Origin of the sequence: Peribacillus glennii, assembly GCF_003429105.1 — a bacterium.
Taxonomy (GTDB): domain Bacteria; phylum Bacillota; class Bacilli; order Bacillales; family DSM-1321; genus Peribacillus; species Peribacillus glennii.
On sequence record NZ_QVTD01000003.1, the window covers coordinates 173,015 to 230,685 of the forward strand.

General features: G+C 41.4%; 55 protein-coding genes, 1 pseudogene and 1 riboswitch (2 of these 57 running past the window's edge). Of the genes and pseudogenes, 14 read left to right on the forward strand and 42 right to left on the reverse strand.

What is annotated here, in order from left to right; all coding sequences use genetic code 11:
• The 15 genes and pseudogenes from D0466_RS02535 to D0466_RS02610 form a co-directional block, all read right to left on the reverse strand.
• Positions 1–44 carry the 5' end (the start) of an ABC transporter ATP-binding protein gene (locus tag D0466_RS02535; protein WP_117320996.1) on the reverse strand. The gene continues 661 nt to the left of window position 1, outside the view, so only the first 44 of its 705 coding nucleotides appear in the window; the start codon lies at positions 42–44; its stop codon lies off the left edge, out of view.
• Positions 37–759: an ABC transporter ATP-binding protein gene (locus tag D0466_RS02540; protein WP_117320997.1), complete on the reverse strand. Its 723-nt coding sequence runs from the start codon at positions 757–759 to the stop codon at positions 37–39. Before D0466_RS02540 ends, D0466_RS02535 begins: the two co-directional genes overlap by 8 nt.
• A 14-nt stretch (positions 760–773) precedes the next feature.
• Positions 774–1,775, reverse strand: coding sequence for a branched-chain amino acid ABC transporter permease (locus tag D0466_RS02545; RefSeq protein ID WP_117320998.1), 1,002 nt, complete (start codon positions 1,773–1,775; stop codon positions 774–776).
• Complete coding sequence (locus D0466_RS02550; protein ID WP_117320999.1) at positions 1,775–2,659, reverse strand: branched-chain amino acid ABC transporter permease; 885 nt, start codon at positions 2,657–2,659, stop codon at positions 1,775–1,777. The genes D0466_RS02545 and D0466_RS02550 overlap by 1 nt, the downstream gene beginning before the upstream one ends.
• Positions 2,660–2,724: 65 nt before the next feature.
• Positions 2,725–3,951, reverse strand: coding sequence for an ABC transporter substrate-binding protein (locus tag D0466_RS02555; protein WP_158555788.1), 1,227 nt, complete (start codon positions 3,949–3,951; stop codon positions 2,725–2,727).
• A gap of 20 nt (positions 3,952–3,971) precedes the next feature.
• A complete protein-coding gene (locus D0466_RS02560; protein WP_117321001.1) occupies positions 3,972–4,730 on the reverse strand; it encodes an SDR family NAD(P)-dependent oxidoreductase in 759 nt (252 codons plus the stop codon).
• Entirely contained in the window at positions 4,717–5,889 is a 1,173-nt protein-coding gene (locus D0466_RS02565) for an iron-containing alcohol dehydrogenase (RefSeq protein ID WP_117321002.1), read from the reverse strand. Before D0466_RS02565 ends, D0466_RS02560 begins: the two co-directional genes overlap by 14 nt.
• Positions 5,890–6,388: 499 nt before the next feature.
• Positions 6,389–7,189 carry an SDR family NAD(P)-dependent oxidoreductase gene (locus tag D0466_RS02570; protein WP_117321003.1) on the reverse strand — a complete coding sequence of 267 codons (801 nt, stop codon included), beginning with the start codon at positions 7,187–7,189 and terminating at the stop codon, positions 6,389–6,391.
• A gap of 85 nt (positions 7,190–7,274) precedes the next feature.
• Entirely contained in the window at positions 7,275–8,990 is a 1,716-nt protein-coding gene (locus D0466_RS02575) for a thiamine pyrophosphate-binding protein (protein ID WP_158555789.1), read from the reverse strand.
• Between the two features lie 656 nt (positions 8,991–9,646).
• The gene (locus D0466_RS02580) at positions 9,647–10,699 is read right to left on the reverse strand and encodes an alpha/beta fold hydrolase (protein ID WP_117321005.1); all 1,053 of its coding nucleotides are present in this window, start codon (positions 10,697–10,699) and stop codon (positions 9,647–9,649) included.
• Positions 10,700–11,143: 444 nt separating this feature from the next.
• Positions 11,144–11,635 carry a flavin reductase family protein gene (locus D0466_RS02590; protein ID WP_117321007.1) on the reverse strand — a complete coding sequence of 164 codons (492 nt, stop codon included), beginning with the start codon at positions 11,633–11,635 and terminating at the stop codon, positions 11,144–11,146.
• A 287-nt stretch (positions 11,636–11,922) separates the two neighbouring features.
• Complete coding sequence (locus tag D0466_RS02595) at positions 11,923–13,017, reverse strand: LLM class flavin-dependent oxidoreductase (protein WP_199484488.1); 1,095 nt, start codon at positions 13,015–13,017, stop codon at positions 11,923–11,925.
• 610 nt (positions 13,018–13,627) lie between these two features.
• Positions 13,628–15,463, reverse strand: a complete 1,836-nt coding sequence (locus tag D0466_RS02600; RefSeq protein WP_233522575.1) for a sigma-54-dependent Fis family transcriptional regulator — start codon at positions 15,461–15,463, stop codon at positions 13,628–13,630.
• Positions 15,464–15,866: 403 nt separating this feature from the next.
• Positions 15,867–16,652 (reverse strand): annotated as a pseudogene (gene fdhD, locus D0466_RS02605) (formate dehydrogenase accessory sulfurtransferase FdhD); the annotation flags it as partial.
• 15 nt (positions 16,653–16,667) lie between these two features.
• Entirely contained in the window at positions 16,668–17,012 is a 345-nt protein-coding gene (locus D0466_RS02610) for a DUF2294 domain-containing protein (protein WP_117321011.1), read from the reverse strand.
• Between the two features lie 361 nt (positions 17,013–17,373).
• Between D0466_RS02610 and fdhF the strand changes: the two genes are divergently transcribed.
• The 3 genes from fdhF (at position 17,374) to D0466_RS02625 (ending at position 21,782) form a co-directional block, all read left to right on the forward strand.
• Positions 17,374–20,364 (forward strand): formate dehydrogenase subunit alpha, encoded by a 2,991-nt coding sequence (fdhF, locus tag D0466_RS02615; protein ID WP_407675598.1) that lies wholly within the window; start codon positions 17,374–17,376, stop codon positions 20,362–20,364.
• A gap of 18 nt (positions 20,365–20,382) precedes the next feature.
• Entirely contained in the window at positions 20,383–20,874 is a 492-nt protein-coding gene (locus tag D0466_RS02620) for a DUF1641 domain-containing protein (RefSeq protein ID WP_117321012.1), read from the forward strand.
• A gap of 131 nt (positions 20,875–21,005) precedes the next feature.
• Positions 21,006–21,782: a formate/nitrite transporter family protein gene (locus D0466_RS02625; protein WP_117321013.1), complete on the forward strand. Its 777-nt coding sequence runs from the start codon at positions 21,006–21,008 to the stop codon at positions 21,780–21,782.
• Positions 21,783–21,860: 78 nt separating this feature from the next.
• Here the strand turns inward: D0466_RS02625 and D0466_RS23265 are convergent, their stop codons facing one another.
• The 3 genes from D0466_RS23265 to D0466_RS02635 all read right to left on the reverse strand — a co-directional run bounded on the left by D0466_RS23265 (position 21,861) and on the right by D0466_RS02635 (position 22,911).
• Positions 21,861–21,986, reverse strand: a complete 126-nt coding sequence (locus D0466_RS23265; RefSeq protein ID WP_267897371.1) for a hypothetical protein — start codon at positions 21,984–21,986, stop codon at positions 21,861–21,863.
• Positions 21,987–22,035: 49 nt separating this feature from the next.
• Positions 22,036–22,356 (reverse strand): hypothetical protein, encoded by a 321-nt coding sequence (locus D0466_RS02630; RefSeq protein WP_117321014.1) that lies wholly within the window; start codon positions 22,354–22,356, stop codon positions 22,036–22,038.
• A 108-nt stretch (positions 22,357–22,464) separates the two neighbouring features.
• Positions 22,465–22,911, reverse strand: a complete 447-nt coding sequence (locus D0466_RS02635) for a YueI family protein (RefSeq protein WP_117321015.1) — start codon at positions 22,909–22,911, stop codon at positions 22,465–22,467.
• Positions 22,912–23,137: 226 nt separating this feature from the next.
• On the opposite strand from D0466_RS02635, the gene D0466_RS02640 reads away from it, so the two are divergent.
• On the forward strand, positions 23,138–23,881 hold the full coding sequence (locus tag D0466_RS02640; RefSeq protein ID WP_117321016.1) for a L,D-transpeptidase family protein: 744 nt from the start codon (positions 23,138–23,140) through the stop codon (positions 23,879–23,881).
• A gap of 245 nt (positions 23,882–24,126) precedes the next feature.
• Here D0466_RS02640 and D0466_RS02645 read toward each other — a convergent pair whose 3' ends face one another.
• Positions 24,127–24,765: a response regulator gene (locus D0466_RS02645; RefSeq protein WP_117321017.1), complete on the reverse strand. Its 639-nt coding sequence runs from the start codon at positions 24,763–24,765 to the stop codon at positions 24,127–24,129.
• Between the two features lie 11 nt (positions 24,766–24,776).
• A complete protein-coding gene (locus D0466_RS02650; RefSeq protein ID WP_117321018.1) occupies positions 24,777–25,895 on the reverse strand; it encodes a GAF domain-containing sensor histidine kinase in 1,119 nt (372 codons plus the stop codon).
• An 843-nt stretch (positions 25,896–26,738) separates the two neighbouring features.
• Here D0466_RS02650 and D0466_RS02655 point away from each other — a divergent pair.
• Positions 26,739–27,929 carry a chromate transporter gene (locus D0466_RS02655; protein ID WP_117321019.1) on the forward strand — a complete coding sequence of 397 codons (1,191 nt, stop codon included), beginning with the start codon at positions 26,739–26,741 and terminating at the stop codon, positions 27,927–27,929.
• A 201-nt stretch (positions 27,930–28,130) separates the two neighbouring features.
• On the opposite strand, the gene D0466_RS02660 is transcribed toward D0466_RS02655, so the two are convergent.
• Entirely contained in the window at positions 28,131–28,328 is a 198-nt protein-coding gene (locus D0466_RS02660; protein ID WP_117321020.1) for a hypothetical protein, read from the reverse strand.
• 471 nt (positions 28,329–28,799) lie between these two features.
• Between D0466_RS02660 and D0466_RS02665 the strand changes: the two genes are divergently transcribed.
• Positions 28,800–29,894, forward strand: a complete 1,095-nt coding sequence (locus D0466_RS02665; RefSeq protein WP_407675599.1) for a CotS family spore coat protein — start codon at positions 28,800–28,802, stop codon at positions 29,892–29,894.
• 5 nt (positions 29,895–29,899) lie between these two features.
• Positions 29,900–31,504: a glycosyltransferase family 4 protein gene (locus tag D0466_RS02670; protein ID WP_233522508.1), complete on the forward strand. Its 1,605-nt coding sequence runs from the start codon at positions 29,900–29,902 to the stop codon at positions 31,502–31,504.
• Positions 31,505–31,532: 28 nt separating this feature from the next.
• On the opposite strand, the gene D0466_RS02675 is transcribed toward D0466_RS02670, so the two are convergent.
• From D0466_RS02675 to D0466_RS02715, 9 genes are all read right to left on the reverse strand, one after another.
• Positions 31,533–32,183, reverse strand: a complete 651-nt coding sequence (locus D0466_RS02675) for an amino acid ABC transporter permease (protein ID WP_117321022.1) — start codon at positions 32,181–32,183, stop codon at positions 31,533–31,535.
• 13 nt (positions 32,184–32,196) lie between these two features.
• Positions 32,197–32,835, reverse strand: a complete 639-nt coding sequence (locus tag D0466_RS02680; RefSeq protein ID WP_117321023.1) for an amino acid ABC transporter permease — start codon at positions 32,833–32,835, stop codon at positions 32,197–32,199.
• Between the two features lie 62 nt (positions 32,836–32,897).
• Complete coding sequence (locus D0466_RS02685; RefSeq protein WP_117321024.1) at positions 32,898–33,716, reverse strand: transporter substrate-binding domain-containing protein; 819 nt, start codon at positions 33,714–33,716, stop codon at positions 32,898–32,900.
• 18 nt (positions 33,717–33,734) lie between these two features.
• Positions 33,735–34,463, reverse strand: coding sequence for an amino acid ABC transporter ATP-binding protein (locus D0466_RS02690; protein ID WP_117321025.1), 729 nt, complete (start codon positions 34,461–34,463; stop codon positions 33,735–33,737).
• 286 nt (positions 34,464–34,749) lie between these two features.
• A complete protein-coding gene (locus D0466_RS02695) occupies positions 34,750–36,111 on the reverse strand; it encodes an APC family permease (RefSeq protein ID WP_199484489.1) in 1,362 nt (453 codons plus the stop codon).
• Between the two features lie 14 nt (positions 36,112–36,125).
• On the reverse strand, positions 36,126–37,031 hold the full coding sequence (locus D0466_RS02700) for an acetamidase/formamidase family protein (protein ID WP_117321026.1): 906 nt from the start codon (positions 37,029–37,031) through the stop codon (positions 36,126–36,128).
• Positions 37,032–37,108: 77 nt separating this feature from the next.
• Positions 37,109–38,479 carry a hypothetical protein gene (locus D0466_RS02705; RefSeq protein WP_117321027.1) on the reverse strand — a complete coding sequence of 457 codons (1,371 nt, stop codon included), beginning with the start codon at positions 38,477–38,479 and terminating at the stop codon, positions 37,109–37,111.
• Entirely contained in the window at positions 38,472–39,173 is a 702-nt protein-coding gene (locus tag D0466_RS02710; protein ID WP_117321028.1) for a response regulator transcription factor, read from the reverse strand. Before D0466_RS02710 ends, D0466_RS02705 begins: the two co-directional genes overlap by 8 nt.
• Entirely contained in the window at positions 39,170–39,916 is a 747-nt protein-coding gene (locus D0466_RS02715) for a sensor histidine kinase (protein WP_117321029.1), read from the reverse strand. The genes D0466_RS02710 and D0466_RS02715 overlap by 4 nt, the downstream gene beginning before the upstream one ends.
• A gap of 310 nt (positions 39,917–40,226) precedes the next feature.
• Between D0466_RS02715 and D0466_RS22745 the strand changes: the two genes are divergently transcribed.
• Positions 40,227–40,325, forward strand: a complete 99-nt coding sequence (locus D0466_RS22745; protein ID WP_233522576.1) for a nitroreductase family protein — start codon at positions 40,227–40,229, stop codon at positions 40,323–40,325.
• 285 nt (positions 40,326–40,610) lie between these two features.
• On the opposite strand, the gene D0466_RS02725 is transcribed toward D0466_RS22745, so the two are convergent.
• The 8 genes from D0466_RS02725 to D0466_RS02760 form a co-directional block, all read right to left on the reverse strand.
• Positions 40,611–41,798, reverse strand: a complete 1,188-nt coding sequence (locus tag D0466_RS02725; RefSeq protein ID WP_117321030.1) for a CaiB/BaiF CoA transferase family protein — start codon at positions 41,796–41,798, stop codon at positions 40,611–40,613.
• A gap of 315 nt (positions 41,799–42,113) precedes the next feature.
• Positions 42,114–42,530 carry a hypothetical protein gene (locus D0466_RS02730; protein ID WP_117321031.1) on the reverse strand — a complete coding sequence of 139 codons (417 nt, stop codon included), beginning with the start codon at positions 42,528–42,530 and terminating at the stop codon, positions 42,114–42,116.
• A gap of 186 nt (positions 42,531–42,716) precedes the next feature.
• Complete coding sequence (locus tag D0466_RS02735; protein WP_117321032.1) at positions 42,717–42,992, reverse strand: phage holin; 276 nt, start codon at positions 42,990–42,992, stop codon at positions 42,717–42,719.
• Positions 42,993–43,125: 133 nt separating this feature from the next.
• The gene (queE, locus tag D0466_RS02740; protein ID WP_117321033.1) at positions 43,126–43,854 is read right to left on the reverse strand and encodes a 7-carboxy-7-deazaguanine synthase QueE; all 729 of its coding nucleotides are present in this window, start codon (positions 43,852–43,854) and stop codon (positions 43,126–43,128) included.
• On the reverse strand, positions 43,847–44,359 hold the full coding sequence (gene queD / locus D0466_RS02745) for a 6-carboxytetrahydropterin synthase QueD (RefSeq protein ID WP_233522509.1): 513 nt from the start codon (positions 44,357–44,359) through the stop codon (positions 43,847–43,849). Before queD ends, queE begins: the two co-directional genes overlap by 8 nt.
• Positions 44,328–44,987 carry a 7-cyano-7-deazaguanine synthase QueC gene (gene queC, locus D0466_RS02750; protein ID WP_117321035.1) on the reverse strand — a complete coding sequence of 220 codons (660 nt, stop codon included), beginning with the start codon at positions 44,985–44,987 and terminating at the stop codon, positions 44,328–44,330. Before queC ends, queD begins: the two co-directional genes overlap by 32 nt.
• Positions 44,988–45,044: 57 nt before the next feature.
• A riboswitch (PreQ1 riboswitch) is annotated at positions 45,045–45,087 on the reverse strand.
• A gap of 187 nt (positions 45,088–45,274) precedes the next feature.
• A complete protein-coding gene (locus tag D0466_RS02755; RefSeq protein WP_233522510.1) occupies positions 45,275–46,039 on the reverse strand; it encodes a DUF4931 domain-containing protein in 765 nt (254 codons plus the stop codon).
• Positions 46,040–46,102: 63 nt separating this feature from the next.
• Positions 46,103–47,914 carry a putative bifunctional diguanylate cyclase/phosphodiesterase gene (locus D0466_RS02760; RefSeq protein ID WP_233522511.1) on the reverse strand — a complete coding sequence of 604 codons (1,812 nt, stop codon included), beginning with the start codon at positions 47,912–47,914 and terminating at the stop codon, positions 46,103–46,105.
• A gap of 295 nt (positions 47,915–48,209) precedes the next feature.
• Here D0466_RS02760 and D0466_RS02765 point away from each other — a divergent pair, with 295 nt between their 5' ends.
• The 4 genes from D0466_RS02765 (at position 48,210) to D0466_RS02780 (ending at position 51,173) form a co-directional block, all read left to right on the forward strand.
• Entirely contained in the window at positions 48,210–48,998 is a 789-nt protein-coding gene (locus D0466_RS02765) for an HAD family hydrolase (protein ID WP_117321037.1), read from the forward strand.
• Between the two features lie 109 nt (positions 48,999–49,107).
• Positions 49,108–49,995 carry a LysR family transcriptional regulator gene (locus D0466_RS02770; RefSeq protein WP_117321038.1) on the forward strand — a complete coding sequence of 296 codons (888 nt, stop codon included), beginning with the start codon at positions 49,108–49,110 and terminating at the stop codon, positions 49,993–49,995.
• A gap of 117 nt (positions 49,996–50,112) precedes the next feature.
• Entirely contained in the window at positions 50,113–50,481 is a 369-nt protein-coding gene (locus D0466_RS02775) for a CidA/LrgA family protein (protein WP_117321039.1), read from the forward strand.
• Positions 50,478–51,173, forward strand: coding sequence for an LrgB family protein (locus D0466_RS02780; protein WP_233522512.1), 696 nt, complete (start codon positions 50,478–50,480; stop codon positions 51,171–51,173). The genes D0466_RS02775 and D0466_RS02780 overlap by 4 nt, the downstream gene beginning before the upstream one ends.
• A 127-nt stretch (positions 51,174–51,300) precedes the next feature.
• Here the strand turns inward: D0466_RS02780 and D0466_RS02785 are convergent, their stop codons facing one another.
• The gene (locus D0466_RS02785; protein WP_117321040.1) at positions 51,301–52,023 is read right to left on the reverse strand and encodes a CBS domain-containing protein; all 723 of its coding nucleotides are present in this window, start codon (positions 52,021–52,023) and stop codon (positions 51,301–51,303) included.
• 295 nt (positions 52,024–52,318) lie between these two features.
• Between D0466_RS02785 and D0466_RS02790 the strand changes: the two genes are divergently transcribed.
• Both D0466_RS02790 and D0466_RS02795 read left to right on the forward strand, forming a co-directional pair.
• Positions 52,319–53,368, forward strand: coding sequence for a lactonase family protein (locus tag D0466_RS02790; protein ID WP_117321041.1), 1,050 nt, complete (start codon positions 52,319–52,321; stop codon positions 53,366–53,368).
• Between the two features lie 153 nt (positions 53,369–53,521).
• Positions 53,522–54,568: an LLM class flavin-dependent oxidoreductase gene (locus D0466_RS02795; protein WP_117321042.1), complete on the forward strand. Its 1,047-nt coding sequence runs from the start codon at positions 53,522–53,524 to the stop codon at positions 54,566–54,568.
• A 120-nt stretch (positions 54,569–54,688) separates the two neighbouring features.
• Here the strand turns inward: D0466_RS02795 and D0466_RS23755 are convergent, their stop codons facing one another.
• From D0466_RS23755 to cofG, 3 genes are all read right to left on the reverse strand, one after another.
• The gene (locus tag D0466_RS23755; RefSeq protein WP_117321043.1) at positions 54,689–55,213 is read right to left on the reverse strand and encodes a cytosine permease; all 525 of its coding nucleotides are present in this window, start codon (positions 55,211–55,213) and stop codon (positions 54,689–54,691) included.
• A 209-nt stretch (positions 55,214–55,422) separates the two neighbouring features.
• Positions 55,423–56,553, reverse strand: a complete 1,131-nt coding sequence (cofH, locus tag D0466_RS02805) for a 5-amino-6-(D-ribitylamino)uracil--L-tyrosine 4-hydroxyphenyl transferase CofH (protein WP_233522513.1) — start codon at positions 56,551–56,553, stop codon at positions 55,423–55,425.
• Between the two features lie 29 nt (positions 56,554–56,582).
• On the reverse strand, positions 56,583–57,671 hold the 3' portion of the coding sequence (cofG, locus tag D0466_RS02810; RefSeq protein ID WP_117321045.1) for a 7,8-didemethyl-8-hydroxy-5-deazariboflavin synthase CofG. 99 nt of this gene lie beyond the right edge of the window; 1,089 of the gene's 1,188 nt are visible here — the last part of the coding sequence; its start codon lies off the right edge, out of view; its stop codon occupies positions 56,583–56,585.

A 57,671-nucleotide genomic window follows, 5' to 3' on the forward strand; every position in this document is an offset into this window, starting at 1 on the left:
TGGATCTCGCCATAAAATAGGTTAATATTATCCAATTTAAGCATGGCTAACTTCCTCCCCAAAATAGGCTTTGATTACTTCTTCATTGTTTGCAATTTCCTTCGGGGTCCCTTCAGCAATTTTTTCACCATGGTGAATAACGACAATTCGATCACAAACGCTCATGATAACTTCCATAATGTGCTCAATGATAATAATGGTAATTCCGCTTTCCCTTAATCCCCTTATAATAGGAAGCATTTCTTTTACTTCACTAGGGTTTAACCCTGCCATTACCTCATCCAGCAATAGAAGTTTAGGTTGAGTTGCCAGCGCTTTCGCTACCTCCAATCTCTTTTTGTCCGCAATCGTCAGACTGTTCCCTATCTGGTCTTTCTTTTTGTCCAGGCCAACTTTCTTTAAGATTTCAAGGGCGTATTCGCGTGCTTCCTTTGTAGAGGATGCTTTATTGAAAGCACCTACCATAACATTCTCAAGTACGGTAATGCCTCCAAATGGTTTTACGACCTGATAGGTCCTGCCAATTCCCTTTTTACAAATAACAAATGGCTTCTGGCTTGTGATGTCCTCGCCATTAAAGGTTACCGTTCCCGAGGTAACAGGTAAGGAGCCGGAAATAAGGTTAAATAAAGTAGTTTTCCCGGCACCGTTTGGCCCGATAATTCCTAGTATTTCTTTAGAATTCACATCGAAGCTCACATTATTTACAGCCCGTAACCCCCCGAATTGCTTGGCTACTTCTTTGACTTGAATAATCAATCTTTTACCCTCCTTTAACTTGCAGTCTTTTTACGGGATCCGGAAACTTGCACTTTTTTACGGGACTTGAATTTTTTTGGAATACGCTTTAAGACTGGCATTAAGCCATTAGGCATGAATGATACGATTAACACGAGTACAATACCGTAAATAAAGTAGTTCATACCGCTCAATGCCGGGAATGAAGAACGTAAGATTTCGTTTAAAGGAACAATGATTGCGGCACCCAGCAACGGTCCATAAACTGTTCCCATTCCGCCGACAATTGCAATTAAAGCAATCTCAATCGAGAAGTTTAAGTTAAATACCGATTCCGGTTCGAAAAACAACATGAATTGTGCGTAAAGTACCCCTGCAACACCCGTAAGGCCCGCACTGATGACCATCGCAATCATTTTATACTTCGTTACATTGATGCCGAGCGTTTCAGCACTATCCTCATCTTCACGAATTGCCTTTAAGTAGTAGCCCACCCTCGTTCTGTCGACCCAGTACACAATCGCAAGGCTGATCAGAAATAATACTAAGGCAAAGTAATAATAAGAGCTGTATTCCCTAAAAATTAAATTGGAAAGTCCAGGTTCAAAACGAATATTGATTCCCATTGATCCTTTAGTCAGGTCTCTCCAATATAAACAAAGCAATCGTATTACTTCAGCAAAGGCAATTGTCGCAAGAGTGAAGTACGGTCCCTTCAACCTGAATGTCGGCCAGCCAATGAATATCCCCGCAGCAATAGAGATTGCCGCTGCGGCAATGAGCCCAATCCAGGGACTTGTACCATAATTAAGATATAAAAGGGAGGATGTATAAGCCCCGAGCCCAAAAAAGATCGTGTGTCCCAATGACAACTGTCCTCCATATCCGCCCAGGATATTCCATGCTCCTGCAATAGTGGCAAACAGGAGTAAGAGAATCAAGGTATTGAGATGAAACTTACTGTGTACAAACAATGGCAGCAACAGGGCGACAATTCCCAGCAACAATAAAAATTTGTTCTTCTTAATGATATGCATCACTTCAAGCCAACCTCCTCCGCTCCCTTACCGAGGCTAAATATGCCAGATGGACGGAATAATAAAACCAAGATGAAAATTGCGAAGTACACGGCTTCTTTAAGGCCTGTATCTAAAAGGACCCCGGAAAGTGCTTCAACAAGTCCGATAATCAAACCTCCGAAGAAAGCCCCGAACATACTGCCCATTCCACCTAATACAACGACAACGAAAGCGATAAGTACAAAAGTAGTACCTAATGTCGGATACACAGAATAGATTGGCATAAGCATTGCGCCAGCTAACCCAACTAGCGCTGATCCGATTCCAAAGGCTAACAGGTAAATCTTTTTAACATTGACTCCCATTAAATAGGCTGCCTGACGCTGCATGGCTACAGCGCGGATTGCCTTTCCTGTCATTGTTTTTTTGAGGAATAAGTATAATAATACGGCTACTGAAATGGCTACGATAAAGGCAATTAACCTTGGGATACTGATAGCTAGCTCTCCGATATTGATAACATCTGACTGATAGCTGGTACGGACAGAGAAATGGTCTGCACTTAAAGTCATGAGCGCAAGATTTTGCAAGGCAATGGAAAGGCCGAGCGTGGCAAATATTTTTGTAGAGGCTGGTGTATCCAATATCGGCTGTATCAAGAATCTTTGCGTGATTATACCCAGCAAGAATAGACAGGCAATAACTAAAATAGCGGAAACATATGGGTCGAGTCCCATCGTTGAATAGAACAAAAAGCTGATATACATAGCAATCATCAATAGTTCGCCATGTGCAAAGTTGATGATCCTGACAACTCCAAGAATTAAATTCAATCCCATACTAATTAAGGAATAAATTCCGCCAAGCAGCAGTCCTGATATGAGAGTTTGCAGTAATGTCATAACAACACCCCGGGTTTATATTTTCCAGGAAGGGATAGGTGCCGCCCTTCCCGGAATACATTCATCTATTTATTAGAAATCTGCGGTTCTTCCAATGATACTTTTTTCGGCCAAACTGTAATTAATTCGCCATTTATCCATTGATGGACATATGGTTCACTTTTTGTGTTTTGGCCATTTTCCGGATTAAATTCCACGCCCCAACCTGTTGAGGTTTTTCCAGCCTCGGCTTTATATTTCAGAGCAGCATCCTTCAATTTATCCGGATCCACTTCACCGACTTCGGCAAGAACATCAAGGACGACTTTCATACCCATGTAATTGGATAAAGAGTGGCCAGAACGTGGATCCTTGCTGTATTTGTCTTTATACATCTTTAAAAATTCATCCATCCCTGGAGTAAATTCACGATTGATACTGTATTGCGGGAAATCTACATCGAAAATTCCATCTGCCTTATCACCGACGGCTTCTTGAAAATCAGCCATGGTGTGACCGCCGCCAGAACCTAAGAATACAGGAACTTTAAAGCCTAGTTCTGCGCTCTGTCTTGTTAAAAGTATTGCATCGTTCATATAAGAAACAGCAATCAAGACATCTGGAGCAGCTTTCTTAAGATTTAATACAACTGAGCTTAAATCATTTGTTCCGGCGCTGTAACCCTGTACGGACACTACATTAATCCCTTCTTTTTCAGCAAGTTTTTTTGCTTCTTCAGCGATTGTGGTACCGTAAGAGGAATCTTCATGAGTGATCGCTACTTTAATATCTTTCACGTTTTTTCCAAGCTTTTCTGCAACAACATCATTAATAAAATCTACATGAACCTTTGAGAAGTAAGAGGCAGGAGGATTTGTACGTAAAACATATTTATATTTACGATCTGTAATCGAATCAGAAACCGCACCAAGCTCCCAGTATAATACTGAATTTCTTTCTGCAACTTCACTCGCAGCAAATGAGATGGAGCTGGAGAAAGAACCTACGATTGCCTTGATATTTTCCTGATTCACCAATCGGTTTGCTTCAGCTTGGGCAGCATCTGCGTCAGTTGCATCCCCTTTTACCAGCTTGACCTTCTTTCCATCAATTCCGCCGTTTTTATTGATTTCTTCAACAGCCAGTTCTGCACCGCGAAAACTTTCCTCACCAAGAAGCGCAAGATCACCTGATAACGGGAACAAGGCACCTATTTCCAGAGTATCAGAATCTCCACCGCCAGCCTCTTTCCCTCCACATGCAGTCAGCACAATCAGCATTGCAGCCATTAGAAACATTAAGAATTTTTTCATATTAACCCCCACTTTCTTTATTAAGAAACCAGCCATCCGCCATCAACATAGATGGTTTGGCCTGTAATATAATTAGAGGCATCAGATGCCAGAAACACCGCCGTACCCTGTAAGTCTTCTACATTTCCTGTACGTTTAAGAGGGATTCGGGAAGTCATCCATTCCACCCTTTTTAGATCTTCGAATAAAACCTTGGTCATTTCCGTTTTAAAATATCCTGGACCGATCGCATTCGTCAGGATTCCATCATCTGCAAACTCAACGGCCATTGCTTTTGTTATTTGTGAAACCCCGCCTTTACTTGCACCATAAACAGCCATATTATTAAAGCCTAATTCACTGGTTAATGAAGCAATATTGATGATTTTTCCATATTTTTGTTTTTTCATTTGCGGTATCACTGCCTGCGACACGAATAACACACTTTTCAGGTTGATATCCATAACGAAATCCCAGTCTTCCTCACTCAATTCCAGGAAAGGGATCCTTTTGTTCGTTCCTGCCCCATTGACCAAAATGTCAATTTTCCCTTCTTTTTCAACAACCTCTTCAACGAAAGGCGTTATTTCTTCTTTATTTCGAACATCCACGGAAGAGTAATAAGCCTTTCTTGAAAAACCGGATATCTCGTCAGCCACCTGTTGCAGTTCGGCTTCTGTCCGGCTGGTTACTGCGACATTAGCTCCTGCTTCTGCAAGCGCCAATGCAATCGATTTTCCAATTCCTCTGCCGCCTCCAGTTACAAGCGCTGTCTTGCCGGATAAATCAAATAGTCCCAACTTTTACACCACCTATGGATTTTTTATAAAGATTAATAACATCGTCATATGTTGTTTTTCTTGGATTTACAGCAATATTTCCACTTAATAATGCATCCTTTGCCATTCTGTCTAATTGACTTTCATCTACGTTATAGTGGGAAAAATCACTTGGTATATTGATATCTTTGGATAATTTCTTAACCGCATTAACAGCTGCATGTGCACGTTCCATTAAGGTCATGCCCGCCAGGTTTTCACCCATGTCTTCTGCTATATCGCTAAAAAGTTCTGGAACGGCAAGAGCGTTGAATTCCATTACGTGCGGAATGAGAATGGAATTTGCAACTCCGTGAGGAACGCCATAAATGGCACTCACCGGATGGCTTAGAGCATGACAGTTTCCTAATCTAGTGTTATTGAAGGCAAGGCCAGCTAACAAACTCCCCATTAGCATATTGTCCCTGGCCGTTATGTTGTCACCGTTGTATACAGCCTGGCGGAGGTTGCCGCTAATTTTTCGAATGGCTTCCCTTGCGAGCGCCTTCGAAATTGGGGTAGCCATTTTTGAAGTATAAGATTCTAAGGCATGAACCAGTGCGTCCAGTCCTGTTGCAGCTGTAATATGCGACGGCAATGATTTTGTTACCATAGGATCCACCAATGCCCATTTAGGCGCCAGCCGGATTCCTCCTACCGTAAACTTATACTGCCGTTCCTCATCGGTAATAACTGTGAAAGTGGTCACCTCACTGGCTGTTCCTGCAGTTGTTGGAATAGCTATTAAAGGCAGTAAGTCATTTGAACAAGTGTCAATTCCCTCATACCCGACAATGGAACCTTCATTAGTAGAAAGTAAACAAACCGCTTTCGCAACATCAATGGAACTGCCGCCACCCATGGCCACAACAGCTTCAGCGTTGATTTCTGTTAATAACTCCAATGCCGCTTCACAATTTTCTACAGTTGGATTTGGTTTGGTTCCATCGAAAATTGCATAGTTAATATTGTCAAATTGTCTTGTTAGCTGATCAATTAAACCGGTTTTAACGATGCCTGAATCAGTGATAATCAATACGTTCTTGTAACCTTGCTGATCGATTATATTCCTTAGCTGATTTGCTGCCCCTAGCCCATAAGTAATCTGGGTAGGGTTTTTGAAAAAACCCAATTCGTTCATTTAAATCCTCCTATCTACATTTACTTGGTTTACTTCTAGTAATCTTAAATTCCTGGACATCCAGCAATGTACAAAAGCTAATGATAAGGATGGCGATGGTGAATCCGCTTTCATTTTGGTCTGAAATTATGTGGATGTTACAAAAGTAAACAATAGCCGTTCTTTAACCGTGTTCGAGAAAATCTCTCGATTGGTATGTATGTTGTAGTTTTGCATTGTCAATTGTACAGGAACCGGTCTTTGCAGTACTTTGTCAAAAAAACATCCTCCCTTTTATGTCCCCCTTTAGCTTTTATTGTCTAATAACCAGGAATGTCAAAGTTAAATAGTATATTTGCAAGAAGCGTGCCAACTTAAGAAATATTAAAATATTTTATATTTTCAGCGTTTTAATGGATTTTGTATATGAAGAATCTCTATTACAGATTTTCGGTGTGTATAAAAAAAACACACTTTTTTCAAAAAGTGTGTTTTTTTTACCTATTTTCCAAACAGCTATTCAGCGTATACAGCCGCCACCAACATCAATGACTGTTCCAGTAACGTAATCGGATAAATCGGTTGTCAAAAATTCTATAACACCCGCACAATCTTCAGGGGTACCGATACGTTTGAGTGCTATAGTTTTCGTTATATTTTCGATTCCCATTTTCTCGAATTCTTCTTTCAACCTTCCAGTTCCAATATATCCAGGAGCTATACAATTAACATTTATTCCATAAGAGCCAAGTTCCTGTGCCAGGTATTTTGTATACATGATAATTCCTGCCTTTGCAGAACCATAATGGGCATATGATCCATCAGGGGTAGATTGGATTCCTGCTTGAGAAGAAACGGTTACGATTTTTCCATAACGGCTTTTCTTCATCATAGGTATTACTGCTGTCACTGTATGGACAGTCCCATACAAATTACGTTCTATTACCTGTTGAAAGATTTCCGGATTCATGGAAGAAGCATAGCCGTCTGATAATCCGCCAACCCCCCCTCCGGCATTGGCAATAAGAATATTGATATTACCAATTTCTGACGTTATTTTTTTTATTGCTCCATTTACTTGACCGACATCTGTTACATCAGCTTCAACACCATAGGCAGGGACATTTTTGTTTTTCAGTTCTTCGATAATGTTTCGTGCTTTCATGTTTTCGGTTTCAGCTGCAAAATGTTTATATGAATCTAAATCAATGTCAATAATCCCGACATTGGCACCTAACTCTGCAAGACGCAGAGCATATGCCCTGCCTATCCCCCGTGCTCCCCCGGTTATTAAAGCTGTTTTTCCGGATAAGGCTCCCATTGCAATTCATCCCCCTGTATCTCTTTTTCAGGTTCCTTAATGCTTTCACTCAAACTATGGTATAAATCAATGAATACTTGATTCTTTACATATATTTGACTGGAGCTTTATGTACACTGCCGTATGCATCACGGAAACCTAATACAGGAGTTTCCCAAAGTTTAGTATCAACATGGATGACCGAGGAAATTGCAGACTTTTTCGCTTCGTATAGTGCTTCAGCCAGGTCCTTGCCATTTTTTGCACGAAATCCATTGAGACCAAATCCTTCTGATATCTTGGCAAATTCAATTGCTGGAAGATGGAAGTATTCTTTCTGATAGTTGAGTTTATTCAACCATTCCATCCAACCCCAGTTACGGTTATCGAGAACGATGATGATCACTTTTAAACCATATGACTGCAGTGTTGCCATCTCCCCAATTGTATAGCCGAATCCTCCATCTCCCGCCAGCAGGTATACTTCCCCGTTATTCCCTATAGCTGCAGTAGCACCAATTGCCGCTGGTAGTCCGAAGCCTAATCCAGCCAGCCCTCTTGGAGTGATTAGTTTCCTTCCGGCTTTCTTATGTTTGAAATACACACCTCCCCAACCACTTGAGAAGCTTGCATCACATACAAGAACATCTTCAGGATTCGCGGCTTGATTTATCGCTTCCATAACGTGTTGTGGCTTTAAACTGTCTTCCTGATTTGAAATCTCATCTGCAACAAAATCTTTCCAATCTTTTTTGGCTTTGCTGATCCATTCCAAACGATCAGGATATTGAGGACGGACTATCTTTTCTTTTGCCAGAAAAAGCATCTCGTTTATTGTCTGTTTGACGTCACCTACCAAGCCCGCTTGCGTCGGAAATACACGGCCAATCTCGGCTTCATCAATATCTAAATATATTACAATCTGTTTCGCAGAAGGAATCGTCCAGGTAAAGGTAGAATTTTGCCCGGATTTATATCCGATTAAGAATACGACGTCAGCTTCCTCTGCTAAACGTTTAGAGGAAAGTGTCCCGATTCCGCCTGCAAGTCCAATCGAAAGCATATGATCATCAGCCATTACCCCTCTGCCGGTAAATGTTTGAAGTACAGGGATTGTTAAATATTCAGCGAAAGCTGATATTTCCTCCCCTGCTCCGGAAAGCATGGCACCGCCTCCAACCATCATGACCGGTTTTTTTGCCCCAAATAGAATTGACAATGCTTTTTCCATCTGTCCCCTGTCAGCACTGGGACGGTAGCGGGGATACATACCTAAATCGTCGGGGATTGTAGGCACAGGGCCATGGCATTCCTGTTTAAAAATATCTTCATGGATAGACAAAACCGTAGGACCCGGCCTCCCGGAAACCGATTTTAGGAACGCATTCCTAACCATATCTGGTAAAGATTTAGCACTGGTCACCCTTGCTGCCCACTTTGTAAACGGCTTTACCATTTCAAGTTGGTCTAACCCTTGGGATGCATTACCTCGGTCCCTAAGATGTTCCCATTCTAAAGGTATATCGCTGATCAAAGCGAAAATTGGCGTGGAAGAGTTATAGGCTTCACCCAGCCCAGACGTGAATTCAGCTGCCCCTGGTCCGACTGTTGCATCGCAAACACCCACTTTGTTGGTCATCCTGGCATACGCAACAGCAGCATAGGCCGCACTTTTCTCGGCCCGGAGCGAATAATGCTTTATTGTCCCTTCGCTATTTTTAATAGCATCATAAAATGGAAGTGTTTGTCCGCCGGGCAAGCCAAAAACGGTATCAACTTTCATTTGTTTTAAAAGACCAACGAGATTATCTCCTACATGCATAACGATCCCTCCTAACAGTTTTTTTGTAATGCTATGATAATTTCTTGCAATATTCATGCCATAAATTGGTGATGTATCACGAGGATAGTGAATGTGTATGGATTAGTTAACTTTTATATCAAACACTTTAATGATTTATGTTTTTTAATAACTATCGTAGGAAAATCAACTGGAAGGCAAACAAAGTGATAATATTATTTAACTGAGGGAAAAAACACTCATTTAGGCATTGTAAACACAAACAAGTGGGGTTAGCGCAAGATTATCGAGGAGATTATAGAGAATTTTAATAGTTACTTTCAAAAACTCTTATCATAACAAACTATCCTCATGAAGCGACTGCCATGAGTCTGCAAGGCCTTAAGTTATTTGTAAACTCAATGGATTGTAAAATTTGGCCCCATTCCCTGGATGGTATGTCCGGTGTGCAGTTGTAATGGTCCTCATTTTGTACTTCATTCTGGATTCTTTGGCAGTAGTGAATCTTTTTATCTCCCATTGCAGATGATCCTATCCAATACCTTCCAATGGGAGAGGAGTTAAATATCAATGTAACTGCGGCAATATGGAATAGCTCCACATAAAGCCTATTTACAAAATGAAGCTTATCAAAAACATATAAGAATAGAAGGATTAAATATTTTTGTTATAACCTCCTATACTTGTGAAGATAATAGTTCATTGAGATGATTATTTATTTGATGCATATAATTTCTCCCTTCTGCTCCAAATAAAGCATAGTGCCCACAGATACTTCGAATTACCCTTAGTTCACTATTGGGTATCATTTTTTGTTCTTCTTCGCAATCCTTAGGTGGAAAGAACATGTCTTCATCGATTGGCATTACATAGACTTTTGCCTTTACCCGCTCAAATGCCGCTTTTAGATTCCCGTTCGTGTTTCTGCTCACATCACTATGTTGCCATTTCCATCCCATACACAAGAGTGCATTTGGGTCTCTTACCTTATAAATCGCTTGAAGAAAGTCTGATATAAATTGTTCTAAAGAGTCTACACCGAATAGACGCCAAGCTTCCTGTTTGTAAAATTCGGTACTGCATCCCATTAGCCCCCATATCTTCGCATGTCTATTTAGTCCATTTACGACTTCGGCGGAAGATCGATAATTCCCGTTATTCCAGTTTGGATCAGAGGTTATCGCTTCCATTAGCGTATCTGTATAAAGACAGTTATGGGGGGTGTTTTTTGCGGTACCTGCAATCGGTGCAGCCCGTTTGACCATATCTGGAAAACGGACAGCCCATTCATACGTTTGCTGCGCTCCCATTGAAGCTCCTGCAACGAGAGCTAGTTCTTCGATAGCAAATTTTTCCGTAAGCAACTTATGCTGGGCACGAACATCATCAGCAATTCGAACCTTTGGAAAATTACCCATATTCATGGGAGCCGGCGTGTTATGAGGAGAACTTGAAAGTCCATTACCTATTTGATTTATAATAATAATAAAATATTTATCTGGATTGAGTGCATTTTCACTTCCAATATAGGTCTCCATGATTTTGTTCGTTCCGCCATACCATGTAAGAATGAGGATTGCATTATCTTTTGTTTCATTAAGTTCCCCAAAGGTAACGTAAGCAAGCTTACAATCAGGGATGATGCCGCCATCTTCTAATTTAAAATCTCCTAAATTATAAATTTCATATGGTCCATGATTCTTTTGAGTGTAATAAGGGTTTTCTATCAAAGAAAGGTCACCTCCTAATTGAATCCTGCAAAAAAACATGTTTCTAATGTTTCCTGCATCGATTTTCGGGATAACATAGTATTTTCATAAAAAGCATTTAATTTTTTTGTTGCATTTCCATGTCGGATGTTGATTTTTCCATTCATGCTCTTATTAAGCCATTTCGGGAGGAAATGATAGATTTTTTTCCCTCGTTCCAAATTATTGATGAACTCCTTTTGGAAAAACCATGAATCAAGCATATTAAAAACACAATGATTAATTCCAACTCGTTCCTTGCAATGTTGAATGAATGATAAATGAGATAAATGGATAATTCTCACTTCTATTTTCAGTACCTTGAAGTACTTTTTATAAAAGTGGTTAAAAACTAGATATATCAATTGTGATAAACCAGTCTTTTAAAAAAACGGAACGGATATGCCATTTATAATGGTGCACAAATTAATTCGGCCATCCGGCAGGAACCATTCCAACATTACGCCGGAAATATAACAAAGGCTCTTTTTCTTGTTTATCAATGCTGATTATTTCGCCGATGAAGATTATATGGTCACCTGCGTCAATTGTTTGTTTGGTCTCACATTCTAATACACCTAAACTTCCCGAGATTACAGGTAAATGATTGCCTGAGAATGACCAAGCAGCCTTGGAAAAACGGTCTGCATCCTTACCGGCAAATGCCCAGCATAATTCTGCCTGATCTGCGGAAAGTATATGCACAGCAAAGCCTTGGGATTGTTGGAAAGCCTTAACATTATTCGATTTACGATCGATACACCATAAAACCAATAAGGGATCCAGGGAGACTGATGTAAATGAATTGACTGTAAGACCGCATGGCTTTCCATCTTCGTCTGTGGTGGTCAGGATTGTAACTCCAGTCGGATAACTGCCCATAATTTGCTTAAATACAGATACTGTTTCATTATTCATATTGTCCTGCCTCCCTATAAGGTTAATCGATTCTCACATTGGCATAGTGTCTGGGAAATCTTAGCAGTTTTTATTTTTTAAGAGATTTATATTTTTATAGGAAAATGAAATGGCATGTAAATGATGGAAAACATCCATTCATTTTTCATAAACACCTCAATAATCGTCTTTATTTGGTATATTGAGGTGTTTTTTAATCAATTCTATATTCAAACTAAACTATACCTTTACATAAAGAATGTGATTAGAAATTAAAGGGTTTATGATGGTGATTTATCAAAAATAAGTTATATTATTACTTTTGATATCTTCTGTTCCACTCTTGGCAGTACTTCCTCCTTTAATAAACGCATTGATTTTTTCCACGCTTCAGGTTCTTCGCTATAATCGTAGCTAACTACAAGCAAAGTCCCAAAACCGCCAACGGCTTCATACAGATTTGCAAATTTGGTTGCGACCGTTTCAGGTGAACCGATCAACCAGTTATGTTTTGCCACATATTCTGGTGTAATGTCATTTTCGTCTACAGAACTATTATGTTTAAAAACTGAAACTCCTCCGAGCAGCCTAAACAGAGGTAAGTAATATTCACGGTAATGTCTACCCATCATGGAATGCAACGAGCCTTCAAGTGCTTCCTCATCGGTATCTGCCACAAACACATCACGTGTAATTCTCCAATCGCTGCGCTGCGGGTTTTTTCCGCTTCTTTTTGCCCCTTCCTCAACATCCTTCCAGTGACTGGCAATATACTCGATGTTATTTCCTAGGCTCATAGGAATGAATCCCTTTTCCCCGGCCATTTTTAATGTTTCCGAACCAGGGCTAAGTCCGGTTACGCCAATTGGTGGATGGGGTTGTTGGAAAGGTTTCATATGCGGTTTTAAGATGTCATTCCCTTTTACTTTATTTGCGTTCCAATACTTTCCTTTGTATTCAAATGGTTCCTCTTCTTTCCAGAGTTTCAAAATAATTTCTAATGCTTCACCCATCATCTTTCTGTTTTCTCCAAATTCAACCCCAAAAGTCTCTAAATCCGTTGGTATTGCTCCTGCACCTACTCCCAAAATTAATCGTCCCTGGGCAAGGTGATCAAGATAAGCAACCCGATGGGCCAATTCTACTGGATGATGATAAGGCAACAGGTGGGCGCCAGGTGCAAGTTTGATTTGTTTGGTTGATTTTAGAGCTTGAGCGATCATTAAGTCCGGGGCTGGGATCGGCTCCCAAGTTGAAGTGTAATGCTCTCCAATCCAGGCCTCCTTGTATCCTAATTGATCTGCCAAACGGATTACCTCTAAATCCCATTCCGTAGCATCATAAGGATTTCTTTCCGGTGGATGGGATGGCTGTAAAAACATTCCTAACTTCACTTGAATCATCTCCTTAGCATCATTTTGTAACTCAACAAATTAATATGCAGGATTTGTGCCAATTCAAATATGACTGAAAGCTATTTTTATGTTGATATATTTCTTCTTTGATTTTTATATAAGAGAGATATTATGAATTATCTTCAACTACATTGTTACAACAACCATTTATATCAAATACCAAACAACTGTCTTCTCGAGATTTTAGTTAAATCAATTGGATAAAAAAACAATATTTAGTAAAGTAATATCTGATATGTTTTTGAAAGTAACTTAGAAAGGTAATGTTGTATTAGAAAACGTGTGAACTCATGAGGAAAAGTGAGAATTTATGAGAAAACAAGAGGAATGATGGTCAAATTTGATAAAAAGCAGCCTTAATCTCTTAATTTTGTAAAAAGAGAAACAAGAATGTGGTTCTTGTTTTATGGACTATTTTTATAATACGAATATTATCCCTGGAATCTAGAAATTGAGACTGCAGGGAAACAGTATCCACTTTTAGTTTCATCCATTGCAAAGTGCAAAAAAGGGGTTGATACTTAGTGGACTGAACCCACAGAAACTTCTTCATTATGATCTAATTTGCACTGTGGGATCTGGCAACTTTGCTTATGAATCAGCCTCTTGCTATTTTATATTTGTTTAATTTGCGGTAAAAAGTACTTACTGGCATCTCTATTAATCCCGCTGCTTTTGTTACATTACCTTCTGCTTGTTCCAATGCGATAATCATCTTTTCTTTTTCATTATTTTTATAGTGGTTTAATGAAATAGAATTAGTACGCATATTTCCTTGGGAAAAATAAGGTGTAAAGTGATGTGATTGTGGTTCTCCATCTTCCGCTAATACTTTCATTTTTTCAAGAACATTGAAAAGCTCGCGTATATTACCGGGCCAATGATAATTGACAAAGCAATCCAATAAATGAGCTGGAAATGTAACATTCCAATTTTTTGTTGTGAGAAAATAGTCGACCAGAGATGGTATGTCTTCTTTTCTCTCTCTTAGTGCAGGAAGATCAATGTTAAACACATTTAAGCGATAAAATAGATCTTTTCTAAATTTCCCCTCTTCCACAAGCCTTTCCAATCTTTTATTTGTTGCTGTAACAATTCGGACATCAACAAATCTTGCTTCGCTTCCCCCGACCGGGACTACTTCCCTTTCCTGTAAAACACGCAATAGGGCCACCTGCATCGATAAAGGCATATCACCTATTTCATCAAGGAAAAGTGTTCCGCCATTTGCCTGTTCAAACTTTCCTTTATGACCATTTTTTCTAGCTCCAGTAAAAGCTCCTTCCTCGTATCCAAATAACTCACTTTCCAGAAGATGTTCAGGAAAACTGCCACAGTTAACCACAATGAAAGGTTTGTTTTTTCTATTACTATTTAAATGAATCGTTTTGGCAGCATTTTCTTTCCCTGTCCCGCTCTCACCATGAATATATACAGTAATGTCGGCTTTTGCAGCTTTTTTTAAATTATTAATGACCTTCTTGAACTTCTCACTTTTTCCTTCTTTGCCAACAAATTCGAAAGCGCTTTCATTATTTACTTGCAACTTCCCCTTATTTTCATGTTTCTTTGCCACAAGTATTTCATATCCGTACAATTTGCCATTCATTAAAATAGGGACTCTTTTCATTTCCTTTAGGCCAATCTCCTCCAGTTTAGATATTTGTGTTTTATACTCTTTAATTTCATCCTTAATCATGTCCAAAACAGATGAATTGGCTGTTATAAAGTAATCATCCCTGTCGCAGATTACGACGGAATGCTGCGGATTTTTTTCACTTTTGTTATAAAACAGTTTTAGAAGTTCCAGGATTTCATTCTCTTGATGCAATTTCCATTGCAGTTCAATTGCATAGGCTGTTGAAACGGCAATACTCAACATCTTTAAATCAAGCTGTCTTCTTGTAGTGGAGATAGCTAAAACTCCAACTAATTTACCCTGGTTATTTTTTATCGGGGCAGCAGAGCATGTCCAGTTATGAAAAGCTTTAGAAAAATGCTCAACACCAGTAACATGAATGGGTTCTTTTATTTCAAGTGCAGTAGCAATTGCACTTGTACCCAGCTCTTTTTCATTCCATTTCACCCCATTAATAATATTGTAATCCATTGCAAATTGGATGGTTTTTTCTTCGCCATGACCATTTAATACGTATCCTTCCGAATCTGCCAAAATTAAGATTGCCCCTGTTCCTTTTAAAAAACCGTCCAAGGAACGGATATAAGGACCAGCCAACTGTAATAATCGATTATTTTCTTCTCTTTTTTTCATAAGATCTTCATTGCTCAAAATATTAGCAACTTTTTCAAGATAAGGGTTAACATTATTCTTTTTGGACCGATACCAAGACTCCAAAATTCTGTTAGAGAGCCTGGAGGTATCCACAACTCCTTCCTCTACAAAACGCCGCCATATACTTTTTGTTATGATCATATCATCCAATTTTGTCTTCATCTCCTTTAAACCCGTCTTCTAACGTTACTGCAACAATGAAGTCTACTTAATTTACATTAGTTAATGGTATGATCTTTCTAAATATTCAATCATATATTAATTGATTTTGATACGTTTATCAATTACTTACTAATTGCCCTTTTTCCGCTCATTCCTACAAAAGATTACTAATTTCATAACATAACTTGTATTATGTATTTTTTCATAAAAACTCCTATTGAATCAATTTTTAATTATTAATTAATAAATCCATAAAAAATAACCCTGTTTAAATTATAAACAGGGTTATTTTTTATATTGAGCAAGAGGATTGCCCTTCGCCATTTTCTTTCGGTTTGTTTACGATAATGTCGCAAACCAGTTTTTCATGGCTTTGTTTTAAAATAATTCGCTCCGGGTGCGTATACACATTCAGTGATTGATTCCTTACAAATCCAATTGTGGTGATTCCCAGCTCCTCTGCAGCCTGAAGGGCGAGCTCGGTCGGTGCGGATTTTGAAATAACAATCTCGCAGCCAATCTTCGCGACCTTCAATAATATTTCGGATGATATCCGTCCGCTGAAGACGAGGACTTTATCACGTATCGAAATATTATTGCGGAGACAATATCCGTAGATTTTATCCAGGGCGTTATGCCTTCCGATATCCATTCTGCCTAGCATCGTGCCACTCAAATCACATAACGCGGCATTATGGACTCCGCCTGTCCTTTGGAACATCTCCGCGGATCCCTGAAGATCGTTCATTAGCCGGAAACAATCCTCCGGAGTGACTTTTACGCTTACTTCCCGCATCTTCTTTGCGGTCAGCGCGTCATTTACGAAGACAAAGCCTTGCCTGCTCATTCCGCAGCAGGATGTGATATAGCGCTTGTTCTGCAGCTTTTGATAATATGGATTGATTTTGTTTGTTTTCACGTTTACAATTCCATCTTTTTCCTGAATCCAAATTTCGCCGATATCTTCAAACTTCTTGATAATTCCTTCAGAAGCCAGATAGCCGATGACCATATCTTCTATAAATTCTGGTGTGCAAACCATTGTCACGAATTCTTCGCCGTTTATTTTGACTGTTACCGGATACTCTGTTACGATGCTGTCTTCAATCCACTCGGCGCCCGCAGGTGAAAAATGGAGGATTTCCCGCTTAATTTCCAGCTCTTTCATGCCCCTACCCCTTGCTTATGTAATGTCTTTATCGAAAATAAATACAGAGATGCCGATATCCTCTTCGACTTTTATATCTGAGAACAAGTGGACCAGGTTTGCTCCGACCAGTTCATTCATCCCTTCCGGCGTGCCGCTTTTGTACACATCCTGAATCAGCTTGGTTCTCGCTGCATGTACCATGTCCCGCCCTTCGGGAGTCCTCGCGATAAATTTTTCCGTTGGAGTCAGATTTCCGTACAATGTTGAAATTGCTTTATTTTCAACAAAAACGGTCTGGATCTTTTCCGGTCCCTTTCCGAACAATTCCTTCCTCAGCTTTCTGAGAATGTCATTGAATTCGTGGATTTTTTTTGACATACTCCTATCACCTGTTTACTCTTTTTTCTTTATTTATTGTTAAAATAAGCTTGTACTTCTGTCATTTGATTATCATAAAACAATTTTCATAAAAAAAAAAGCAAGAGATTTTAAAATGTAAACAAATTGTGAATTTTTAATTGTGAACATATTGTGTATTTTGTAAAACAGGTTTATAATGATTCATTGTTGGACCTGTAATAATGATATTGTTATAGGTCTATCGGATGATTACATAAAATGGATTGGTAATTTAGTAAGTTTTGCTAATTAACTATTCCACCATGAAAGCGCATTCTCTTTCTTTCAAGGAGAACTGTGTCTTCGTGGTGGTTTTTTTATTTTGAAAGGAAGGGTAAAAATGGCTATTGATACAATAAGCCTGATCGGGAAAGATGGGTCTCTGAACATACTTGCGAGGGACACCATAAGCGTCATGATAAACAATGAGAAGTATACGGCTGATAAAGGGAAGACAATCTTGCAGATCATCAATGAAAACAACATCGAACATCCGCAGATTTGTTATGTACCCGAAGTAGATCCGATTCAAACATGTGACACTTGTATAGTTGAGGTAGATGGGAAGCTTGTCCGTTCATGTTCTACTGTAGCTGAAGACGGGATGTATATCGATCTTTCGTCAAGCCCGGCTCAAGCCGCGCAAACAGAAGCGATGGACCGCATCCTCGAAAATCATCTATTATATTGCACAGTGTGTGATAACAATAACGGAAATTGTAAGCTGCATAATACAGCAGAAATGATGGGAATCGCCCATCAGAAGTATCCGTACAGGCCAAAGGTTACAACCGATCAGGTTGATATGTCACATCCGTTCTACCGCTACGACCCTAACCAATGTATCGGTTGCGGCCAGTGTGTAGAGGTTTGTCAAAGCCTTCAGGTTAATGAAACAATTTCCATCGATTGGGAAGCGGAAATCCCGCGTGTAATTTGGGATGACGGTGTTGCAATCAACGACTCTTCATGCGTAGGCTGTGGACAATGTGTAACGATTTGCCCATGTAACGCATTGATGGAAAAATCAATGCTTGGCGAAGCAGGTTATATGACAGGGCTAGATGAAGAGATGTTAAATCCAATGATCGACCTGGTTAAAGAGGTTGAGCCTGATTATACAACCATTTTTGCCGTGTCTGAAGTGGAAGCTGCCATGCGTGATACTCGTACAGTGAAAACAAAAACTGTTTGTACCTTCTGCGGCGTGGGCTGCTCATTCGAAGTTTGGACTAAGGACCGTAAAATTCTTAAAGTCCAGCCTTCACACGATGCACCTGTTAACGCAATCTCTACTTGCGTAAAAGGGAAATTCGGCTGGGATTTCGTAAACTCCGAAGAACGTATCACTACGCCTCTTATCCGTAAAGATGGTGCTTTCGTTGAAGCAAGCTGGGATGAGGCTCTTGATTTAGTCGCAAGTAAATTAGGCGGAATCAAAGAGCAATATGGCAAAGGCTCAGTTGGATTTATTTCTTCTTCTAAAATCACAAACGAAGAAAACTATGTGATTCAGAAAATGGCACGCCAAATTTTTGAAACAAACAATGTGGATAACTGCTCCCGTTATTGCCAGTCCCCTGCTACGGATGGACTATTCCGTACAGTGGGTATGGGTGGAGACGCAGGAACTATCAAGGATATTGCCAAAGCAGGCCTCGTTATTATCGTAGGTGCCAACCCGGCAGAGGGACATCCGGTTTTAGCCACACGTGTAAAGCGTGCCCATAAATATCATGGCCAAAAGCTTATCGTTGCGGATTTACGAAAAAATGAAATGGCCGAGCGCTCCGATATCTTTATCAGCCCAAAGCAAGGGACAGACCAGGTTTGGTTGATGGCTGTTACCAAGTACATGATTGATCAAGGATGGCATGACCAGAAATTCATTGAGGAGAATGTTCACTTCTTCGATGATTTCAATACAGTACTTGAAAAATATACATTGGATTATGCTGAAAAACATACCGGCATTAAGAGAGATACTCTTGTAGAAATAGCTGAAATGATTCGTGATGCGGATGGCACATGCGTCCTATGGGGCATGGGTGTTACTCAAAATACGGGCGGTTCTGATACTTCGGCTGCTATCTCTAATCTCCTTCTTGCAACAGGTAACTATCGTCGTGAAGGTGCAGGAGCCTACCCTCTTCGCGGCCATAACAATGTACAAGGTGCATGTGACCAAGGTACTCTGCCAGGATGGCTTCCAGGCTATCAGCATGTTACAGACGATGTTGCACGTGCAAAATATGAAAAAGCATACGGTGTCACCATCGATTCCACACCAGGTCTTGATAACATCCAAATGCTTCATTCTATTGACGAAGGCAAGATGAGAGCAATGTATCTTGTAGGTGAAGATATGGCATTAGTGGATTCCAACGCCAACCATGTACATGATATCTTATCAAAGCTTGATTTCTTCGTTGTCCAGGATATTTTCTTATCAAGAACAGCTCAGTATGCGGATGTAATCCTTCCAGGTGTCCCTTCTCTTGAGAAAAATGGAACATTCACGAATACTGAACGACGTGTTCAAAGATTGTACCAAGCACTTCCTGAATTAGGAAATGCAAAACAAGATTGGTGGATTACTCAAGAGATTGCAAACCGTTTAGGAGCAAACTGGAGCTACAGCCATCCAAGTGAGATCATGGCGGAAATGGCAAGCCTGTCTCCTCTTTTTGCGGGTGCAACTTATGACAACCTTGAAGGCTGGAACAGCTTCTTATGGGGCAGCCACTCTGGGGAAAGTACTCCACTGCTTTATGTAGATGGCTTTAACTTCCCTGATAAAAAAGCCCGATTTGCACTGTCTGACTGGTCCAAACCAGTTGAGTTCCCTGAAGAATACGACCTTCATATCAATAATGGCCGTATGCTTGAGCATTTCCATGAAGGAAATATGACGAACAAATCAAAAGGTATCCAGTCCAAGGTTCCTGAAATATTCGTGGAGGTTTCACCTCAGCTTGCCGAAGAACGAGGCATTCAGGATGGTTCTCTAGTACGGCTTGTTTCACCTTATGGAGCAGTTAAATTAAATGCTCTTGTGACGGATCGCGTAAAAGCAAATGAACTGTTCCTGCCGATGAACTCAGTGGACAAAGATTCTGCAATTAACTTCTTGACTGGACCTGCCATGGATGCGCGTACTCATACACCTGCATACAAGCAAACCATGGTGCGTATGGAGGTTATACGAGTGGACGGAGAAAGACCTCTACCTTCCATCAACCACAGAAATAAAAAACGCAACCCGCAAAACGGTGTAGAAGTAGAACGGAAATGGAACCGTCCTGGTTACGTCCATCTGACAACGCACTAATCGAAAGGAGGGAAAATAATGGCCCAGCCAATAAAAATCATTCAGAAAAAGGAACTTACTGCCGAAGAGCTGCAGCAACAGAAGCTCGAAGAACTAAAGTCCCTTTTAACTGACAATAAAGAAGCCCTCGACAAAATGATGGGAATTGCCGGCGAGCTGAATGACTTGGGAGTGCTTGAAGCTGCCTCAGCCATGCTTCAAGCGAAGGATAAAATCGCAAAAATTGCTCTCGGCCAGGTTACACGTGAACCTGTAACAAATCTGGTAAATGTGCTGATGGGAGCTACCGGTGCTATGATGAGTGCCGACCCAAAAGCCACTGAAACTGTGGTGAAAAGCAGCATTGCAGGCTTGCATGAAGCAAATGAGCATTTAAAGAGCAACAAAAAAACAGGTGTCCGCGATTTCATGAAAGCAATGAATGATCCCGACATCAACCGTGCCGTGGGCTTCGGTATCCATTTTCTACGAGGAATGGGAAAAGCATTAAAACATGAAGATAACCATTAATAACATAGATGTAACGCGAAAGTAACATCTCCCCCGCCTCCTCCATGTTTAGAGGCGGGGTGTTTTATGGTAAACAACTTACATAACTGGAATTTGTATCATTCATTTTCTTTCATTAGGAGGATTTCAACATGGCATTTCGCAGTCCACAACAGATCGCAGAAACTGCAGTCGAAGCTGGTGTCAAAAAAGCGTCTTTATCCCTTACTAATATGCTGGTACTCGGATTTTTAGGCGGGGCTTATATTTCTTTAGGTTATTTATTGTACATTCGTGTAACCGCTGGCATGCCTGCAGAATGGGGAACATTGACCCAATTATTTGGAGCGGCAGTCTTCCCTTTAGGCTTGATTTTACTAGTTATTGCCGGAGGCGAACTTCTCACTGGAAACATGATGGCTTTGCCAATTGCGGCACTGAATAAAAAAGTCGCGATTTCCAAGGTATTAATAAATTGGTTTTGGATCACGATTGCAAACTTCATCGGTGCCTTGTTTGTCGCTTATTTCTTTGGCCATATTGTGGGATTAACAGAAATAGAACCTTTTCTTCACAAAACAGTTGCAACAGCAGAAGCAAAGCTTGATTCTTCCTTTATTCAAAGCCTTGTATCTGCAATAGGATGTAACTGGCTGGTTGCATTGGCTGTCTGGATGTCTTACGGTTCCGAGGATATTGGCGGTAAAATTTTGGCCATTTGGTTCCCAATCATGGGCTTTGTCGCGATTGGTTTCCAGCACGTTGTCGCAAACATGTTCATCATTCCGGCCGCCATATTTGCAGGACACTTTACCTGGATCGATTATCTAGGCAATTTTGTTCCCGTTTTCATCGGGAATGCCATCGGCGGCGCCATTTTTGTCGGTTTCATTTACTGGTTTTCATACCTGCGTCCAAATAATAATTAAAAGAAAACCCCTTTCTTCTGCGAAAGGGGTTTTTGATATTGCATGTTTCTTGTATATATGAATAAATGAAAATTTCTCTCATTTAATTGCCAACCTTGAAATATACTGGATGGTACCCTGTTCTGCTTCAAAGTTTGCTTCAAATAAGTAACTGCCTTTTTTATCCGGAACATAAAACGTTCCATGGTGATTTTCAAGTTCCATCCTTTTTCCCTCATGGTTAATGAAAATCTTGACGGCTTTCCCAGTCAGCTCAGCTCCTTTTTCCTTTATAAAATCGAACTTTCTTGCCGCTTTTAAGGGATATTTCAGAATTCTTCCTGGCGAATGCTTGGATATCGGCAATATTTTGCTCTACAGGCAGACTGCTTTCGTGTCTCCATTGATAATTTGCTTCTGGAATGAGTTCGGTTTGCAGGACTGTACTTAAATAGCCACTTGGAATAGGAGTTGTATCTTGTGCTATTTCCGGGTCACTTACCTCATGTAAAAATATTGCTGATAATAACATGGATAGTAAAACAATGCCATTAATTAATATTACGGAAACTGCTGGAAATGCCTCCCTATTCATACTTCATCCCCCATGGATGTAATGTTTGCCTAAATATTAGTTCAGCATGGCGATGCTCTTTCCCTGCTTTTGTAAATAAAAAGCAGTATGACATCATCATATTGCTTTCTATCTTTTGCGTTTCAGTTTCCTGGCAAGCCTCGAAAAAAATCCTTGCTTTTTTTGTTGCCCATTTTGACTTTTTCGTCTTTTTTCCACCGTTATGATCTCTTTGTCAATTGCCGTGTCATAAGCTAAAACAAGGCCTAAATCAGAGTGTTTTCCGTTATCTGCAACGATTTTGAAAGCCACTTTATGTTTGGTTGCCAAATCGATATATTTTGAGATTTCAGAGTATTCCATAGCACCGTTTAATAATAATGTCGCAGTTGGATTCTTCTGCAGCATGCTCGTAATTTCAGGGTACACTGTTTTTTCCCTGACCTGCCCCTGGGATAAAACTACGACCACCCTTTCACGAAGTGTGCCCAAGTATTTTCTGCGTTCTTCCGGTTTTATTTCCTTTTTTCCATGAATCCCCTGTTGGAGCACTTCATCCACGGTTTGCCTAGACATATTCATGCCTCCTAACTTCTCTCTCACCTTATTAAATGAACTTTTCCCGTTCCTGACACCTGTAATTATAGATTCTGCACAGACGCTGTTCCTTAATCAGTTTTTTAAAGGTAATCCATACTGTAATTAAATTGTAAAAGTATTTACATTTTTGTAATCAATAGCCAGTCTTGCCGCATAGGATGGTAGGGTTAGAATTCAACACAGATAAAAAGGAAGGGAAGAAATGAGAAAAATTCTGCTTAGCGCCATTTTGGTTTGTTTCATGGTAATGGGTGCCACCCCTGCTTTTGCGGCTGGAAGCCAATTCATCATCATCAACAAATCAAATAACCAGTTAGGGTACTATGAAAACAGCAAGCTGACAAAAGTATTCCGGGTTGGCACTGGAAGAAGTGCATCGTATACGCCGGAGGGGAAATTCAAAATTGTCAACAAAATCGTCAATCGCCCTTATTACAAGGGAAACATCCCTGGAGGCAGCCCGCGCAATCCATTAGGGAACAGATGGCTTGGCCTTAATGCTCGCGGTACCTGGGGAACGACCTATGCAATCCACGGCAACAACAATCCAAGCTCAATCGGAGGTTATGTAAGCAGCGGCTGTGTCAGGATGCATAATAGTGAAGTACAGTGGCTTTATTCAAAAGTGAAAGTAGGCACCCCTGTCATCATTACAACCTCTGGAAAATCTTTTGACTCGATAGCAACAGCAAGCGGATATAAAGTAAAAAAATCCACTATTACCGTTCCTGTATCCTCTTCGGCAGTTTTGAAAAAAGGAAGCCGTGGGGATGAAGTGATAGAACTGCAGCGGACTCTTACAAAACTTGGCTACAATACAAAAGGTATTGATGGTATTTTTGGAGCTGCCACAGATGCAGCAGTCCGAAAGTACCAAAAAGCCAAAAACCTGAAAGTTGACGGCATTGTCGGCCCGGCAACTAAAAAAGCATTGGGAATGATATGAAAAAAAGGGTAACCCGAGTTATAATACGGGTTAACCTTTTTTGATTTTCTTATAGTCTCGTCATTGAAATAAAGTATCTGCCCTTTGGGCAACTTATAGACAAGGTTGGGAGGTGTATCATTTTGTCTGATGTTTTAGTGGAAGGCATTCTTCAAGCAGTACTTTCCGCAGGATGGATTGGCATGTTTATAGTCCTCGGTTTCATACGTTTGGAGAGATAGTGTTATCTGCTCCTTTACTTCTGGTTAACGGTCAAAACCATTTCGGACTGCATATAGGGCAGCCTGTGTCCTGTCCTGTAAATTGAGCTTAGCAAGAATATTCGATACATGTGTTTTAACTGTTTTCTCAGTAATAAACAATGCTGCTGCAATCTCTTTATTGCTCTTCCCGTTTGCGATTTCTATTAGTACTTCCTTTTCCCTCGCGGTCAATTCTTCCAGTGAACTGTGTTTTTCCTGTTTGCCCTGCAGGTGGAATAATAATTGTGATGTAATTTTCGGGTCTAATTGATTTTCCCCGCCTACCATCTTATGTATCCCCTCAACAAGCTTATCAGGGTCACTGTCCTTAAGCTGGTAGCCCCCTGCCCCCGCTTCTAATGCTGGCAGTACATGGTTCTTGTCGGAAAAGCTTGTTAGGATCATGATTTTTGCCGCTGGATTTTCTTCACGGATTTTCCTTGTCGCCTCCACTCCATCCATTACAGGCATCGACAAATCCATTAAGATGATATCAGGTTCCAAATCTCGGGCTTGTTCCACGGCTGCAAGCCCGTTTTCCGCTTCACCCACGATTTCAAGCCCTTTTTGTGTTTGTAAAAATAAAACAAGTCCTTTTCTGACGATATGGTGATCGTCCGCTACTAAGATTCTGATTGACACGTGAAGTCCTCCTAAAAGGGAATTGAAACGGAAATGGTAGTCCCTTTCCCATGACTTGTATGTATGCTAAAATGGCCGCACGCACCCTCCGCCCTGTTTTTCATGTTGGCCAGCCCCAATGTGGGAATTTCAATGGCGGGATCATATTGAAAACCGCACCCATTGTCTTTGATCACCACTTCTACATGATCTGGTTTAAAGACGAAATCAAAAAAAATTTCCCGCTCCCCGGCATGTTTTTGGCAATTATTGATGGCTTCCTGGCCAATCCTCCAAAGCAGTTCTTCGATTTGAGCAGGCAGCATGACTACTCCTTTTACCGAAGTGTGAACCTGTAAGCCGAGCATTTCCCCATATCCAATCAAAGCGCTGATGATGCCCTTCTCCAGCCCTTTTGGCCGCAGCTGCCAGATGAGGGCTTTCATTTCCGCCTGTGCATACTGGGTAATACTCTGAATATTCCGGAATACTTCGGTGTGCTCCATATTATTTTCTGCTGCGGAACCGGCTTTTGCCATAAGATTGATAGAGTACAGCAACTGGTTGACAGAATCATGTAAATCTTGCGCGAGCCTGTTCCGTTCTTCCAACAGTGCCATCTCTTTGGCCTGCTCCGTCAACCGGATCCGCTTAATCGTATTGCCAATCTGAAATGCTATTGCTTCAAGCAGGGCCAATTCTTCGCATTGAAACCGCTCCTTGCCTGCTGAGGCAACATTAAGGATGCCAAACCTCTCTTCCCCCGACCGCAACGGAACAGTCGCGTGGTGGGTCAAACCGAGAGTGTCTCCCCAATTATTTTCAATGGCATCCTCCAGCCGCTGGCATTCTATTATATTTGTTGCGTTTTGCAATTTTCCCTTCATATAGCGGTTCACACACCAGCAATTTGAACCGCACATAGGCTTATACTTTTCATTCAATAACGCGGGTGGAAGATTTCGTGACGCTATCATATCAAAGTTATCATTCTCGTGAAAAAGAAAGATCCAGCCTGTCTCAAACCCGGTAACCTCCAATAACTTTGATAACACATCATTAAGGACTACCGGAGTTTCTGTACCCTCATTCAGTGTGGCGGAAATTTGCTTCATGATCGTTAACTCATGCAAATGGTTTCGTTCAGCCATAATATTCTCCCTGTGATTGAAAAATTCAAATCTTTAAGTAATTTATCTCACTAACCAATATATCATGAGTTTTCGCTAAGACTCCCGATTTTCCTGCTCTTTTTTTCGTTTAAAAGCAAAAGAAAAAGCCGGAGGCTTTAATCCGGCTTTTTACCAATCGGTCGTAATTTCAAGAAGCTGATCGATATCCACGATGTTCATCTCAAGATTGTCTTCAACAATCGCAGCGGTAGCTTCCAATAACTTATCAATATCAATATTCAACATCAATAAACCCTCCTTATGACGAATAATATATGTAATATAGTTTTATTTACCCTCTCTGGTCTTCTGTTAAACATTTCGTGCTCAACAAAGTAAAATATGTGGGTAGAAAGTTTGATTTAATAATTGTCATGTGATTGTTACAGTCCGGAAATAAAATCAAGGCTTTCGTCATAAAACAAAATACGAAGTAAATAACATTTTAAGATTTAGCAAGTTTAATGGTGAAAAATATGCAAATTTAGGTTATTACAGAAGAGCTATACAAATATAATTTTTATAAAGTTCGCAAATTACGATAAGAGGTGTGTAATATGTGGTAAATGTTCTGGGGCGTAATGAACGCAATTATCTTAACATCGATTTATTTGCAGATAATCGCGGTACGTATTAGCTGCCCGATTGATTTGGAAAATGGCTAAAGAAGGGCAGCTCCTAAATTCCTTGGCTATGTGAACAAATTAGGGCTTCCTGTAAATGTTCTCATTAAGAATCTGTAAATCGCCTGTTTATTTTTTGCTGCCTCGCCCCTTTTCTGTTAAATTTTATTTAGTTTTATTTTTGTAGCAGGAGAAAAAAATGGAGAAAAAACAAAATGTCAAATTTTCAACCTTATTAGAAATACTATTCGTGTCATTTAAATTAGGGCTTACCTCTTTTGGTGGCCCCGTCGCACATTTGGGGTATTTTCGCGAGGAATATGTCAAGCGAAGGAATTGGCTGGATGATAAGACCTATGCTGATTTAGTTTCATTATGCCAGTTTCTTCCCGGGCCCGCCAGCAGCCAGGTAGGAATCGGCATTGGCACTATTCGTGCGGGAATGCTTGGGGGCCTTGTTTCCTTTATTGGATTTACCCTACCCTCTGTACTCATCCTGATTGCATTTGCATTAGTTATTGATCGACTTCAAGTTATTGATACTGGATGGGTGTATGGCCTGAAGCTTGTGGCTGTTGCGGTGGTGGCCCATGCCATTGTAGGGATGTCAAAAGCGTTGGTCCCTGATATCCCGAGAAAGTCGATCGCTTTGTTTGTCATGATTGCCATTTTGGTGTGGCCTTCCGCTTTCAATCAAGTGGTAATGATTTTGCTGGCTGGCGTTATTGGACTTTTTCTTTATAAAAATGAACCAAGGGAAAGCCAGACGGATAGTGTTTTTACGGTTTCATATAAAGCCGGACTTATCTCCCTGGGAATTTTCGTTTTTTTATTAGCTGCTCTACCATTACTGAACGCATATACCAATATCCGGTGGATCGCCATGTTTGATAGCTTCTACAGGATTGGTTCCCTAGTATTTGGTGGCGGGCATGTAGTTCTTCCGCTTCTTGAAAGCGAATTTGTGCCCGGGGGATGGCTGAGTGAAAATGCCTTCCTGACAGGATATGCCGCTGCGCAGGCTGTCCCGGGGCCGTTGTTTACCTTCGCATCCTTTATAGGTGCAGTAATTGGAGGATGGCCGGGAGGGCTGCTTGCTACTGCAGCGATATTTCTGCCGGCATATCTGCTCGTGATTGGCACTTTGCCGTTTTGGGACAGAATTCGCCGCAATCCATTTGCAGGCGGCGGTCTAAAAGGTGTGAATGCAGGAGTGCTTGGACTGTTGATTGCTGCTTTTTACGATCCAATTTGGACGAGTTCTATCTTCAAGCCACTAGACCTTGCTTTTTCGGCATTCTTATTTTTTATGCTTGCTTACTGGAAGCTTCCTCCGTGGGCCGTCGTGCTCTCTGGTGGATTGGGAGGCTGGATTCTCTCTGTTTTATGAATATTTATGCAAAAAAATCCGGTGTGGACCGGATTTTTTAGTGTTTGAAATCCGCTGTATGGCATGCCTTCACAGGAAAGGCTTAAGACTTGGCGAGTCTAGTCTGTGACTCTCTTGACAGATAGGAAAGATTCCATGACTACAGTGGTTCCTTTGCTCCTCCCTTTTTATGTAGTTTACCAGATGCATCCTGTTCAAAATTCAACAATACCTAATATCGCAGGATGTAAAGGAATGGCCGACACCCATTCCTTTTCGTTCATTCCAAATACACTGCTCGGGCAGCTTCCAGAAAAGCTCTTCAAAATAATCGCCTGACCCATCCTCCACCATTTCGTCCGGTGTGTCCAAAAAAATAATCAAAGAACTTAAATTTTTATTATTTATTATGCTCTTCATCAATAAATCCCCCCCTAACTACACTATACAAATATGCATTGGCATGCTTGGGAGGTGATTGAACTTCATGATATATTCTTCATGATCTGGTTTCGATGGACCATACCGGTTTCTTTCCTTTATCGGATAACACGCGAACATTGATGGCTTTGTAAGGCTAGTGCTTCAACACGCGTTCTACAACTTCCGAATATAACGTGCCCATCCGGCACCTCCCCCATTAAATCGACAATTTTGAAATTAACTAGTGATGCTGTCCTATACAACTCTTTATATAAAGCATAGTTTAATAAAAAGTATGAAGTTGCTACACCAAAGGTTCGCTATGGACTTTAAAAAGTGCGGAATAAAGGCCAGCCGTTCACTGTTGGCTGATAATGGTCCGGGATGATTCAGTATGGACCTTTCAATAAAACGGTCCTCTACCAAAGAACGAAAAATGGAGACCAATTTTACATTCGTAGGAGGGATATGGTGGAGAAAACAATCATTACACCTTGGGATGTCGACGAACAAATGCATGAGTTTTATGTACCCGAATATATAGAAACCATTGGTTATGAGGTACTTAAAAGCTATGACCTGTCAGTTTCAAGCATGCAATGTGTAACTACCAAGCCAGATAAAGGCGGTGCCATTTGGAAAATCGAGACTAATAAAGGGCAGAAAAGCTTTAAGCTTCTGCACCGCAGGCCGACAAGAAGCTTGTTTAGCTTAGGGGCGCAGGAATATTTGGTAGATATCCAGGCTGCGAGAGTGCCAGCCATCGTCAAAACAAAGGATGGCGTCAATTATGTGGAAGCTGGAGGTAAACTCTGGTTTGTAGCTGAATGGATTGAACCATTAGAGCCAGTTACAAAAGATCTGGAAGGAGCAAAACACCTTTGCCGCGCACTTGGAGAATTCCATCGGTTAAGCAAGGGGTATGTCCCGCCTTCCGGAGCGGAGGTTGCATCGAGGATCCATAAATGGCCAAAAAGCTTTAAAAAAACGCTTATTAAAATGGATTGGCTGCGAACGGTTGCAAATGCATATCAGGAAATGCCGGCTAGCCAGTCAATACTTGCTGTCGTAGACCAATTTGAGGAACAGGCAAGAACCAGCCTGGAAAGGCTGAATCAATCCAAATATTACGATTTAGCGAAACAAGGCAACCAATTCTGGGGCCTGGTCCATCAGGATTATGGATGGTCAAACGGACAAATGGGCCCCGGAGGCATGTGGGTCATTGACCTTGATGGTGTTGCGTTTGACTTCGGCATCCGGGACTTAAGAAAATTGATATCCGGCACTATGGCGGATTTATTTAACTGGGATGTAACGTGGGTCCGTGAAATGATTAAGGCGTATCATGAAGAAAACCCAATCACACCGGAACTTTATGATCTTCTTATGATCGAGTTTTCCCTCCCAAATGAATTTTACAAAAATATTAAGGAAGCTGTTTACGAACCTGAATTATTCCTGAATGAACAAACTACCCAGCTGATTCAAACAATTGTTGATACAGACCGGACAAAATGGCCAGTGCTCGAAGAAATCCAGAACGATTGGAAGGGTGTGTGATATATATGAAAATATTGATGATTTGTACGGAAAAGCTTCCTGTTCCCGCAGTATTAGGGGGAGCTATTCAAACTTATATTGCCGGCGCCCTTCCCTATTTAGGAAAGCAGCATGATATTACCGTCCTAGGAATTACCGAGTCCTCGCTTCCTGACCAGGAAACCGTAGATGGTATCCGCTTTGTCAGGGTACCGGGAAAAATATTTGAAGTGTACCGGGAGGGTGTTGCAGTATATGTGAAATCCAATCAATTTGACCTCATCCACATCTTTAACCGACCGCGCCTTGTCCTGGCTGTCAGGGAAGCAGCACCCCACTCAAAGATTACCCTGAGCATGCATAATGACATGTTCAATACCGAGAAAATCGATCCCGTTGAAGCGAATGCAGCATTGGAAGAGGTTGCCGGTATTGTAACGGTCAGTGATTATATTGGCAATGTCATACGGGGATTGTATCCCCAGGCGTCTTCCAAAATCCGCACAATCTACTCAGGAGTGGACCATACCCGATTTTTGCCGGGAAGCCATCCCAAAATGCAAAGCACTCGCAGCCAGCTTCGGAAAACCCATGGTTTGGAAAATAAGACGGTTATTTTATTTGCCGGCAGGCTGTCGCCCAATAAAGGTGTAGATAAGCTGGTCAGGGCCTTGCCGGAACTATCGAAAAAATTCAAGGATTTAGCATTGGTCATTGTCGGAAGCAAATGGTTCAGCCAGGACGATACGACTGATTTCATTGCCTATGTTAGGGCATTGTCAAAAAAATTGACGGTTCCTGTTGTAGCAACCGGGTTTGTTTCTCCTGATGAAATTCAAAATTGGTTTGCTGCCGCTGATTTATTCGTTTGCACTTCGATATGGCAGGAGCCATTGGCACGGGTTCATTATGAAGCTATGGCTGCCGGGCTTCCGATTGTAACAACGGCAAGGGGCGGGAATCCCGAAGTGATCCTGCCTGGAGAAAACGGACTGGTGGTGGAGAATCCAGAGGATCCTGCCGCCTTCGCGGAAAAGATATCAACAATCCTTTCAAATAAATCATTGATGAAGAAGATGGGAGAAAAAGGAAGATCGCTTGCCATTTCAGAATATAATTGGGAAAGGGTAGCATCTGATATACTTGCAGCTTGGCAGGATGCGATGGATTGGGCCTCCGAATACGTTCCGATGGAGGAAAATCTAGCAGTCGCTGCAGAAATCACGGCGAAGGAAAATCAAACAGTCGCTGCAGAAATCACGGCGGAGGAAGATCAAACAGTCGCTGCAGAAATCACGGCAAAGGAAAATCAAACAGTCGCTGCAGAAATCACGGCGGAGGATACAATCCATGAGACAGTGGGCAGTGCGGATGAAGAACTACAGGATTTGAACGCAGGCCCGGCGATTGAAACAGAAGAAACCCACATCACCAACCCGCTTCGCAGATCCATAAGAACATTTCCTAAAGAGTCTGATGCCATTTCGAAAAGGGACCGCTTAAGAGAAACGCTCCAGGAAATGCTCAGGGAATCAATTCAGGAATCAGTCAGGAGTTCCTTGTCTGAAACCATTACAATGGCAGAGACGATGCGGGAAATAAGAAGTAAACTGCGCCGAAAAAAATCATAATAAGAGGCTGACTAGTGTCAGCCTCTTGCTAAGCTTGCTTTATTTCCAACCGTCGGGCTATTAATGATAAACAATAATTTACGATAAAATACATTAGCGCTACAGTGAAAATGATCGGGATGATATATGCGTCCTTTTGGGCGTAGACGATCTGTGCATTGTGCATTAAATCCGGCAGGGCAATAATCACCGCCAGGGAAGTATCCTTCAAGAGTGAAATGAATTGGCTCACAATCGGAGGCACCATTCTTTTCAATGCTTGCGGCAAAATGATATGATTCAGTGTTTGAACATAGGTGAGCCCTGATGAGCGGGCTGCCTCTATCTGGCCCTTTTCGATCGACTTTAATCCGCTGCGGATAATTTCCGACAGCATTGCTGATTCGAATAAGGTCAGCGCGGCAATGGCTGCATACATGATGTCGAGCTTTATCCCTATTTCAGGCAATGCGAAATATGTAAAGAAAATAATCAATAACAACGGTAGGTTCCGGATTGTCTCGACCAATACGGCCAGCACCTGTGACACGACCGGAATGGACGCATAGCGAAGGATGCCGACGATCCCTCCAATCAGGAAGCTCAAGATAATGGAAATGAAAGCAACCTTTACCGTAACCCAGAAGCCCTCAAGCAAAAACGTAAGATGATCGGGTGAAAGCGCTCCAGCGAAATCCATTGTGACACCTCCCTCAATTGCTCTTAGCCAGACGTTTTTCCATGTAACCGACGCCAAGGCTCAATGGAATCGTTAAGCTTAAATAAAACAATGCTACAAAAATATAAACATCAAACGTGACATAAGTCCGGGATGAGATCAAGTCAGCATGGTACATTAAATCAAGGCCTGCAACAACTCCCAATATCGAAGAGTTTTTTACAAGATTGATAAATTGGTTCCCTAGCGGCGGAATGACAATTTTGATCGCCTGCGGCAGAATGATCAGCCTCATGGTTTGTCCATAGGTCAATCCGGAAGACCGAGCCGCTTCCATTTGGCCTTTAGGTACAGACAGTATCCCCGCACGGATTGCTTCAGCTATGAATGCAGCCGTATAAATTGTTAACCCGGTTGCCCCGGCCACCGGCCCGCTAAATCTAAGGCCAAAGAAAAAGAAAAACACGATGACCAGCAAGGGGATATTGCGGATGAATTCCACATAAACCGTTCCAAGCCAGTTTAAAGGCTTGAATGGAGCGATCCTAAAGACCGCAATAAGCGTTCCGAGAAGAAAGCTTGCAACAAGTGCGATAAGACTTGCGATAATGGTAGTCTTATAGCCTTCGAGATAAATATCGAAGTTTTCAGTCAAGATTGTAAAGTCGAGCACATTGTCTCCCTCCTAATTAATCAGGATGAGCATGATATCGCCCATCCTGATTAATGAAGATATTATTCCTTGATCCATTTGTCGTGAATTTCATCGTACTTGCCTGAATCCCTTAGCTTTTTAAGTCCATCGTTAAGGGCATCAACAAGCTCTGTATTTCCTTTTTTTACAGCGATACCGTACGGTTCTTCCGTAAACGTGCCGCCGACTAATTCATAGGATGGATCTTCATCTGCCATACCGTACAAAATCGCGTCATCCGTGGTTAATGCGTCACCCTGTTTTGATTTTAAAGCAGTAAAGGCTTCTGCATAGTTTTCAAATTCCAGCACGGTTGCTTCCGGAGCCTTTTCACGGATATTGATAGCTGAAGTAGACCCTTTTACCGCAAGTACTTTTGTGCCTTTCTTCAAATCTTCGATACTCTTGATCTTGCTTCCCTTTTTAACAAGCAGGGATTGTCCTGCTTCAAAATAGACATCCGTAAAGTCAACTTCTTTTTTGCGTTCCTCAGTGATGGTCATGGTAGCGACGATGGCATCGATATCGCCGTTATTGAGGAGCGGAATCCTGGTTTTTGATGTAACTTCTTTAAATTCTATCTTGTTTTCATCGCCCACAATTTCCTTGGCAAGCTGTCTTGCGATATCGATGTCAAAGCCCTCTACTTCACCAGTGCTTGGATTTTTTAAACCGAAAAGCCGGGTGTCGTGTTTAACGCCGATGATGATTTTGTCTCGGTCTTTAATTTGTTCCAGGGCGTTTTTGGACTCTTCCCCGCTGCCGCTCGTTTTTTCTTCCTTGCTTCCACATGCAGCCAGGATCAATACAGCCACCATTGAAACAAGTGCCAGTTTAAAAAAGCTTTTTTTCTTCAACATTCATTTCCTCCTTATGTATTAGTGATTTAAAATACGGCTCAAGAATAGCTTGGCCCGCTCCTCACGGGGGTTCGCGTAAAATTCAGCCGGTGTTGCTTCCTCCAGGATGCGGCCCTCATCCATGAAAACGATGCGGTCCGCCACTTCTTTGGCAAAGCCCATTTCATGGGTCACGACCACCATCGTCATGCCTTCTTTGGCCAAAGCTTTCATAACATCAAGCACTTCCCCGATCATTTCGGGATCGAGCGCAGATGTCGGCTCATCAAACAGCATTATTTCCGGGCTCATCGCGAGACCTCGCGCTATGGCGACACGCTGCTGCTGTCCCCCCGAAAGCTGCGAAGGATAGGATTGCGCCTTTTCGGCAATTCCAACCTTTTGAAGATAATGCAGCGCTGTTTCCTTTGCTTCTTTTTCTGATTTTCCCAGTACTTTTATTGGGGCAAGAGTTATATTTTCCAGCACTGTTTTATGTGGATACAGATAAAAATGCTGAAACACCATTCCAATGTTGCGCCTAAGCTTATTGATATCCGTTTTTTTATCTGCAACTGAGATATTATGGACGGTCAATTCCCCATTTGTGATGGTTTCAAGGTGATTGATGCAACGGAGCATCGTGCTTTTACCCGAACCTGATGGACCTATCACGACGACCACTTCTCCCTGGTTGATTGTTAGATTGATATCTTTTAATACATGAAAATCACCGTAATACTTATTGACACCCTTGAATTCAATCAAATTCTGACCTCCCTTGTATATTACTATATGTATATAGCATGGTGTTCAGAGAAGTTATGATATTATGAAAATTCTGAACCCATGGTTTATAATAGAATTATATTCTGATATGTTGAATAAAGTCAAATCGTGCCAAGGATGCTGTTACCATTATATAGGGGTATAAGAGAAGTATGTCTTTATTTTTCAATTGTTTATTTAAAAATAGATTATTAGATGGAGCAAGGTAAATAGAAAAAGCCCGGCTCAGGTTTAAAGCCGGGATTAATACATGATTATTCGATTGTCAGGAATCGAGCTCTAAACTAGTATCTTTTTTCAGCAGCTTTAGGACGATTAAGTATACAATGCCAATTCCGAGCCAAATGAATCCAAGTTGCTTTGAAAGATCATCCAGGTTCAACCATACATAGCCGATCACAGCAAATCCGATTGCGGGCAGAAGCAAGTGCCTGAAATAGTCCTTGCTCCCCTTTTTCCCAATATAATAGCTCACAACGGAAATGTGCAGGAACAAAAATGATGACAGCGCCCCAAAATTAACAACGGAAGCCAATTTATCCAGATGCGAAGCAAAAAATCCGGTTACGCCCAGGGAAATCACGGCAATCAATATAGTACTGATGTAAGGTGTGTTGAATTTTGGGTGAATTTTAGCCAAAATGACAGGAAGCTTTCGATCACGCGCCATGCTGAACAGTATGCGGGAAATCGCTGCCTGTGCAACAAGTGCGTTTGCAATACCCCATGACAGCGCTGTTGCGACAATCGTAAGGGTCTTTAGCCAAGTCCCTCCTGCTATTTCTGCAATTTGGTAAAAAGCAATATCAGGATTTTTAAAAGCATTGTAGTCAGGCCAGATCAACGCAGCTACCCAAGTTTGGATGATAAACAATCCACCCACTGTAAGTAAAGCATATACACACGCCTTCCCGATTGATTTATTTCCATCCTTGGTCTCTTCCGCAAGAGTGGAGATACCGTCAAAGCCCAGGAAGCTTAGCACAGCGATTGATACCGCCCCCATAACGACATTCATGCTGAATTCACGGTCATTATAAAGCGGGTCCATGGTGAAGTCTGCTCCATTGACTCCCTGGATAATAGCAGTTATGCCAACGGCGAGGAAAATGCCAAGAATGATTAATTCAGCAATCACGATGATTTTGTTCGCACGGGCAGTAAACTCGATTCCCAATATATTGATGACTGTATTAATGGCAATAAACAGGACAATCCACACATAAGCCGGTACACCTGGAAGCATATCTCCAAGCGCTGCAGCACTAACTAAATATAACAATGCAGGAATGAAGACGTAGTCCAATAAAATGAGCCAGCCTGCAATGAAACCGACTGAATCGTTTATGCCCCTCTGAGCATATGAATATACCGAGCCTGCGATAGGAAACGCTTCAGACATTCGGGCATAGCTAAACGCAGTAAAAATCATACCTATCATCCCGATGAGATACGCAAGCGAAACCATGCCATTCGACCCTTGTGCAACAACCCCATAGATACCAAATGGAGCAATCGGGACCATAAACACCATCCCATAAATAAGCAAGTCCCAGAAAGTCAAGGACCTCTTTAAGGCCGGCTGGGCTGTAGTGGCGCCATTTGTTTTTAATTTATGTACTTCCACTTATTCATCTCTCCTTAAAAAATCTGATATATTCCCAGCTTTTTCAGCAAGTCTTTAGAAACCAGGCACCGTGCTGTTTTTAACGGATCTACAATCTGGCTGACCTGCACCTGCCCAGCGGCGCTAAGGAGCATCGTCGCTTCCTCGATCGTAAGGCTTGTCCGTGCAAGCAAATAATCAACCATTTCCTCAACAGCTTTCTCTGCTGCCTCATCAAGCGTTTGTTTAGAAACTAAAAACGCCATGCTGTCAGCAGTTTCAACAACCGGAACAGTAAGACCCCCGCCTTTTATCACATCAAAAGTGACTGTAACCTTTGCGGGTATTTCAATGCCTGACACACATACTTCACCGTCCCCCATAGCTGCATGTACATCACCCAGGGAAAACAGTGCACCAGCATGGAAAACAGGAAAGTATAAAGTGGCTCCTTCACCTATGAGCTTTGTATCCATATTGCCGCCATGATTTCCGGGTGTCCCGCATGAAATTTCCCCTTCTTTCGGGGCCACTCCAATTACACCAACCATTGGATTCAATGGCAAGCGGATCCGATCATTAAAAATTGCTTCGTTTTCCTCGATAGACACCATCTTAAGAGAAAACTTATCAATCCGATGGCCCATGACACCGAGATCAGGACCTGTTGCCATGACACCTTTTTGTTCAAGTTCAATCTTGTCAATCTTCACAACAAGAATGTCCCCCTCCTCAGCCCCATTTACATAAATTGGCCCGGTAGCCGGGTTGATTTGTGTCCAATCAATGCTTTGATAAGAGGTTTCTGCTGATTGAATTTGATTCAAAAAACAATCGTATGTCTCGATTTCAACCGTGTCCCCGGCTGAAGCATGCATGACAGGCTGATGTTTTGCACTCATTTCATAAATATAGGAAGTCTTCTCCAAAACTTTAGCCATATTAAAAACACCCTTTCATTTTTCTTTAGATTATAAAGAAAATATGGAAGGGGAATTTATAAAATCTTGTGCAATTTTTATATAATTTTATTGTTTTCTGAAAAATCGGAATAATGGATGATGAGGCCAAGCAAAAACGAAGAAATTAATCCAATATATAAAGATAAGGAAAACGAATTGTTCAAGCAATAAAAAGCTATTGTTCCCATTGAAACAAACAGGATGGCCATAGGGATCCATGACGGCAAATTTCCCCTTTTGAACAGGATTGCCATGGAAGGAATTGCAATGGAAGAAGCATAAAGTATATATATAAATACGATGTGCAGGGAACGGCCGAATAATGAACTGGCAAAGAGAACCGAGACAGCCCCCACTATTAATGAAAACAAATAAACTCTTTTAGTTGTAGCCAGTTTACTGCCAAATTGTTCAAGAAAGGCTGACACCAGTGAATTAATCGAGTATAGAGAGAAAATGATCGAATATGCTACCGTAATAAACCAAATGAAGGTGGCGACTGTCAGTAACAATGTTCCCTGAATGTCTGTAAAAGACTGGATGATTGCCTTCCAATTTGAATCGATATGTTGGCTTGCTATGTATACAAAATAGGCAAGCAAAGAAAGTGAAAATGAAGCACTACCCAGGACCGCCAACTTTATGGTTGAAGAAAAATGGGGTCTTTTTACTGACAGTAACACCCTCCAAACGAAGAGACTGGTAGAAATTTTCGAAAATGCCAAAGAAACCACAATTAAAAAAAACAGGAGCATGTATTCTGAATTGGCAGTATGTAGTAAAGACCAGTGACGATACTGCCCATAAACTTGTTCAATCCCTTTTATGACGTATAAATAGATAGGTAAAAAAACAAGGGCCGCGCCGCTTACTATCATCAAAACCTTAATGGCCCTGGTTATGCCCGCAATCCCTCCAAGACCTGAAATTATCACACAGAATGAGACCAATAGTGAAATAAACAGCAGTCCATTTACATTAAAAAGCATCCGGAACAACCACAGAGCAAAGATGGGCTGGATAATAAGCCCGTCCAAATTGGCCAGAAACAGAATGATGAAAGAAAGTTGCCTTCCTTTTCGCGGAAATCTCCTGAAGTATAAATCTGATAAACCTAAAATATTTTCAGTAGCTGCTTGTTTAATTGCAAGTGGCATAAATCTGGAGAGAAGAATATAAACAAGCATGTAAAAACTGAGCCAATAGAGGATACTTACACCCAACCCGAACGCAATACTTGAAAAAAACGCCATTTCATATGTCCAGGCTGAAAAAAAACCTGCCCACACCATAACCGTCCCTTTCCCAATCCCATATTGGGCGGTGGGAGTAAAATAATCTTCAAACGAGCGATGTGCCCCTATTATTTCGAGACAATAAATGAGAATGCCTGCTCCGAAAAATAAAAAATAATACCAATCAAACATTTTTTTCTTTCTCCTTGTACACACTTGGAGAAACACCTGTATACTTTTTAAAGGACGTACTGAAATGGTTTTGGCTCGAAAAGCCGGTCCTTTCCGCAATAATTCCCATGCTTAAAAATGGGTTTTGCTTGATCAATTCTTTTGCTTTTTCAATGCGGAATTCCACAACGTATTCCTGAAAGTTTTTCCCCGTTTCTTCTGTAAATTTCCGACTCAAATAAGAGGGGCTAACATGAATGAAAGAACCGAGCTCCTGCAGGTTCAACTTACAGGCATAATGCTGATGGATGTGTTCCATTACTTGATTGATTTCCGGTGAGAGATGATTACCGCCAAAATGTGAAATGTAATGGTCAAGCGCTTGATAAAGCTCTTTAGCAATCACAGGTTTGGTTAAATAATCCATAACCTGAAGTTTGATTGACCTTCGGGCATAATCAAATTCCTGATATGCGGTAATCATCATGCATTCTGTCTTGTAATTTTCCTTTATGTAAGCACACAAGTTCAGCCCATCCTCACCCGGCAAATGAATGTCGATCAATGCCAGTTGAAAAGAATAATCCGCGAGCAGCCGTTTTGCCACCGCCGCATCTTCCGCCTCCTTTATTTCACATAAGGGATATTTTTCTCTTATTAAATATCGCAATTGCTCTAATTCAAGCGGCTCATCATCAACAATCAATATTCTCATTTTCCATTCCCTCCCGGACTGTAAGGCCACTCTGCCGTGACGATTGTAAACGCATCAATACGTCCTAATTTGACTGATGTCCTTAAATCGTATATCAGCTTTAACCGCTTGCGTATATTGGCAAGACCCACCCCGCTCTTTTCCTCTTGCTCCGGCTTTTCATCCGGTCCATTATCCTTTACTGAAAGCCTCACCCAGTTCCCATACCTTTTCAATTCTATATGAAGAAGCTTTTCACCGGATTTTCTTTCTAGTCCATGTTTAAAGGCATTCTCTACAAAAGACTGAAGAATGTAGGGAGGGAGTAATGTCTGCTCAGCATATTGATCAATAAGATAGCTTACCTGTAAATTACGGCCAAACCTCAGCTGTTGGATCGATATATAGTGTTTCGTATACTCCAGTTCAAGAAAAAATGGAACAAGCGCATCTTTATCTTTGTATTTATAACGCAAGAACTGCGAAAACTCTTCCATGGCTTCCACTACTTCCACGGTTCTGCCAAGTCTGCCCAATGAAAGCATGGCATTTAAGGAATTAAATAGGAAATGAGGCTGAATTTGCTGGTTCAATTGTAAATATTCCATTTTTTGCAGTTCCTTTTCTAGCTTAATCCGCTTATTCTCCAATTGGAGATAGTCGAATTCACGTTCAAAAAAGTCTAAGAGCAGCAGCAAAACAAATCCGCCGATCGGCAGCCCGATTGCCGCGAGGATAATGAAGGTGAATATAGTGGCATTCATAAGGCTTTCTCCTCAGTATAATGGACATATTTTAAACCTAGCGGCCCAATAGTGCAACACAGTTTTTTCTTTGAGGGAACACAAGGGTACTGCTTTTCTTTACGATAAATCGTCCCACTTGACGAATGATGCTTACTTATAGTAAGCAGTAAGCTCTGTTTTCCCCTTGCTTTTAGTAAATTGGATTATATGGAGGAACAACGAGATGCCAGGTTTAAAGGAGATATCTCTATCAAATGTCATTAAAGAGCGTCATTCCGTAAGAAAATAGGACGCTTTTTATAAAGTGGAGCGGGAAGAAATTGAAGAAATGCTTAAAGAGGCGGTCCTTGCCCCATCATCCAGCAACCTTCAGCCCTGGGGATTTTTTTTCATAACTGACCAGAAAACAAAAAAAGAACTAAGGTAAATTGCCGACAATCAAGAGCAGGTTGAAACTAGCTCTGCCGCGATCGCTGTATTGGGCGATACCGAGCTGTACCAAAATGTTGAAAGATCTATCTGGCGAATTATGAAGCAGGTTTTACGGATGAGGAAAACATCCGAAGGCTGATTGTTGGTACGAAGAATACGTATCCGCTGGCTCCCAACCCGTTTCCCTGTTGAAGACGTAGCACGCTTTGTATAAGGAAAAAACGAAGGATCCCTTTATATCTCATTGGGATCCTTCATTCATTGATTAGGGGCTTTCTCCCTAGGCTATCGTTCCGTTCTCCCTAAGAAAGGCGATTTCTTCCTCACTCTTGCCCATTGTCCGCAGAATTTGATCGGTATGCTCTCCAAGTCCAGAACCAGTATGTGCATAAACCGGTTTAAATGCTGTAGATTTAATCGGATTTGCGATTTGTTTTTGTAAGCTGCCGTTACCATCCGGCACCCCTACTATCATCTCTCTTGCTAAAATTTGGGGGTGATCGCAAGCCTCAGCAAAGTCTAACACGGGTTCAACGCACGCTTCTGTTTGAGCAAAAATTCCCTTCCACTCAGCAAAGGTTTTCTCGCGGAATATTTTCTTAAACGTTGCCTTTAGCGACTTTATTCCGTTCTCACTGTGATCTAAAGCTGCTTTTACTAAGTCAGGCCTTCCAATTCCCTCGCAAAGTGCGATGAAGAACTTTGGCTCAAGGCTTCCTACTGAAAGGTGCCGCCCATCGCTTGTTTCATAGAAATCATAAAAACTGCCGCCGTTCAACAGCATATTTTCGCGTTCTGGCTGATACTTGCCTGTTGCGACAAATCCAGATCCGAGCATCGCATTCATCGTAAAGCAACTGTCAGTCATAGAAATATCGAGCCACTGCCCTTCCCCGGTCTGTTGCCGGTATATGACTGCAGATAGAATTCCGATAATCGAATGCAGCGAACCTCCAGCTATATCAGCGACCTGCGTTCCAATTGGCATAGGTCCTGTTTCTTTTCTTCCGGAATACCCCATAATGCCTGAAAGCGATAAATAGTTGTTATCATGTCCGGCCCTGTAACGGTACGGCCCGGTTTGTCCATAGCCCGTGAGCGAACAAAAAATGAGGCGCGGGTTCATCGCTTTCAATGCATCATAGCCGACTCCCAGCCTGTCCATAACGCCAGGCCTGAATTGTTCAAGGATAATGTCGTATTCCTGCACCAGCTCCTTGACAATTTCAACCGCTTCAGGCTGTTTTAAATCAAGGGACATCGACATTTTTGAACGATTTAAATGTGCATGAGCCGCTGATACTCCGTGTACAAAGGGAGGAAAGGTTCGCGTATCATCCTTCCTTACATGGGATTCTATCCGAAGCACTTCCGCCCCAAGGTCCGAGAGCATCATCGTCGCATAAGGTCCCGGCAGCAACGTTGAAAAATCTAATATCTTTACACCTTTTAACAGGCTCACAGGCATATCCCCCTTATAATGATTTCCTATGTAAATATCTTATCAAAGAGGGGTTCATATAGGGAGTATATTTGCTGAATTTTCTAAAAAATGAACGTATGCAAATCTTGTTGATATCCAACCGCATTTATAGATAAAGCATCCGAATTTATTGATTTCCACTCTGAATTATTGATATAAGTAAAATTTTATGCTTAATTTATTGATAAAACAGAGTATTTGTTCATTCCCAATCTATTCTGTAAATATAAAAGCGCCTTTTCCTATAGGGGGGGAAGGCGCATCTATTTACTAGTATTAATATCAACTGAAACTGAGGGTTCAAGGATGGTCATTTTTCGCCTCTTCAAATGGGGCGTAGAATATTCCCTTCGGTCCAAGCATGTCCGTTTCAGAGAGCTGCCTTTCCCCATTCACTTGATAAAATCCGGATGGAAAATAGTCAAAAAGGCCTGATGTCTGGAATATCTCGACGTAATAGTCGTGCAAATCCTCCATTAATTCAAGATATTTCCCGTGGTCAATAATATCACCGAATTCATTCAGATCAAAATTCTTCTTAATCGCTTCCTGAAATTCCTCATGGTCGGTTGTGGCTATATATAAATCAACGTCTCCGCATTCCATACAAAGGAGCATTTCCTCTTCTTTCACTTCATCATACGAAGCTTGCACGATATCCTTTAAAATTTGCTCGATTTTTTCCTGATTCACTAACTTCATCTTGGTTGTAAGCATTGTATCTCCTCCCAGAATCTACTGGTAGTATAAGCATTACCCTGTTTTTTACACGTACAGCTTATGACATTATTGTATAACTTAGCGGGGAAAATGTCTTGGATGGTGATTGGCGTGTGAAACCATACTTTTATCATGCCGGCAACTTTGGTGAAGATAATTGGAGGAACGCTTACGTGAACCAAATTATTTAGGTTCTGAATAATTTTTGGCACGTTCACTATCGCTAAGTCCCTTTGTGGTTGGATCCACTACGCCGCCGATTCCAAGGAACGTGATGGCGAAAAAGTTGACGATCTGCATAAAGCCGTTCAGGGCATCATCACTGATTGTGAAGCCGATTGGATAAATAAATTGATTGATGAAGGCCAATATCATTTGAGCCAAAATTAATAAAGATGGAATGCCAACCGTTACGATCCAGGTTGGGTTCCTGAATCTTAATCTCCAATTGATCATCATTTTCCTCCTTTGTTATTTCGTTACGATAATTTATACATCTTTTGGCGAAATTGCTTGTACTATTGACTGGAAAAATTAAAAAAACGGCTGGTTTCCCATAGTAGAAAACCAGCCGTTAATGGTTGATATTAAATTAAACGCCCCTTTTATTGCCCCAAATATAGGTGTGCAATTGCGGCAGCACTTTGACATTTGTCAATTCTTCATCAAGCATGACTTTTTCGATTAACCATTCGTATTTCTTCAAAAGATTGCTGATAAGCTCCTGGTTATCTGCCGTCTTATTGTCATCATTCCCAACCTGCATAAAAAAGGGAACATTTGGATAACGCCTATAAACGTCCTTAGCGTATTGAAAATCTTTATCATCGAATACGACAACTTTCAGGCTTACATTGTTTGTTGGACCCAAATCCATAAGCTTTTCCAGTATGGAATCAAGCATGCCAAAATTGGTATTCATTCCGGAGCTCGGCGGCTTTGGAGATATGGTCAGTTCATCAATCTCCAAAAACCAATCCTGCCACCTGCTTCCCTGTGTTTCCAGGCAAACCTTTATTTCGTTTTGGTGCAATAACTCAATGAGGCTGTCAAGATTTTTTAACAGCGCGGGATTTCCGCCAGATATCGTGACAAAAGAGAATCCATTTCCGCCAAGTCTCTTAAGTTCCCCCCAGATTTCTTCCGCTTCCATCTGGACGATATCTTCCTTGCCGGAACCATCCCATGTAAAGGCAGAGTCGCACCATGAACATGAATAATCACAGCCTGCCGTCCTGACGAACATGGTTTTTTGGCCAATCACCATGCCTTCTCCCTGAATTGTAGGTCCAAAAATTTCCATAACAGGCACTTTACTCAATTTCCATCCACTCCCGTCTTGCTTCCGCGTAGCTTGTCGGAGTTTCATAAAGCTTTATAAATTCCACTCTCGCTCCATCATATTGTTTTTTTCTATCCGCAAGGGCTTCAGCCATTTTCTCATAAATCCAGACAACCATGTTTTCAGCTGTTGTATTCATCAATGGGAGAGTTTCATTTAAATATCTATGGTCAAGATGGATTTCAATCTCATTTTTCCAAATCTCTTTTATATCCCCGAAGTCCATCATAAGGCCCCTATCATCAACAAAACCGCTTATACCAAAAATAACGCGGTATGTGTGGCCATGCAGATTTTTGCATTTGCCTTCATAGCAGTGCAGGTGGTGAGCGGCGTCAAAAGTGAATTCCTTGCTCACAAGAACCCGCTTTGAATGGTATTTTAATTGCGCGCGCTTTATGTCTTCATCTATTTTCTGGAGTTTGTCAACGATCCTGAAGCCGTACATGCTATTAAAACTCCTTTCTGTTTTGCAAATATTCATCCAGCCCGTTTTTGCGCAGTTTGCATGCAGGGCATTCCCCACAGCCGTCAGCGATTACGCCATTATAGCATGTCAGTGTTTTTTCCCTTACAAACTCGAAGGCACCCAGACTGTCTGCCAGTTCCCAGGTTTTCGCTTTATCGAGCCACATTAACGGTGTATGGATGACAAACGGGTAATCCATGGAGAGGTTCAATGTGACATTCAAGGATTTGATGAAAATGTCCCGGCAATCCGGATAGCCGCTGAAATCCGTTTCACATACACCGGTCACGATATGTTTTGCATCTATCTGCTTTGCAAGCACCCCGGCGAACGACAGAAATAATAGATTTCTTCCCGGGACGAATGTTGACGGCAGCCCGCCCTCTTCCCCATCCCTGACTTCAATATCGTTCCTTGTCAGGGCATTGGGGGCGAGCTGGTTTAAAAGGGACATATCCAATATATGATGCCTGATGCCAAGCTCTTTTGTAATATTCTTAGCACATTCAATCTCTAGACTGTGGCGCTGGTTATAATCAAAGGTTACTGCTTCGACTTCCTGAAACCGTTCCAAAGCCCAGAATAAACAAGTAGTACTGTCCTGGCCGCCGCTGAAAACGATCACTGCTTTATCTTTTTTCATAAATAAGTAGAACTTCCTTTCCATTAAAAAAACAGCACCACTAAGAAAGCAGTCCTGTTTTCCTTAGTTTTTTTGAGAGGGTAGCTAGAACCTCTACCGAATACACGGATTTTGATTCATTTATTTGGAACCACTAGTATAGTAACATAATTTCAGATTTTAAAAAATCCCTTTTCTTACAAATTAAACTTTCCTGCTCATCTTTGGAGAAATTCAATCCATTCCCCTACCGGTCCATGAAAAAAATAGCGTACCCATTTGGCAGAGTTTTGTATTCCGATAATGTGCTAGGAAAAATAAATGCTCTTGATTTGTTCTGCCACACTTTCGATATCATTGGAAACCTGCGGAATCATATACCCGATGAAATAAGGAGATGCAACAAACCTGGGCATTATTTTGCAGGCTATATAGGAATCCATATGATAAAAAAATAAGTTATAGCTCTCGCATTTAAATTGGAAGTCGTTCAATAGAAACTTTACGGCTGCCTGGACACAATCTGCCATCTTATTCACTTGTTCCACATCGCGAATCATTACATTAAATTCGTAAAACCCCATGATTGGATGGTTGGAAAGGGTAAATGAAACCGCATCATCTTTAAAGATGGTGATCCCGCTAAAAGTATTTTCCTTGATTTTCTCTTTATAATCAACATTCTCGAACCCGACGATTTGCATATGCGGATGGCTGATGGTGCCGCCGGAAAGCGGGCCATGATTTTTATATAGCACCACCGACCTGTAAACACCGCTTTCCTCCATCTCCATCCAATGCCTGATGGCAAATGCAAAAAGCCTATGTATATGTTCTTTTGAATACATAGATAGTTCATCTTCACACTTATCCGTTTCAATCAGGACCGTTTGAAATGTGTTCTCTAACGTTTTGTATTTATTTTGCAATAAGATGAGCGGCCCTTCTTGGGCAATGATATTTTCCAGGCTTTCTTTGGCACAAAATGGGCATGCTGTGCTGTTGTTAGCGATTGTCTTTGGCTTTTGTTTCCCTAATTGGGTTATAAATTGCAGCTGTTGTTCCATAGCCATGTTTCACCTCTAATAATAAGCATCATACAAACTTCTCCATTTTATATTCGCTACTTAATTACATTATTCCTTTTCCAGCAGATCTAAATGAAGTGAATCAACAGGCATCGGCCGGCTGAAGAAATATCCCTGGCCTTCATCACATCTTTCTTCGGATAAGTATTCCAGCTGGCTTTGGTTTTCAATCCCTTCTGCAACGACACTCATATTCAAGCTATGTGCTAAAGAGATGATCGCGGAAGTAATCCGCTTTCCATTCAAGTCCCTGTTAATGTCTTCGATGAAACTGCGGTCAATTTTCACCTTGTCAAACGGATATTGACGCAGATAGCTTAGGGACGTATATCCAGTCCCAAAATCATCAATAGATAGAGATATTGCTACTTCCTTTAATTTTAACAAACTTTCTTTAATGAACTCTATATCCTCTAATAAAATGCTCTCGGTTACCTCCAGTTCAAGCCATTGTGGCTCAAGCGCAGTTTCTTTCAGAATCTTTATGACTGTTTCAACAAAATCGTAGTGCTGCAATTGTTTCGTAGAGATGTTTACGGCTACCTTGAACGGTGGAATTCCGGAATCCTGCCATTGCTTATTCTGGCGGCAAGCCGTTTTAAGTACCCACGTGCCGATGGGTATGATTTGCCCGCTTTCCTCCGCAACAGCGATGAAATCATTGGGCGATATTAGACCAAGTTCCGGATGGTGCCAGCGGACTAACGCTTCGGCTGCGATCACTTTCTGTGTGTTCAGGTCGATGATTGGCTGATAATATAATTCCAGTTCATCATTTTCAATGGCCTGCTTTAAATCTCTTTCGATGGCCAATTTATATGATGCTTTCTGATCAAGTTCCTCAGAATATATGGTATAACTATTCCTTTTGTATTTCTTGGTATAGCACATTGCGGTATCAGCGTTGTGGATTAAATTAAAAACATTTTCTTCTCCGCCCTGGCTAAAAGCAATCCCTATGCTAACCGAAAGTGTGACAAGCTGGCCGGAAACATCGAAGCTATTTGCCATGTCATTACTGATTCGTTCCGCAGTCCTGATTACTTCTTCTTTCTTAGCATACGGGATTATGATGGTGAATTCGTCTCCGGCGAAGCGGCTGATCGTATCTGTTTTCCGCAGAATCTGCTTTAGACGCTGGGCAATCATGATTAATAATTCATCGCCCATTTGATGGCCCAATGAGTCGTTGACGAACTTGAACCGATCGAAATCCAGGAACAGCACCGCAAAGCGCCTGCCGCTCTCTTTCGAATAGTTGATTAATTGCTCCAAACGAGTTTCGAAAAACTTTCGATTTGGCAATTTAGTTAATGGATCATGGTATGCGAGCTCCTCCATTTCCCTAAACAGAGCTTCATACGCTTCGTGCTTTTCCAGAAACTCCAGATGTGTCGAAACCTGCTCGGTAATGTCGGTCACACTGCCAAATAAGACTTTTCTTCCGCAAATGGAGGCAGTGGTAGAATGGATTTCTGTATGGATGATGCCTCCGTCTTTTTTTAACTTTCTAAGCTTGAGGCGGGCTTCGTCTTTTTCTCCCAATCTTCCTTCTTCCAAAAGCTGTTTAACAAGCTGGATATCTTCTGGATGGACAAAATCTAAAACTGAAACACGTATTAATTCATCTTGTTCATAACCTAGAAGGCGCATGTAAGAAGAATTGGTATATATATAGGTGCCATTCTCCACAATATAAATGCCAATAGGAGAATTTTCAACAAGCGTTTCAAGAATCTTTTGATATAAAAAGACATCACCCTGTTGATTTTTATCATTTGTTGGGAGTTGTTTTATTAAATCACCCACAGAAAAAGGGTGATTGGCATGTCCATTCCCGATTCCGTTAGAAATTATCAAACGTAACATCTCCTGGTAAAAACATAATATTCGGCAAACAGGTCTTTTTTCCTAAGACCTTTAACCTGTTACTTTTAATATTATTGGATATTTTACCATTCTGTCCAATAAGGCTTAAACAATCAATTCATGCATTCAGACTCCTTCGAATTCTTTTTAAACATAAATTTTGTCCATTCGGGGTGAATTTATAGAATTTTGAATGCCCATTTATTTCCGTTTGTAACAAGCTTCATTGGAAAAGTTACAATATTCGTTATATCATGGGAAGGACGCAAATTTTAAGGAGTGCATTATGGAAGCTTATAAAATTCTTTTTTTGGATATAGATGGGACAATTATGCGTCCTGATGAAACGATGGAGGAGTCCACAAAAACAGCGATAGCCCGGGTTCAGGAACAAGGAATTGAAACCGTGCTTGCCACAGGCAGGCCCCTTCATGAAATCGCTGAGATCGGGCAATTGTTGAACATAAATTCTTTCATAGGCTATAATGGCGCTTATGCCGTATATCAGGGCCACGATGTATTCAAAAAACCGATGAGCAGCAGTTCAGTTGAATTATTCCTGGATACTGCTAGGCAACACGGTCATGAGCTGGTTCTGTATTCGAGTACGAAAAATCACTTTACAACCCTGGCTGGTCGTGTGGTGGAGCGATTTATGGAGCAATTTCATTTAAAAAAGAATGAAGCGTTTACCTCGGATGTGCTTGACGATATCCTTGGCATTACGATCATCGGTTCGGCAGACAACGATGCAGAGCTCTATAAATCTAAGGAAGGGATTTATTTATCACAAGTAAATGTTGATGGATTCCGAAATTGTTTTGATGTAATCCGTTCCAATGTTAATAAAGGAACAGGTGTAAATGCCTTATTAAGTCAGCTTGATATTCCCCGTTCGGCAGCGATTGCTTTTGGAGATGGAATGAACGACAAAGACATGTTGTCCGCTGTCGGGGAAAGCTTTGCGATGGGCAACAGCATGCCTGAACTATTTGCCTTTGCAAAGCATAACACCACGGAAGTGACCAATTCGGGTGTTTTTAACGGCCTAAAATCGCTTGGATTGGTAGATTGAATGTGCCTTTAACAGGCAAATTTAAAACCATACATTAAAATAGCGGTTACACAGGAGATCCTGAACCAATAGGATCCACTTTTCATACAATTTTTCGGAGTTGGTAAATTTGGAATTGCGGCAGCTTAAATATTTTCTGGAAGCGGTAAAGCAAAATAATATAACGAGAGCTTCGGAACATCTGCATATTTCACAGCCTGCTTTAAGCAAAATGATCAAGAGCCTTGAGGAGGAAGTAGGCATGCCCCTCCTCCTCCGTTCCCATAAGACGGTCGAAATGACTGATGCCGGGCAAATCGTGTACGAATACGCCCAAAAAATACTTGCCCAGGTTGATGAAATGAACACCACTTTAAATGATATGACCAGCCTGGTTCGCGGCCAGATCAATATTGGCCTCCCACCTATAATAGGCAGCCTTTTCTTCCCCAAGGTGATGTCGGAATTCCACCGGCAATATCCGAATGTCAAGATCAACATAACCGAATATGGCGCGGCAAGGGTGGTAACTAGCGTGGAACAAGGCGAATTTGAGCTAGGCGTGGCCGTACTGCCGGTAGATGAAGCGCAATTCAATATATATCCGATTGTCAAGGAAGAATTGCAGCTGCTGGTTCCCAAACAGCACCCCTTATCTGCCAGGAAAGAAGTCCACATAAAGGAACTCAAGGAGGAAGAATTTATCTTTTACAGTGAGGAATTTGCCCTTTATGATTTTGTGCGGAATCAATGCATCGAAGAAGGTTTTGAGCCAAAGATCCTCTTCAAGAGTTCCCAATGGGATTTTATGACGGAAATGGTCGCCGCCAATTTAGGGATCTCTATCCTGCCTGAGTCCATTGGCGGCCGGGTAGAAAATAATCATATCAGCATACTAAAGCTAAACCCTGTTTTCCCATGGCATCTGGCGTTAATAACAAAAAAGGATCGCTATGTCTCCTTTGCAGGAAGGGCCTTTATCCAGTTTCTGCAAAAAGAGTACCGTCATAACTTATAGTTATGCAAATGATAATAAATATATATTTTACGAATACCTTTTTTCGTCTTAATATTACCTATACACAAAAGTGATGGACCATATATGGTCTGTCCTTTTTTAGGAAGGATGTTAACGATGAAAATAGGAATTATCATTCTGCAAATACTGTTTATTCATATATTTCTATTTTTTGGAGCTGTTATTAAACAACTTCTGCAAATTCCGATACCCGCTTCAATGATTGGGCTTCTTCTCTTGTTGGCGGCGCTTATGTTGAAAATAGTCAAGCTGGAATGGCTGGAAAGAGGAGCAAACTGGCTGCTGTCCGAACTGCTTCTATTTTTTATTCCCTCTGCAGTAGGGATCGTCAATTATGATGAAATTCTTAGCTGGCAAGGTGCGGAGGCAGTTCTTTTAATTGGCATAAGTACGTTCATCGTCATGGGGACTACCGCATTTGTATCCGAAAAACTCGATCATAAAGAAAGGAGGGGCGCAAGGTGAAGCTAATCCTTTTTACGCTCATCACCATTTTCATCTATATGCTGGCAAAACGGGCATATAAAAAGTGGCCTTTCCCCTTCTTGCATCCTTTATTGATCAGTCCGCTTGCTATCATTCTATTGATCACGGCAGCAAATGTACCGGCAGCCGAGTACCTGGAAGGGTCGAAATGGATATCCCACTTGCTGGGACCGGCAACGGTGGCATTTGCGATACCTATATACAAACACATGCACTTATTGAAGAAATACTTGAGAAACATCATTCTCAGTATTACGACGGGAACACTTGTGGCCATTTTTTCTTCTTTTGCCCTATCCCTATTTATGCATTTGAGTCCCGATCTTATTGTCAGCATCCTGCCAAGGTCGATCACTACCCCGATTGCGATAGAGGTTTCAAAGGAAATTGGGGGTCTTCCTGCCTTGACAACCGTGTTTGTCATTTTTACCGGAGTAATCGGCGGCATTATCGGCCCTTCTGCAATCAAGTGGCTTTCGATTACCTCTCCTGTTGCCAGGGGTCTCGCCCTTGGAATGGGCGCGCATGGTGTCGGGACCAATAAAGCAAGGGAATATGGCGAACAGGAAGCAACATTTTCAACACTTGCCATGATCCTTGCTGCCTGGATCACGATGTTTTGGGGCAATTCGCTGATCCCATTAATGACCAGGATCATACCTCAGATGTAATACACCGTTTCACATAGTAACGCATTACCGCGCTGGGGGTCAGACCCCCAGCGCTTTAACGTATTAACGTGTCTGGGGTATAATCCCCGTTGCTTTAACGCATTCACTGTACCGGGGGACTCCCCCCCTAGTCACTTATTTCTGCTTCAAGCAAGTCCCAGGATGTGATAATTCCGTTTGGCTTTTCTTTGTCTGATCCAGTTTTGGTGATTAGTATGGCTTCAATTTTCTGATTCTTTGCGTGATATTCCTCGAAAATATCTTCTATTTCGAACAGGCTGCTGTCCTGGGAAACAAAAACAACATGGTGTTTGATTCTGCCATTATATAATTCTCCCACTTTTACCTGTTTAAGATTCATGTTTTCATTCGAAAAGTGTTCAGCCAGATATTTAACAATCTCAGCTGATGTTAGCAGCCAGGCATATTCCCCATTCGATTTGTACACGGGAAACTGGGAAAGCGATTCTTTTTTTATTGCGGCAAGCACCTCAGAAAGCATGTCTGTTTCCTGGAAATAAGTAACCGGCTTGGTTGCAATTGAAAGTGCCGATGCCGGCTTCTCAAACTCATCGGCAATGCTTTCGATTTTATTTATGATTTCGAGATGGGGTTCGGCAATATAGAACCCCTCCTCTATCTTTTCATGGACAATGGCATTTCGCAGTTTTGCAAACTGGGATAAATCATGTTCATAATAACGGATGAATGCATGGTTTTTACCCTTATATACCAGGTCGCTGAATTTATCAGTTTTTGCATTTTTTACTGTCTGCATCAAGGCCTTATGAATCCGATTGAATGCTGCCTCAAAACGTTCTGACTGGCTTTGTTTAGTTTGTGTGTCCATCTTAGATCTCTCCTAAAAAATAGTATCCTTACTATCTGAGTCTTTCCCTTTATTACCTGATCTCTAACATAAACCGGTACATTGAGGTCTATTAAGGGATCCAGCCTCGGGGTAATATATAACCATAATATTGAATAACAATAGTACTCTTCTTAATAGACTGGGATATGGATATTCCTCCATATTAATTAATATTTTCAGGATGCCCGTTGCCCATTGGATACAGGTGTGAGATTCTGTAGAACAGGATACTTATGATAAAATAGAAATGATATTTTTTTGGAGGCGATCATTTATGAAACTGAAAGGTTATATCGGAACATATACAAAAGGTGACAGCGAGGGCATTTATGCTTTTACCCTTGATACAGAAAACGGTATGCTTAGCAAGACGAGCCTTGCCGCACGATTGGAAAATCCTACATATGTAACGGTCAGCAAAGATAATAGAAATCTGTTTGCAGTAGTAAAGGAAGACGCTTCCGGTGGTGCAGCCGCCTACTCCCTAGATGAACAAACGGGAGAGCTTTCTTTAATAAACTCCAAGGTTACGGAGGGTGCTTCCCCCTGCCATATCGATGTTGATAGAGCAAAGAGAAACATCGTGACTGCGAATTATCATAGAGGAACAGTTGAATCATACACTATTGAAAATGAGGAGGGCTCTTTAAACGCCACTGGTTCTGTCATTCAGCATGAAGGTACAGGGCCGGATAAAGAAAGACAGGAAAAGCCTCATGTGCATTATTCTGGTTTTACACCTGACGAGAGATATATTGCAGTCGTGGACTTAGGTACCGACAGGATTGTAACTTATCGATTATCAGACGGAAAATTAACGGAGGTGCAATCGCTAAACGTGAAACCTGGAAGCGGCCCAAGGCATCTTGTTTTCCATCCCAATGGAAAATATGCTTACGCCATGACTGAGTTAAGCAATGAAGTGATTGTTTTAGCTTATAATCGCGAGGAGGGCAGTTTTGAAGAACTGCAATACATTTCGGCCATTCCAAATGATTTTACTGAAAATAGCCAGGGAAGTGCGATCCGCATATCCAATGACGGGCGTTTTGTCTATGCAGGCAACCGCGGCCATGACAGTATCGCTTTGTTTGCTGTAAACCAAGATTCTGGAGAACTGGCTTTTATAGAGCATACATCAACCGAAGGAAATTGGCCCCGTGATTTTGAGATTGACCCGACTGGAAAATTTGTGGTTGCCTCCAATCAGGAATCCCATAACCTGGTCCTTTTCTCCAGGAATGAGGAAACAGGTAAACTTGCCTTGCTTCAATCAGATATAACAGTCCCATACCCGGTCTGTGTAACTTTTTTAAATGTTTAATTTGTTATAGGTTCCGCAAAATACATGTATGCAGGATGAGCAGTTTTTTTGCTCATCCTTTTTTAAACCGATATAATTTGGTCAGTTATGAAAAGTAAGTATCAGTTAATTTGTAAGGATTAAAGGATAATCTTATAGAAAGAAGATGAATGCATGGCTAGTGAAAGCAACCAAAAGCAATTAAGCGATATTAAATTTTCCGTGCTTGACCTCTCCCCTATCGTGGTGGGCGGTACTGCTTCGGAGTCCTTGAAAAACACACTTGACCTCGCACAGCATGTCGAGAAATGGGGATATACCCGTTACTGGCTTGCTGAACACCATAATATGACCGGGATAGCCAGTTCTGCGACATCAGTTGTAATCGGCCATGTCGCCGGCGGCACATCTAAAATCCGCGTTGGCTCAGGCGGTATCATGCTGCCGAACCATGCGCCGCTTGTGATCGCTGAGCAGTTCGGAACCCTCGAGTCCCTCTTTCCGGGCCGGATCGACCTTGGACTGGGGCGCGCGCCTGGAACCGACCAACTTACTGCATATGCGCTGCGACGGGACAAAATGAGCAATGGCGAGGATTTTCCTGAACAAGTTGAAGAACTGCGAGCATATTTTAATCCGTCCTTAGCTGGTGGGAGCAGGCATGTAAGGGCAGTACCGGGTGAAGGATTAAATATCCCAATCTGGCTCCTCGGCTCAAGCGGTTTTAGCGCCCAAATGGCCGGACAGCTTGGACTCCCATTCTCATTCGCAAGCCATTTCTCTCCAAAAAATACACTAGGTGCATTGAGGCTGTATCGCACAAGCTTCAAACCATCCGATGTGCTGGATAAACCATACGCTATGGTAGGGGTAAACGTGATAGCTGCTGAAACCGATGAAAAAGCAAAACGCCTTGCGACTTCCATGCAGCAGCAATTCCTTGCTCTTATCCGTAATAATCCGGGCCAATTGAAACCGCCGGTTGACAATATGGATGAAATTTGGACACCATACGAAATGGCGGCACTTGAGCAGCAGCTTGGCTCTTCCATTATCGGCGGCCCAGAGACCGTCAAGGAAAAGTTACAAGCCTTCCTTGATGAAACCCAGGCTGACGAAATGATCGTCAATGCCCAAATTTTTGACCATTATGACCGTCTGAGATCCTATGAGATTGTTTCTGACATTACGGGAATTAACCCAGCTTCCAATCCATTATAGGCTGTATTCATGTATAAAATGGAGGTAAGCGGTGCTTGTACCGTCTGCCTCCTTTTGTTCGGGAACTTGACGCAATTATAGAAGAGAGTTTCCTTTATCTTGTTCTTAAGCAAGTGATTATTAGTGTTTAAAAAACTCACGAGGTACAAAAGTGTTTTTCGTAAAAGGCAGAATTCCGTTCATTGTCCAGGCACGATCATCATTCGGTTTTAACGTTGCTAGAATCGCCTCGTTGATCAGGGTTTTGCCAGTTGTATTTTGGTATGGGATCGAATCATGGATTGGTGCTGCAGCCATAGATTTTATTACTAAAACGATTTGGGAATATAGCAATATATGGTTGTACTTTATTTTATTCCAAGTTATTCCATAAACCAAGCGGGGGTTTGAATTGACAACAAACAAAATACCGGTGAGAAAGGCTGAAATAATAGTTACTACACCTGCTTGAAACAAATTTAATTTTCCGGCAGGAGGAAGATAAGAATGGCCAATCATAAAGATTCGAATAACAACCATGGAAGATATCCAAAGCGTGATGTAGGTTTTCAGGCCAAAAAGACGTTTTTCATTCGCGACCGGATTCAATGATTCCCTTCTAGAATTTTTGTTATGTCTGTTGTGTGGTGGCCCGTATTGATTCATCCTTTTTTTGAATTTTCATTATTTCTGTGAAATTATACTCTCCCAGTCTTAAGTAAACAATACTGATAGCTTTAGAGTTTGGTTCTGGCTTATACTAAGCTTTGTTTATGATAATCATAGAAAATAAAGAATAAAGAATTATAATGGTTATCTGTGGCATGGGAATCAAAATCTTAATCATACTGCATAAGAAGGTATATCAGATATGGCTACTTCATTATTTCATACAGGGTATTTCGAACTGCGGGAACTCGCCCTAAATCCAGAATCAAGCGATTAAATTCTTCTGGATTCATATTCTCCCCGAATGGTGCACCAGCCGAGCGTGAAATTGTTTCGTCCATGAGTGTGCCCCCAAAATCATTTGCACCTGCATTTAAAATGATCTGACATGCTTTCGGACCATTTTTAACCCAGGAAACTTGTATATTATCTATCCAGTTATTCAGCATTATTCTTGCCACGGAAACTACTTTAATATCCTCGATTCCAGTTGAACCAGCCCGAGCTCCATGTTTATTAAAAAGTTCAGTGTTATAATGAACAAAACCAAGAGGAACAAACTCTGTAAAACCTCCGGTGTCCTTTTGAATATCACGTAAAAGGGCTAGGTGATTTGCCCAATGTTCCGGTCCGTCTATATGCCCATACATCATGGTAGAAGTTGAACGGATTCCAAGTTTATGGGCCGTCTTTATCGTACTCACCCACTCTTCAGTAGTTAATTTATCTTTAGTTAATAACTTCCGTATCTTGGAATCCAGAATTTCTGCCGCTGTTCCAGGGATTGTGCCCAGACCCGCTTCTTTTAGACTGAATAAATGTTCCTCAATTGAAATCCCGCGTTTACGAGCCCCAAACTTTATTTCAAATGGGGAAAATGCGTGGATATGGAGATCCGGAACAGCATCCTTAATTGCTTTAATAATCTCCACATAATAATTTTCGCTTACTCTGGGATGCAGTCCCCCTTGGATGCAAACTTCAGTCGCACCAATTCCCCAGGCATCTTTTGCCCTTTGAACAATTTCAGCCAAGGGTATAAAATAAGCACCTTCATCTTTTTCTGAAGCAGCGAATGCACAAAATTTACACCCTGTATAACAGACATTTGAAAAGTTAATATTTCTTGTTTTAACATACGTAATTATATCTCCTACAGACCTACGCCTTAATTCGTCAGCTGTTATCATCAATGCATACAGATCGATACCATCAGCTTCAAATAACCTAATTCCCTCTTGCACAGAGATTTCCTTGTCAGCCAATGCTTTATCCAGAATATTAGCAATATCAATTTGGGAACGTCCCAGCAATCTTTCAACCCCGACAAGTTTCATTTCTTCAATGGCTTGGCTACTGTTATTTATCATACCGTCATTTCCCTTCTGACTAGTCTGGTTTCATCGATCAGATGATCTATACGGGATTTAAATACCTCTCGTTTATAAGTTGAGTCTATTAGGTATTCTGGATAAACAGTCAATCGTTCGCGTAATTCAAATCCTAGTTCAGAGCAAATTCTGTGTAACTCCCAAATGTGAGGCCAAGGCTTTTCAGGATTAATAAAATCAGGTGTAAGCGGTGAAATGCCACCCCAATCGTTTATCCCTGCTAACAGAAAAAGCTGGTGTATATTGGGAGTAAGATTGGGAGGCGCCTGAATATTAACGTCTTTACCAAAAATCAAACGGCATACCGCGATTGATCTGACCATATCCCATATGTTTGGTTCAGGAGAATTTCCCATGGCAGTACCCTTTTTTGAGCGAAAGTTCTGAATAATAATTTCTTGAATATGTTGATGCTTTTTATGTTCATCCAATATCGCAAACATGGAATCGACTCGGTCCTTTAGACTTTCGCCAATTCCAATCAGGATACCCGTAGTAAAAGGAATCTGCAGTTCTCCCGCATAGCGTAACGTGTTCAGGCGTACAACTGGAAGCTTATCAGGACACCCTTCATGTGCGTTAAGCTTTGGGTTTATTGATTCCAACATCATTCCCATGCTGCCATTTACGTCCTTCAACTTTTTTAATTCTTTAAATTTAAGGGCTCCTGCGTTGGTATGAGGTATCATACTTGTTTTGTCAATAATCAACTGGCAAATATCGTATACGTAGTCGAGCATCTTATCATATCCAAGTTTCTTTAATTTTTCTTTTGCAAGCGGATATCGTAACTCAGGTCGTTCTCCGAGACTAATCAGCACCTCTTTACAGCCCATCGCCTCCGCCCTCATCAATTGGCTATACACTTCGCTCGGAGCCATAATATGGGCTTCAGGGTCGCTTGGGTCTTTTACAAACGTACAATATCCACAAGTATTTCGGCACATATTTGTTAATGGAATGAAAACTTTGCGCGAATAAGTGACCGTATTCCCTTTCCTTTCGTCTCTAAAAGCGGAAGCAACCCTCATTAACTCCAATAGCTGTGTACCCTGTACATTTAT

Excerpts from the sequence above, each read along its gene's own strand:
- D0466_RS02785 (WP_117321040.1), bottom strand. The coding sequence starts at position 52,023 with ATGGACACACAAACTAAACAAAGCCAGTCAGAACGTTTTGAGGCAGCA.
- D0466_RS02685 (WP_117321024.1), bottom strand. The coding sequence starts at position 33,716 with ATGTTGAAGAAAAAAAGCTTTTTTAAACTGGCACTTGTTTCAATGGTG.
- fdhF (WP_407675598.1), top strand. The coding sequence starts at position 17,374 with ATGGCTATTGATACAATAAGCCTGATCGGGAAAGATGGGTCTCTGAAC.
- D0466_RS02550 (WP_117320999.1), bottom strand. The coding sequence starts at position 2,659 with ATGACATTACTGCAAACTCTCATATCAGGACTGCTGCTTGGCGGAATT.
- D0466_RS02730 (WP_117321031.1), bottom strand. The coding sequence starts at position 42,530 with ATGCTTACAACCAAGATGAAGTTAGTGAATCAGGAAAAAATCGAGCAA.
- D0466_RS02600 (WP_233522575.1), bottom strand. The coding sequence starts at position 15,463 with ATGATCATAACAAAAAGTATATGGCGGCGTTTTGTAGAGGAAGGAGTT.
- D0466_RS02620 (WP_117321012.1), top strand. The coding sequence starts at position 20,383 with ATGGCCCAGCCAATAAAAATCATTCAGAAAAAGGAACTTACTGCCGAA.
- D0466_RS02545 (WP_117320998.1), bottom strand. The coding sequence starts at position 1,775 with ATGCATATCATTAAGAAGAACAAATTTTTATTGTTGCTGGGAATTGTC.
- queD (WP_233522509.1), bottom strand. The coding sequence starts at position 44,359 with ATGAATATTTGCAAAACAGAAAGGAGTTTTAATAGCATGTACGGCTTC.
- D0466_RS02575 (WP_158555789.1), bottom strand. The coding sequence starts at position 8,990 with ATGCATGTAGGAGATAATCTCGTTGGTCTTTTAAAACAAATGAAAGTT.
- D0466_RS02655 (WP_117321019.1), top strand. The coding sequence starts at position 26,739 with ATGGAGAAAAAACAAAATGTCAAATTTTCAACCTTATTAGAAATACTA.
- D0466_RS02765 (WP_117321037.1), top strand. The coding sequence starts at position 48,210 with ATGGAAGCTTATAAAATTCTTTTTTTGGATATAGATGGGACAATTATG.
- D0466_RS22745 (WP_233522576.1), top strand. The coding sequence starts at position 40,227 with ATGCTTAAAGAGGCGGTCCTTGCCCCATCATCCAGCAACCTTCAGCCC.
- D0466_RS02570 (WP_117321003.1), bottom strand. The coding sequence starts at position 7,189 with ATGGGAGCCTTATCCGGAAAAACAGCTTTAATAACCGGGGGAGCACGG.
- D0466_RS02700 (WP_117321026.1), bottom strand. The coding sequence starts at position 37,031 with ATGGCTAAAGTTTTGGAGAAGACTTCCTATATTTATGAAATGAGTGCA.
- cofH (WP_233522513.1), bottom strand. The coding sequence starts at position 56,553 with ATGAAACTTGTCGGGGTTGAAAGATTGCTGGGACGTTCCCAAATTGAT.
- D0466_RS02725 (WP_117321030.1), bottom strand. The coding sequence starts at position 41,798 with ATGCCTGTGAGCCTGTTAAAAGGTGTAAAGATATTAGATTTTTCAACG.
- D0466_RS02715 (WP_117321029.1), bottom strand. The coding sequence starts at position 39,916 with ATGAATGCCACTATATTCACCTTCATTATCCTCGCGGCAATCGGGCTG.
- D0466_RS02670 (WP_233522508.1), top strand. The coding sequence starts at position 29,900 with ATGAAAATATTGATGATTTGTACGGAAAAGCTTCCTGTTCCCGCAGTA.
- D0466_RS02790 (WP_117321041.1), top strand. The coding sequence starts at position 52,319 with ATGAAACTGAAAGGTTATATCGGAACATATACAAAAGGTGACAGCGAG.
- queC (WP_117321035.1), bottom strand. The coding sequence starts at position 44,987 with ATGAAAAAAGATAAAGCAGTGATCGTTTTCAGCGGCGGCCAGGACAGT.
- D0466_RS02665 (WP_407675599.1), top strand. The coding sequence starts at position 28,800 with ATGGTGGAGAAAACAATCATTACACCTTGGGATGTCGACGAACAAATG.
- D0466_RS23265 (WP_267897371.1), bottom strand. The coding sequence starts at position 21,986 with ATGGAACTTGAAAATCACCATGGAACGTTTTATGTTCCGGATAAAAAA.
- D0466_RS02795 (WP_117321042.1), top strand. The coding sequence starts at position 53,522 with ATGGCTAGTGAAAGCAACCAAAAGCAATTAAGCGATATTAAATTTTCC.
- D0466_RS02590 (WP_117321007.1), bottom strand. The coding sequence starts at position 11,635 with ATGAATAATGAAACAGTATCTGTATTTAAGCAAATTATGGGCAGTTAT.
- D0466_RS02735 (WP_117321032.1), bottom strand. The coding sequence starts at position 42,992 with ATGATGATCAATTGGAGATTAAGATTCAGGAACCCAACCTGGATCGTA.
- D0466_RS02635 (WP_117321015.1), bottom strand. The coding sequence starts at position 22,911 with ATGTCTAGGCAAACCGTGGATGAAGTGCTCCAACAGGGGATTCATGGA.
- D0466_RS02675 (WP_117321022.1), bottom strand. The coding sequence starts at position 32,183 with ATGGATTTCGCTGGAGCGCTTTCACCCGATCATCTTACGTTTTTGCTT.
- D0466_RS02640 (WP_117321016.1), top strand. The coding sequence starts at position 23,138 with ATGAGAAAAATTCTGCTTAGCGCCATTTTGGTTTGTTTCATGGTAATG.
- D0466_RS02660 (WP_117321020.1), bottom strand. The coding sequence starts at position 28,328 with ATGAAGAGCATAATAAATAATAAAAATTTAAGTTCTTTGATTATTTTT.
- D0466_RS02610 (WP_117321011.1), bottom strand. The coding sequence starts at position 17,012 with ATGTCAAAAAAAATCCACGAATTCAATGACATTCTCAGAAAGCTGAGG.
- D0466_RS02705 (WP_117321027.1), bottom strand. The coding sequence starts at position 38,479 with ATGTTTGATTGGTATTATTTTTTATTTTTCGGAGCAGGCATTCTCATT.
- D0466_RS02650 (WP_117321018.1), bottom strand. The coding sequence starts at position 25,895 with ATGGCTGAACGAAACCATTTGCATGAGTTAACGATCATGAAGCAAATT.
- D0466_RS02710 (WP_117321028.1), bottom strand. The coding sequence starts at position 39,173 with ATGAGAATATTGATTGTTGATGATGAGCCGCTTGAATTAGAGCAATTG.
- D0466_RS02595 (WP_199484488.1), bottom strand. The coding sequence starts at position 13,017 with ATGATTCAAGTGAAGTTAGGAATGTTTTTACAGCCATCCCATCCACCG.
- D0466_RS02625 (WP_117321013.1), top strand. The coding sequence starts at position 21,006 with ATGGCATTTCGCAGTCCACAACAGATCGCAGAAACTGCAGTCGAAGCT.
- D0466_RS02565 (WP_117321002.1), bottom strand. The coding sequence starts at position 5,889 with ATGAACGAATTGGGTTTTTTCAAAAACCCTACCCAGATTACTTATGGG.
- D0466_RS02630 (WP_117321014.1), bottom strand. The coding sequence starts at position 22,356 with ATGAATAGGGAGGCATTTCCAGCAGTTTCCGTAATATTAATTAATGGC.
- D0466_RS02775 (WP_117321039.1), top strand. The coding sequence starts at position 50,113 with ATGAAAATAGGAATTATCATTCTGCAAATACTGTTTATTCATATATTT.
- D0466_RS02755 (WP_233522510.1), bottom strand. The coding sequence starts at position 46,039 with ATGGCTATGGAACAACAGCTGCAATTTATAACCCAATTAGGGAAACAA.
- D0466_RS23755 (WP_117321043.1), bottom strand. The coding sequence starts at position 55,213 with ATGAATCAATACGGGCCACCACACAACAGACATAACAAAAATTCTAGA.
- D0466_RS02555 (WP_158555788.1), bottom strand. The coding sequence starts at position 3,951 with ATGAAAAAATTCTTAATGTTTCTAATGGCTGCAATGCTGATTGTGCTG.